This window comes from Sphingobium sp. (assembly GCF_035511395.1).
GTDB lineage: Bacteria > Pseudomonadota > Alphaproteobacteria > Sphingomonadales > Sphingomonadaceae > Sphingobium.
Genome location: NZ_DATKFP010000322.1, coordinates 1 through 41465, shown reverse-complemented (window position 1 = coordinate 41465; position 41465 = coordinate 1). Strand labels below are relative to the sequence as shown.

Below are 41465 nucleotides of genomic sequence, written 5' to 3'. Positions count from 1 at the left end.
CGCGCTGGGCCGCGAGGAGATTGAGGTGATCCGCCCCGCGATCGAATCGCTGCGCGAGGAGGGGCTGGATATCGTCGGTCCGCTCGCCGCCGACGGAATGTTTCACGCGCGTGCGCGCGAAAGCTATGACGCGGCGCTCTGCATGTATCATGATCAGGCGCTGATCCCGATCAAGACGCTGAATTTCGACGATGGCGTCAATATCACGCTCGGCCTGCCGATCGTGCGCACGTCGCCCGATCATGGCACCGCCTTCGGCATTGCGGGCACCGACAGCGCCAATCCCGGCGCGATGATGGCCGCGCTCAAGATGGCGGCCGAAGCCGCTCGCGCCCGTATCGCTCATGGCTGAGTCCCGTCCGACGCTGCCGCCGCTGCGTGATGTGATCGCGCGGCATGGTCTCAATGCCAGCAAGGCGCTGGGGCAGAATTTTCTGTTCGACGAACAGTTGCTCGACCGGATCGCCGGCATTCCCGGTTCCCTGAAGGAGGCGCGCGCCTTCGAGGTCGGTCCTGGTCCGGGCGGCCTTACACGCGCGATCCTGCGCGCAGGGGCGCAGCTGGTCGCCGTGGAGCGCGATCAGCGCTGCCTGCCCGCGCTGGCCGAGTTGCAGGAGGCCTTCCCCGATCAATTGCGCGTTATTTCAGGCGACGCGATGCAGGTCGATGCCCGGACAGAAGTGGGCGAAGGCGCGCATATCATCGCGAACCTGCCCTATAATGTCGGCACGCCGCTGCTGGTCGGCTGGCTGTCAGCCGACTGGTCGCCCCTCCCCTGGTGGCAGAGCCTGACGTTGATGTTCCAGATGGAGGTAGCGGAGCGGATCGTCGCGAAACCCGGCACCGATCATTATGGGCGGCTCGCCGTACTGTCGCAGTGGCGCAGCGAGGCAAGGATCGCGATGAAGGTGCATCGCAGCGCCTTCACCCCGCCGCCCAAGGTCATGTCGGCGGTGGTCCACCTGATGCCCAAACCCTCACCCGAAGGCGTTCAGCTCAAGCATCTGGAGCGACTGACAGCCGCCGCCTTCGGCCAGCGACGCAAGATGATGCGGCAGAGCCTCAAGGGGCTGCCCGGTGCGCTCGCGGCGCTGGATGCCGAAGGGATCGACCCGCAGCGCCGCGCGGAAACCGTCAGTGTCGAGGAATTTGTCGCCGTCGCCCGTCGATTGAGCAACCCGTAAGGCTCAGTTCTTCTCCCGATCGAGATCGGCGATTTCGTCGTCTATGTCGCGCAGCGCTTCCGACCGCGCCTTTTCTGCCATCCGGCTTTCGGCAATCTGCCTGCGCGCCGCGACAAGGCCCTGACGGGCGGCGACCTTGCCCATGCGTTCCGCCTGACGGGCTTGCGCCTCGATCGCGCGCTCGCAGATGCGGACGCGGATATGACGGCGACCGTCGGAACCGGTCCATTTGCGGTGGCTGGTCGCGCTCGACTGATTGCTATCGCAGCCTTCGCGCACGTCGACCACCGGCACCATGCGGGCGATCTCCGCTTCGGTGGGGATGCGATGGGTTTCGACACGGCCATCGGCGTGGGTGACGGTGACGCGCCCCTTCTCACTGCGCACCGTCACCGGCGGCACGGGAGGCACCGGCGGGATAGGTGCGACCATGTCGGCGGCAGGCGGCACCGGGGGAACCGGCGGCAGAGGCGCGGCATGGGGCTGCGGATCGCTACGGTGCCGCGCCTGTGCTTCGGCAGGTTCGGTCGGCTCGGCGGGAAGCGCTGGCACGGCCGGAACAGCGGGCGCGGCAGCGACAGCCGGAATGCTGGCCTGGGCCGGCTGGGCGACCAGATCGGTCAGGCGGGCGAGATCGGCGCTTTCGACCTTCTCGGTGATCGCCGCCATCTGCTGCGCGGCACGGCTGCCCGACGCGGTGAGCGCGAGGCCGGTGGCGGTGACGAGTGCGACGGCCGCCATGCCCCAGCTGATGCGCCGCAACGATGTTTCATGAGTCGACAACATTTTCAGCCTCCCTTTGAGCGTGGCGAGACGGGTGAGATGGCAGGCGCCGGCAAATTGTCGGCCGCCGGCGGCCTTCAGGATGGCGCGGCCATAGGCATGGGCCTGGTCGCTGCCGTAGAGCGAAAGGACACGCGCGTCGCAGGCGGTTTCCTGATCCGCGCGATAGGCACGATAGGCGATCCAGGCGACCGGATTGCACCAATGGATCGCCAGCAACAGCAGCGCGATCATATTGGCGGTGAGGTCGCCGCGTTCATGATGCGCCCGCTCATGGGCGATCGCCATATCCTGTTCCTGCGGATCGTAGCGTAGCGCGAAATCCACCGGCAGAACGATGAAGGGGTGGAATATGCCGAAGGCGAGCGGGCCGGACGCATGCGGACTGGTCACGATGCGGATGCGGCCTTCCCGATCGATCTCCGTCGATCCCGCCAATATGTGGCGGCGGAAGCGGACATAGCCGACCGCCTGAACCGCCAGAAAGGCGACCAACCCGACGATCCATACCGCGATGGCGATTTCCAGCCAGGGAAGGGCCGGCGCCGTGTTGGCCATGGCACCCGCGGGTGCGGCGGTGAGGATCGCCGGCAATCCCGTCTGATTTACCGCGACATGCAACGGCGAGGGATCGGCGACATCGTCAGGCAGCGCGGGCATCAGCATCCGTACGAGCGGCAAGGCCCAGAGCATATAGGCAGCCCCTGCCCCCAGCCAGCGCGCGACCGGCCGACGCAACATCATGACCAGCGCCATGAGCAGAGTGGTGGCGATCAGCGTTTCGACGATCCAGACGCTCATGATTTCAACCCTTTCAGGATTTCCTCAAGCTCGGCGATATCGTCCGCCGTCAACTGATCCTGGCTGGCCAACTGGGCAACCAGCGGCGACACGCGCCCGCCGAACAGCCGGTTCACCAACCGCCCGGATTCGCCAGCGACATAATCTTCGCGCGCCACCAGCGGACGGTAGAGGAAACGGCGGCCATCCTGGTCGGCGGCAATGACATCCTTGGCCATCAGCCGCGACAGAAGCGTCTTGACGGTTTGGAGGCTCCAGTCGCGATCGGCGGCAACACGATCGGCAACATCGTTGGCGGTCTGGGGGGCAAGTTCCCACAGCGCTTCCATCACCACCAGTTCCGCTTCGCTGATCTTCTCGCTCACTTGTATGGCACCCGACTCGATCTTTAAAACCACATCTGTAGTCGCATCGATTACGGATGTAGTCAATAGATTGTCGCGGGCGGGGAAGCACGCATTTGTGTGGCAAAGCGAGATTTGTCGGGAATTTTGACAAAGTGCTCGGGATCGATTTGCGCATTAACCTTCGGTACGGGCGAAAACCCTGCCCCTCTCCGTAATGGCACGGCGATTGCGTAATTCAGGATATTCCCACCGTTCAACTACCGGGGGATGCAGGCAGGTCTCCGCTAGCATCCCCCACCCGGTGGTTCTTCATCCCCGATGATCTGATGCGGCCAGCCCGCCGGATCGGCTGCCCAACGCGACCATTTCCCGATCATTCTATTTCATTGGATAGCAGCCGAGTTTGACACGATAGCCGTCAATACGCCCCGGCCATCGCTGTCGTGCCGGCTTGATTCGGTTCTTATTTCCTGATGCCTGAACATTCGTCAGAGGCAGAGGCCCATGGATATCGAATCAAGTTCGGGAGACGGATTGGAGTAATGTCCGCACACCACCAGCCGAGGACATGAAAAAAGGCGGCCCGAACCCGGACCGCCCTCCTCACATCGCCTAGTCAGCGCCGCTTAGTTGGCAGCTGCGACGCCCTGATCGGTCATCAGCTGCTGGAGTTCGCCGGCTTCGTACATCTCCATCATGATGTCGCTGCCGCCGACAAATTCACCCTTCACATAGAGCTGGGGAATGGTCGGCCAGTCGGAAAAGGCCTTGATGCCCTGACGCACGGCCTGATCCTGCAACACGTCGACCGTGTCATAGGCAACGCCCAGATGTTCCAGGATCGCGATGGCGCGACTGGAGAAACCGCACTGGGGGAAAAGCGGGGTGCCCTTCATGAAGAGCACGACATCATTGCCGTTGACGATCTCGGCGATCCGCTGCTGCACGGCGTCGGTCATTGCTGTTTGTCCAATTCTTTCTGGCGGCGCCGTCGGCGCGCACGAATGTCTAGATGGCCGTTAGTTGGGAACGGCGGTGGTGAGTTGCAAGGCGTGGAGCACGCCGCCCATGCGCCCGCCCAGCGCGGCATAGACCGCCCGCTGCTGGGCCACGCGGGTCATGCCCCGGAAACTTTCCGACACGACACGCGCGGCATAATGATCGCCATCCCCGGCGAGGTCGGTAATCTCGACCTGCGCATCGGGAATCGCCGCCTTGATCATGGCTGCAATATCGTCGGCTGCCATCGGCATCGTTGATGACCTTACTGGGCTTCGATGAACATGCGGCGAGCGATCACCGCCTGTTCGTCCAGCGCCGCGCGCACGCCGGCTTCGTCGATATCGATGCCGGCCGAGGTCATGTCGCCCACCAGCTTGCGGATGACATCCTCGTCGCCCGCTTCCTCGAAATCGGCCTGCACGACGGCCTTCGCATAGGCGTCGGTTTCTTCCGGGGTCAGGCCCATCTTCGCCGCGGCCCATTCACCCAACAGCCGGTTGCGGCGCGCCTGGATGCGGAACTGCATTTCCTGATCGTGGGCGAACATATTTTCGAACGCCTTTTCGCGATCGTCGAAGGTGGTCATGAGTCTAGGCCCCGTTAAAAGCTGTATAAGACCGAGAGATAGGCAGAAGCGTGAAGTTACGCAACGGCGCGAACGGGCGAGGGTATAATCCAAGGACGCTGCTGTGCCACCTTCGCTTCATAGCCGTCGATCGCGTCGCCCTGATCCAGCGTCAGGCCGATCTCGTCCAGACCGCCCAGCAGGCAATGCTTGCGGAAGGGATCGATTTCGAAGCTGAAGCGATCCTGAAACCGGGTGGTGACGGTCTGTGATTCCAGGTCGACATGGATCGGGTCGGGCGTCCCGTTGATTCCCTGGGCAACTTCCAGCAGCCGGTCGACCGCTTCCTGTGGCAGGACCACGGTCAGGATGCCGTTCTTGAAGGCGTTGCCGGAGAAAATATCGGAGAAGCTCGGCGCGATCACCACCTTGATGCCAAGATCTCCCAGCGCCCAGGCAGCATGTTCGCGGCTGGAACCACAGCCGAAATTGTCGCCCGCGATCAGGATCGGGCTGCCGGCATAGTCGGGATCGTCGAAGACGTTGCCCGGTTCCTTGCGCAGCACCTCGAACGCGCCCTTGCCAAGGCCGGAGCGCGAGATGGTCTTGAGCCAATGGGCGGGGATGACGATGTCCGTGTCGACATTCTTCATGCCGAACGGATAAGCCCGACCGTCGACGACGTTCAGCTTTTCCATCAATGAACCTTCTTCGTCTCGGCAGCCGGCGTATCTTCGGCGCGGCCCAGCGTCGCGGCCATCGCCGCACTTGCCAGCGCACCCAGCGTCAGCAGCCAGAAAATCTTCTTCATGCGACCATCCCCTCTTTATCGTTCAACATCGCGCGAACGTCGGTCAGGCGGCCGGTGATGGCCGCCGCCGCCGCCATTTCGGGCGACACCAGATGGGTGCGCGATCCCGGTCCCTGACGGCCCATGAAATTGCGGTTGCTGGTCGATGCGCAGCGCTCGCCGGCGGGCACCTTGTCCGGGTTCATGCCGAGGCAGGCCGAGCAGCCCGGCTCACGCCATTCGAAACCGGCGTCGAGGAAGATCCGGTCCAGCCCCTCTTCCTCCGCCTGACGCTTGACCAAGCCGGAGCCGGGAACGACCATCGCATGCTTGATGCCAGACGCGATATGGCGGCCCTTGAGCAACGACGCGGCAGCGCGCAGATCCTCGATCCGGCTGTTGGTGCAACTGCCGATGAAGACATGTTCGATCGCGACATCCTCCATCCGCTGGCCGGCGACGAGCCCCATATAGTCGAGCGACTTCTGGGCGGCGGCCTGCTTGGACGGGTCGGCGAAGCTCTGCGGATCGGGAACCATACCGGTCACGGGCACGACATCTTCCGGGCTGGTGCCCCAGGTGACATTGGGCACGATGTCGGCGGCGTCGATGACCACGGTCTTGTCGAAGACCGCGCCCTCGTCGGTGGCGAGCGTCTTCCACCAGGCGACGGCCGCGTCGAAATCCGCGCCCCTGGGCGCCATCGGACGGTCGCGCAGATAGACGAAGGTCTTTTCGTCAGGCGCGAACAGGCCCGATCGCGCGCCCGCCTCGATCGACATATTGGCGACGGTCAGGCGACCCTCGATCGACATGTCGCGGAAGACGGAGCCGCGATATTCCATGACATAGCCGGTGCCGCCCGCCGTGCCGATCGTGCCGCAGATCGCCAGCGCCACATCCTTGGGCGTGACGCCGGGCGCCAGTTCGCCGTCGACGACGACCGCCATGGTCTTCGACTGCTTGAGCAGCAACGTCTGGGTGGCCAGCACATGCTCGACCTCCGACGTGCCGATGCCGAAGGCCAGCGCGCCCAGCGCACCATGCGAACTGGTATGGCTGTCGCCGCAGACCAACGTCGCGCCCGGCAGGGTAAAGCCCTGTTCCGGACCGACGACATGAACGATGCCCTGTTCCGCATCAGCGTCGCCGATCAGGCGGACGCCGAATTCCGGCGCGTTGCGTTCCAGCGCGGCGAGCTGCTGCGCGCTTTCGGGATCGGCAATGGGAATACGGTTGCCCTGTGCGTCGCGGCGCGGGGTGGTCGGCAGGTTATGATCGGGCACCGCAAGGGTGAGGTCAGGCCGGCGCACCTTGCGCCCGGCGAGGCGAAGCCCATCGAACGCTTGCGGACTCGTCACTTCATGGACGAGATGACGATCGATATAGATGAGGCAGGTGCCATCGGGACGCCGTTCGACGACATGTGCGTCCCAGATCTTCTCATAGAGGGTGCGAGGCTTAACCATAGTCCCTTCCCCCTAGACCCGTCAGGGCCATGGGGAAAGGGGGTGAACGACCGAAATCGGCAGTTTTTCCTATCGGCCAGGCAAGAATGTTACACTATCCGACTATGACGCCCGATAGTCTTCGATGATGCGTCCGGCTGCACCGATCTCCGCCTCATGGCTTTCTTCGCGCCAGGTTTCTGCCAGCGCTTCCTTTTCCCATTGCAGCATGGCGGGGTGCGCCAGCATATGGTCGACCCAGGCCTGCGCGATCGGCCCGACGTCGAGGCCATAGGTGCGGACGCGAAAGGCGACGGGCGCATAGAAAGCGTCGATCGCGGTGAAGACCTTGCCAGCAAGGAAAGGGCCGCCGAAATAATCCAGACCCTGCTCCCACAATTCGCGTAGCCGCGCGATATCCTTGTTGAGCGAAGGCGAATGCATGTGCGGCTCGACCCGGACACCGACATTCATCGTACAGTCGTTGCGCAAGGTGGTGAAGCCGCTGTGCATTTCAGTGGCTGCACATTGGGCGAAGGCGCGCGCGGCTTCGTCCGCGGGCCAGACGCCGGGATGACGGTCGGCTAAATAGAGGGTAATGCCGAGCGAATCCCAGACGATACGCTCACCGTCGATCAGCGCCGGCACCTGCCCCGTTGGCGAAAAGCTGCGGAAGGCGGCATAGTTGGTGGCCGAGACGAAGGGTTCGATCCGGTCCTCGAACGGGATGTGCAGCGCCTTCATCAGCAGCCACGGGCGCAGCGACCAACTGCTGTAATTACGGTTGGCGGTGATGAGCGTGTAGGACATGCGTTCCCTTCCTGTGCAAGGTGCGCGCGAAATAGCCGATCGGGTAACGGCGCAACAGCGGCAACGATCCATGCAGCTGACAAGTTGGACTTATGGAAGACATATCTCTCCGTTCGGTTCGAGCCTGTCGAGAACTCTCGCGCAACGTTCTCGACAAGCTCGAACCGAACGGGTGTCGTGACGGCCCTAGCCAAGCTGTTGAACGCACGTCAAAAGAGCGCATCGCGGGCGGCGCCCTCTGCCGCCCTTCCCCATCCATGGAGTCCCCTTCCCGTGAACCGACGCCAGTTTCTTGCCACCAGCGGCGCAACCGCCATCGCCGCCGCCACGCCCAGCGCCTTTGCCCGGACGGGCGCCGCCGATGCGCGGCTGCGCGCCATGCTGGACGGCTTCTTCTACGAACGGCTGGAGGATTCGCCGGAAAGCGCGACACGGCTTGGCCTCGACACCGGTGCGCGCGCAGCGCTGCGCGGCAAGCTGTCCGACACCAGCGCGACCGGTGCGGCGCGCGATCTGGCGCGGACCAAGGCGCAGGTGAAGCAGCTGGCGAGCGTCGATCGCGCGACGCTGAGCGCGGCGAGCCAGCTCGACTATGATGTCGTCGCCTATCAGCTGGATCGCGCCGTTGGTGGCGAGCGGTTCGGCTATGGCGAGACAGCGGGCCGCTATGCGCCCTATATCCTCAGCCAGCTGACCGGCAGCTATCGCGAAGTGCCCGACTTTCTAGATTCGCAGCACCGGGTGAAGGACGCAACGGACGCCGACGCCTATCTGGCGCGCCTGGAAGCCTTCCCGGCCGCGATGGACGGCGAGCTCAACCGGCAGAAGGCGGACGCGGCCAAAGGCGTGTTCGCGCCGGACTATATTCTGGACACGACGATGAAGATGCAGGCGGCGCTGCGCGATCAACCGGCGGCACAGACCGTGCTGGTCGCGTCCTTCGCCAAGAAGCTGGCCGCGGCCGGCCTGCCGCCCGAACGCGCCGCGCAGGCGGAGAAGATCGTCGCGGAGAAGATTTTCCCTGCCGTCGACCGCCAGCGCGCGCTGGTGCAGCAGTTGCGGGCGAAGGCCGTGCATGATGCAGGCTGCTGGCGCCTGCCCGATGGCGAGGCCTTCTACGCCGCTGCGGCCGAAGCGGCAACCACCACGAAGCTGTCGGGGGAGGAAATCCATCAGCTGGGCCTCGATCAGGTGGGCAATATCTCCGGCCGGATCGACGCGATCCTGAAGGGCGAAGGGATGAGCCAGGGCACGGTCGGCGATCGCTTGGTGGCGCTCAACAAGCGGCCCGACCAGTTGTATCCGAACACCGATCCGGGCCGCGAGGCGCTGCTGGCGCAGCTCAATAGCCAGATCGTCTCGATGCAGAAGCGGTTGGGCGAAGCGTTCAACACCGTGCCCAAGGCACCGGTCGAGGTCCGCCGTGTGCCGGTGACGATCCAGGCGGGCGCGCCGGGCGGCTATTATCAGAATGCCTCGCTCGACGGGTCGCGGCCGGCCATCTATTTCATCAACCTGCGCGACACGTTCGACCGGCCCAAGTTCGGCCTTGCGACGCTGACCCATCATGAGGCGGTGCCGGGGCACCATCTTCAGGTGACGGTGGCGCTTGAATCCGACAGCATTCCGATGATCCGCCGGCGCGGCTTCTACAGCGGCTATTCGGAAGGCTGGGCGCTCTATTCGGAGCAGCTGGCCGACGAGATGGGCATGTATGAAGGCGATCCGCTGGGGCAGGTCGGCTATCTCCAGTCGCTGCTTTTCCGCGCCACCCGACTGGTGGTCGACAGCGGCATGCACGCCAAGCGCTGGAGCCGCGAGAAGGCCACGGATTACCTCATCGCCACCACAGGCATCGCGCGTGGCCGCAGCCAGGGCGAGATCGACCGCTACACCGTCTGGCCGGGTCAGGCGTGCAGCTACAAGATCGGCCATACGGTGTGGAACGACCTGCGCGAGGAAGTGAAGAAGAAGCAGGGCGCGGCGTTCGACCTCAAGCAGTTCCATGAGGTGCTGACGCTGGGCGCGATGCCGCTCGATATCCTGAAGCAGACGGTGCGGCAGCGGGCGGGGATCGCCTGATCCCATCGCGGACAAAAAGAACGGCCCGGCGTGCGCCGCCGGGCCGTCCAGTTCCTTCCACCCAAGTCGCAAGGGGAGTGTCGATGTCCCCGCGAGCTGGCTGTTTTCACGGCCCCGGCCGCGAATCAGGTGAAGCAACCATCTTCCCGGCCAGCATCGGGTTCCCGCCGGGGAGATGGAGCGTTTGCGGCCTGCACGCCGCAAAGCCTTGATGCCATTCCCCGGAAGAAGATGACGGACCCAGGGTTCAGGCCGCGAACTGGTTCATCGTATTGTGCGAGCCGCCCGCCTTCAGCGCAGCTTCGCCGGCGAAATATTCCTTATGGTCGTCGCCGATATCGGAGCCGGCCATGTTCTGGTGCTTCACGCAGGCGATGCCCTGACGGATTTCCTGCCGCTGTACGCCCTTGACGTAGCCCAGCATCCCGGCCTCGCCGAAATATTCGCGCGCGAGATTGTCGGTGCTGAGCGCGGCCGTATGATAGGTCGGCAACGTGATGAGGTGGTGGAAGATGCCCGCCTCGCGCGCCGCGTCCCGCTGGAAGGTGCGGATCCGCTCGTCCGCCTCGATGCCGAGAGCGGTGTCGTCATAGTCCGCACTCATCAGCTTCGCCCGGTCATAGGCGCCAAGGTCGCGGCCTTCCTTCTCCCAGGCGTCGAACACCTGCTGACGGAAGTTCAGCGTCCAGTTGAAGCTGGGCGAATTATTGTAGACCAGCTTGGCGTTGGGGATCACCTCCCGGATACGACTGACCATGCCACCGATCTGGCCGATATGCGGCTTTTCGGTTTCGATCCACAGCAGGTCGGCGCCATTCTGGAGCGCTGTAATGCAGTCGAGGACGCAGCGATCCTCGCCGGTGCCTGCGCGGAACTGATAGAGGTTCGACGGCAGGCGCTTGGGCTTCATCAGTTGCCCGTCGCGGCTGATGAGAACATCGCCATGACCGATCGTAGCCGGATCTACGGACTCGCAGTCGAGGAAACCATTATAGAGGTCGCCGATATCGCCCGCCTCGCGGGTGAAGGCGATCTGCTTGGTCAGGCCCGCTCCCAGCGAGTCGGTGCGCGCGACGATCACGCCGTCATCGACGCCAAGTTCCAGGAAGGCGTAGCGCACCGCGCGGATCTTCGCGAGGAAGTCTTCATGCGGGACCGTGACCTTGCCGTCCTGATGGCCGCACTGCTTTTCGTCCGAGACCTGATTTTCGATCTGGATGCAGCAGGCGCCGGCCTCGATGAACTTCCTGGCGAGCAGATAGGTCGCCTCGGCATTGCCGAAACCGGCGTCGATGTCGGCAACGATCGGAACGATGTGCGTTTCGTAATTGTCGACCTGCTGCTGGAGCTTCGCCGCCTTGACCTCGTCGCCTTCCTCGCGCGCCTTGTCGAGATCGCGGAAGATCATGCCCAGTTCGCGGGCGTCGGCCTGACGCAGGAAGGTGTAGAGTTCTTCGATCAGCGCGGGAACGCTGGTTTTTTCGTGCATCGACTGGTCGGGCAGCGGACCGAATTCGCTGCGGAGCGCCGCGACCATCCAGCCGGACAGATAGAGGTAACGGCCCTTGGTCGTACCGAAATGCTTTTTGATGCTGATCATCTTCTGCTGGCCGATGAAACCGTGCCAGCAGCCGAGCGACTGGGTGTAATTGGCCGGATCGACATCATAGGCGGCCATGTCGGCGCGCATGATCTTCGCGGTGTAGCGCGCGATGTCGAGACCGGTGTGGAAACGGTTCTGCACCCGCATCCGGGCGACGGATTCAGGCGCAATGCCGTCCCAATGGGACTGGCCGCCGATCAGGTCGCCGGCCTTCGCGATTTCACTTTGATAGGTCATATGTCCATCCTTGGGTGAGCGGGAATGGACATCGAACTAGACAGTCTCAACGCCTTTAAGCACCCCTGCCACAGTCCAGTTGTCGATCTTTACAAAAATCTGGTGTAAAGTTGTAAAGCTTACACAGGAGAGATTTTGTCATGGCCAAGGATCGCCCGGTTTACATGGGACCGCGCCTGCGGCGGCTGCGGCGCGACCTGGGACTGACGCAGGCGGATATGGCGGCGGACCTGGAGATTTCGCCCAGCTATGTGGCGTTGCTGGAGCGCAACCAGCGGCCGTTGACCGCCGACATGCTGCTGCGGCTCGCGCGCACCTACAAGCTGGACATGGCGGAGGTCGCGGGCGACGGCGGCGCGGAGCAGACGGCGCGATTGCAGGCCGTATTGAAAGATCCGATGTTCGCCGACATCGACCTGCCCCAGCTCGCGACCGGCGACGTGGCGGTCAATTATCCCGGCATTACCGAGGCGCTGCTGCGGCTTTACACAAGCTATCGCGAGGAACATCTGGCGCTTGCGGATCGCGGCGCGGGGCCGGAGCCGCAGGAGGACATGGCCGATCCCGTGGCGGAATCGCGCCGCTTCCTCGCCGCGCGGCGCAACAGCTTCCCCTTGCTGGACGATGCGGCAGAAACGCTGGCGGCAGAAGCTGAAGCCGAAGGCGGATTGGCTGGCTGGCTGAAGGCGCGGCATAATCTGCGCGTGCGGCGGTTGCCGTCGGACGTGATGGCGGGGTCGATGCGGCGGCTGGACCGGCATCGCGACGCAGTGCTGCTGGACGATGCGCTGGACGGGGCGAGTTCGTCCTTCCAGCTGGCGCTCCAGATCGCCTATCTGGAGATGCGCAAGACTTTCGACGCGCTGCTGAAAGACGGGCAGTTCAGCGGCGAAAGCGGACGACGACTGGCCCGTCGCGCGCTGGCCAGTTACGGCGCGGCGGCGATCCTGATGCCCTATACCGCCTTTGCCAAAGCTGTGGAGGCGAAACGCTATGATGTGGAGGCGCTGGCCCGACAGTTCGGCGCGAGTTTCGAGCAGACCGCGCATCGCCTGACGACGCTCCAGAAACCAGGTCAGGAGCGTGTGCCCTTCTTCTTCCTGCGGGTCGATCCGGCGGGAAATGTGTCGAAACGGCTCGACGGCGCGGGCTTTCCCTTCGCGCGTCATGGCGGCTCCTGCCCGCTCTGGTCGGTGCATCGCGTGTTCGAAACCCCGCGCGAGGTGGTGACGCAATGGCTGGAACTGCCCGACGGCCAGCGCTTCTTCTCGATCGCGCGGACGGTGACGGCCGGCGGCGGCGGATGGGCCGCGCCGAAGGTCGAACGCGCGATCGCACTCGCCTGCGCGGCCGAGCATGCGCATCGGCTGATCTACACGCAGGATGCGCCGCCCGTGGAGCCGACCCCGATCGGCGTCACCTGTCGCCTGTGCCATCGCGCCCAGTGCATGGCGCGATCCGCCCCGCCGATCGGGCGCGAAATGCTGACGGACGATTATCGCCGGACGCGCGCGCCCTTCGGCTTTGCGGATGGATAAACTTGCGAGAAAGAAAATGGGGGAGATCGCGAAGGCCGCGCTCATCCCCCAGCCATGTCGCGCCCTGCCGGTTTTGCCGGCAGCATCCTCTCCAAGAAACTATTATGAACGCGGCATCAGCGTCATTCTTGTAGCGCGGCGATAAGACAAAAAAAAGGCCGGTCCGAAGACCAGCCTGAAAGTTTTTAGGAGAGGATGCCTGAAAGGCACACCCCCTTTGCCAACCACCCGCAAGCTTCGCAAATGCGAAGGAAAAAAGAGCAGTTGCATGAAATGCAATCACATGCGGAACGATTGCGAATGACGTTACGGAAATAGCGATCGTTACGTCGCCGCCAATCGCCAGCGCGAATCGGTGCGAATCACATAAAGAGATTATCAGGGCTTTCGCGCTAACGCCGCCGGATGCACGGCCCGGTATCGACACAGGCAGGAACAGACGGAGCGATTCGCTATCGCCGCGACATTGACGGTTTGCGCGCGCTTGCCATTCTGCCGGTGCTGCTGTTCCACGCGCATGTGCCGGGCTTTTCGGGCGGCTATGTCGGTGTCGACATCTTCTTCGTCATTTCGGGCTTCCTGATCACCGGCATCATCGCGCGCGAGGTGGACGAGGGGCGTTTTTCGCTCATCCGTTTTTATGAACGTCGCTTTCGCCGTATCCTGCCCGCGCTGACACTGATGATCGTCGCGGCATTGGGCGCGGCGGCGTGGTTTTATCTGCCGGGCGATCTGGAAGGCGTGCCGAAATCGGCGCTGGCCGCGACCGTCTTCGCATCCAATCTCTGGTTCTTTGCCGATACCGGCTATTTCGCAGGTGGCGCAGATGTGAAGCCCCTGCTTCACACATGGTCGCTGGCGGTCGAGGAACAATATTATATCGGCTTCCCGGTTCTGCTGATGCTGCTGGCCCGCTTCGCGCCGCGCTGGCGGACGGCGGTGGTGGCGATGATCGCAGCGGGATCACTGGTGCTGTGCATCGCAATGCAGCGCGACCCGACCGGCTTCGCCTTCTACCTGCTCCCCGCCCGCGCCTGGGAATTGTTTGCGGGCGCGCTGCTGGCGCTGGGGGCCGTGCCGTCGGTGCGGCAAAGATGGTTGCGCGAGGCGATCGCCTGGGCCGGATGCGGCGCGATCGCGATAGCGGTCGCCGTCTATGATCGCACCACCCTCTTCCCCGGCATGGCGGCGCTGCTGCCGGTGACGGGCGCGGCCGCACTGCTCCATACCGCGCCGGGGACCAGCATGGGACGCTTGCTCGCCCTGCCGCCGCTGGTGGGCGTGGGCCTCCTCTCCTACTCGCTGTATCTCTGGCACTGGCCGCTGATCGTCTTCACCGAATATGCGACCGACATGCCGCTGGCGGGCTGGCCCCGCATCGCGGTGATCGCTGGCGCCTTTGTCGCCGCCTTCCTGTCCTGGCGCTTCGTGGAGCGCCCTTTCCGCGATAACAGCCGAATACCGGCGCGTCGGATTTTCGCTTTTACTGCTGGCGCAATGGCGCTGCTCTGCCTGCTGTCGCTGGCATTGCTGACCAATGGCCCTTGGCCATCGCGTTTCTCCCCGACAGTGCTGGCGCAGATTGCCGGACGCAACGATGTCAGTCCGGAACGCGGGCGCTGCCATGACAGCTTCGTGCGCGGGGTGCAGCCCTGTACGCTTGGTGCGGCGGTACCGCCGGATGCGCTGCTCTGGGGCGACAGCCATGGCGTGGAACTGGCCTATGCGCTTGGCGAGCAGACGCAGGCGGAGGGCCGGTCGCTGATCCAGCGCACCGCGTCAAGTTGCCCGCCGGTGCTGGACTACGACGCCAAGGACGCGCGCTGTGCCGCTGCCAACCGGGCGACCTTCGACGCCATCCGGGCTGACCCACGGATCCGACGCGTCTATCTGGCCGCCTTCTGGGGCAATGGCGAATTCGATGATCCGGCCTTCGTCGCAAAGCTGGAGCGCACCATAAGGGCGCTGCGCGCGGAAGGACGACAGGTGACGATTATCGGCCCGGTGCCGCCCCAGCCCTTCGACGTGCCGCGTCGCCTGGCCCACCTTGCCCGCGCGGGAGAGCTGGCGGGCGCAACGGGCGTAGACCGCGCGGCGATAGAGGCGCACACACGCCATCTCCGCGCTTCTTTTGCCGGGTGGCAGGCACGCGGCGTGACCTATATCGATCCGATCAAGGCGCTGTGCGGTGCGACCCATTGTACGATCGAGCGCGACGGCAAGCCGCTCTATTTCGACACCCATCATCTGAGCGTCGCGGGCGCCCGCCTGGTGATCGGCGACGGGCGCTAACCGTTACTCGGCCGCCATCGCATAATCCTCATGCGGCAGTTCGCGCGCGAGTGCTTCGGCCATGTCGGTGACGAGCGCCCGCATCCGCTCCATGCCCGGCCCCGGCCGGTCGAGCGTCACGTCGAGATAGAGGGCACGGTCGATCTCCACCTGGATCGCGTGCATCCCTCGCCCCGGCCGGCCATGCCGCTCCAGCAGATGGTCGCCGGCATAGGGATGGTTCTGCGCCGTCACCACCTGATGCGCCTCGGCGATGTCGGCGATGAGCGCGATCAGCCGGCTCGACGCGCTGCGGCCGAAACGATCGCCCAGCACCATGCCCGCCGCGCGCTGCCCCGCAGCGGGCGGCGGCAAGGGCGGCATGCTGTGCAAGTCGATGAGGATAGCGTGGCCATGCTCCTGCCGCGCCGCCTGCATCAGCCGGGCGATCGTCGCATGATAGGGACGATGGACCTGATCAATCCGTTGCTGCACCTCCGTCCAGGGAAGAGGCCCGCGCCACAGTTCATGCGCGCCGGGCAGGCGGCGCGGCAACAGGCCAAGACCGCCGCGCAGCTTGGCGCTGCTCTGGAGCACAACACCATGCGGCACGTCGCAGAGCATGACGGGATCGACTTCCCGTTCGTTGCGATTGAGGTCGATCGTCGCCCGCGGCGCCCGCGCCACCAGCACGGTGAAACCACGCGCGATCAGCGTTTCGGCAAGCAGGTCGGCCCAGCGATCCTCCAGCCGTCGCAACATGTCCGGCCTGACCCGCGCCTTCGCCAGCAGTTCTGCTGGATAGTCGCGCCCGGCATGGGGCACCGACACGATCACAGGGCGGTCGGGTATTTCTGGTCCGTGCAGGTCGAAGGGCGGATGTATCGGAACAAGGGGGTGCGGCGCGCTGTCGTCCAATGCGTTTCCTTTCGCCGGCGCGCCAAATTTGGTTACCCGGGTGGATAATATTTACACCTTGTCGCATATAAGATGGCTTCGCGCCAGCCATCGGGGTGGCACGCGCGTAAGCTTGCGACAGGACGAAACGGGGCGATGATTCGCATATTGTTGGCTGAAGATGACGAAAGCATGCGGACCTATCTGGCCCGCGCACTGGAAAAGTCGGGTTACGACGTGGTCTCGGCGGCTACCGGGCTGGAGGCGCTGCCCCATATCAACAGCGACCGGTTCGACCTGCTGCTGACCGACATCGTCATGCCGGAAATGGACGGCATCGAACTCGCCCAGCATGCGGCGCAGGTCGCGCCGGACATGCGCATCATGTTCATCACCGGCTTTGCCGCCGTGACGCTGAAGGCGGGCAAGGCCGTGCCACAGGCAAAAGTTCTGTCCAAGCCCTTCCACCTGCGCGACCTGGTGCTGGAGGTCGAGCGGATGTTCGGCAGCGAGACGGTGGCGCCGGAAATCAGGCCTTAATCCGGCACCACTTCCTGCATGTCGGGAGTGGGATCGAGCGGGATGCCGGCCATGGCGGCGTTGAACCGCTCGCGGTCCAGACCCTTTTCCCATGCCGACACCACTACCGTCGCCACGGCATTCCCGACGAAGTTGGTGAGGCTGCGGCATTCGCTCATGAAACGATCGACGCCTAGGATCAGGGTCATGCCCGCAACCGGCACTGTCGGCACGATCGACAGCGTCGCCGCCAGCGTGATGAAGCCCGCGCCGGTGACGCCCGCCGCCCCCTTGGACGAGATCATCGCTACCAGCAGCAGCAATATCTGCTGCTCCAGGCTGAGATGGACGTTGCACGCCTGCGCGATGAACAGCGCCGCCAGCGTCATGTAAATATTGGTGCCGTCGAGGTTGAAGCTGTAGCCGGTGGGCACGACCAGCCCGACCACCGACTTCCGGCAACCGGCACGCTCCATCTTTTCGATCAGGCTGGGCAACGCCGCCTCCGACGAGGAGGTGCCGAGCACCAGCAGCAGTTCCGCCTTCAGATAGCGGATGAGGTGCAGGATATTGAAGCCCACCAGCCACCCTACTCCGCCCAGCACTACCAGCACGAACAGCAGGGACGTCAGGTAGAAGGTCGCCACCAGCCCGGCGAGATTGGCGAGCGTGCCGACGCCATATTCAGCGATGGTGAATGCCATGGCGCCGAATGCACCGATCGGCGCGGCCTTCATCAGGATCGACACCAGCTTGAACACCGCATGGCTGGCCGATTCCAGCACGGTCATCAACGGCTGCGCCCTGTCCCCGATCAACGTCATGGCAATGCCGAACAGGATCGCCACGAACAGCACCTGGAGGATATTGCCGTCCGCCACCGCCGACACCATGGTCGAAGGTATAATGCTCATCAGGAAGCCGGTGAGCGTGCGCTCATGCGCCTGATGCGCATAGTCGGCGACCTTGCCAGCGTCGAGCGTCGCGGGATCGATGTTGAGGCCCGCACCGGGCTGCACGACATTGGCGACGATCAGGCCGACGATCAGCGCGAGGGTCGAGAAGGTCAGGAAATAGCCGAACGCCTTCGCCGCGACCCGGCCGATCGCGCCCAGTTCCTTCATCCCGGCAATGCCGGTGACGATGGTCAGGAAAATGACTGGCGCGATGATCATCTTCACCAGCTTGATGAAGGCTTCGCCGAGAGGCTTCAACTGCTTGCCAGCGTCAGGCCAGACATGGCCGATAATTACACCCAACGCGATCGCGGCCAGCACCTGGACATAAAGCTGGCGGTAGAAAGGCAGGCGCGGCGCCGTTTGCAGCGGCGAGGATGGCGATGGCAGCATAGGTGTTGGCGTCCCCCTGTTTGCCCCGCAGCATATGAGCGACCCCACCCCTGTCCAGAAGAATGTTGGAAAGATGCAATTTCCTGCTTGCGCGAGTCACCGACCCCCGTTATTGGCCCCCTCCACGGCGGGCGTGTAGCTCAGTGGTAGAGCACTGTGTTGACATCGCAGGGGTCGCAAGTTCAATCCTTGCCACGCCCACCATGGAAAAGCCCGGTAGGTCAACGACTTACCGGGCTTTTTCTATGCCCTTCGTCGGCGCCCATCCTTGCCGACTTGCGTGAGATTTGCGTTTAACGGATATTCGCATATCTGCTCCAGCAGAGCCCATAGGCCTTCGATCGCAGACCGGGGGAGCTGATATAATCGGACTCAAGATCGCGTAGATGCTGGTCGCCTTCGTCAGCACACGGTGACCAAGGGCCATTCCTGTTCGATCAGATCGACCCTATCGCGCGTAATGGTCGTCGCGACCGAATGTCGGATGAGCTTAGGCCCCCGATCCTTGGGGATACCCAGATCGCGTGCCATCGCGGTTCAGGCCTTTTTACAGGCGCAACAGGCATCTGCTCTAACCATTCCCTGTCTTGGTCCTGCCATGTCGCGATCACGCCATATCCGCCAGCGCTTGCCCGTCCATCACCCGAGTTTCGACATTGGGCGCGTTCGCTGCCGCGATGCGCGCCACCATGCCGGGGGAGAAGTCGCAGCATCCAGCCCAACGGCCGCTGCAAGACGCGGAAAAGGATTTCGCGCTCGTAGGGATGCCAGCCGGTCATTGCCTTCAACCGCCGAATTCGCGACGATGCCGCAATGGATTTCATGAAATGGCTCAACTCGCTCGACGAACTCCTCTTTGAGGTGATGAGTTGGCTGATTTTCTTCCCGCTGACGCTTTGGCGAGCGGTGGTCAATCCGCTCGACATGATGGCATATGCCGACGAGCAACTCGCTTTACCGGAAGAAGATCAGTACGCCGCGGCAGTCAGCCCCCCGCTCTTTCTCGCGCTTGCGCTACTGCTCGCGCATGGCGCCAGCACGGCTCTGGGGCAGGCCGACGCGATCATCGCGAACCGGCATGGCCTCGCCGGCCTGGTCGATGATCAGACCAGCGCGCTGCTACTACGTCTCGTTGTATTTTCCATCTTCCCGCTGATGATGTCGGTGCGACTGCTGCGCCGTCGGGGCGAGCCGATCAAGCGGGAAACGCTGCGAGCTCCTTTCTATGGCCAGTGCTATCCTGCCGCGGCGTTTGCACTTGCCCTGAGTTTCGGCACGACATTCGCCTCATTGCCCGCACGTTCGGCGCAGATCGCAGGCTTGGCCTTGGCGGCAATAGGGTTGATACACTTTATCGTGGCAGAGACGGGATGGTTCATGGCCCAGCTGTCAATCGGTCCAATCCGCGCGCTTGGCACCGCGATTCTAGCCCTGCTCCAATCCGTGGTCCTGCTTCTGCTGATCGGGTTCCTGTTCACGCGGTAGAAGGGCGATCGATCAGCGGAGAATCCGCCCATGCGCGGGCACCTGCTCAGACCTTGTGCCGTACATAGTCGGGATCGGCCCAGTACGGGATGTCGATCGATACGGGTCGCAGCATATGCTTTGCCGGATCGACCGGATCCCAACGCTCTTGCGGCGGCGGGCTCGCGGACAGCCAGTGCAGCGTGCGCGGGATGACTCCGCAGCAGGCTCGAAAACCCGCCTCGGCACCCGGCTTCATGATGTCGAATGTGCAATATCGCTCGCCAAGCCCGTCAGCACGCAACTGATCCCACTGACTCCACTCGCCGCGTGGTGCGAAAGGAATGCTGATGCTGACGACTCCCCGAAACCGGTCAGGGTGCATCACAGCGGCGCGCGATGCACGATCAGCGCCCCAGTCGTGGCCGACGAGAACGGCTTGTCGATGTCCAGCGCATCGAGAACCCGACCAGATCGCAGGCGGTGCGCGCTATAACGATCGGCGGCATCGGGCGCATAGCTACGACCATAACCGCGCATATCCAGTGGAGGTACGATAGCCGGCGTCCGCGACCGCGCGCGTCTGATGGCGCCATGCCGCGGCGGTGTCCGGAAAGCCGTGGCGAAACAGCACCGCTGGTCACTGGCCCTGTTCGACCCCATGAATTGCATGTCGGCCGACGATTCGCCGGTTTTGACGTCGAGAACGCGGATCGTGCGCCAATCACTACCACCGTCCTGCTCGGCATAAGCCACGGGAACCGTATCGGGACGCGCGCCGTTCCGAAAAGGTGACCGTGCCGTCCCTCGACCATGAAGCAGGGTCCAAAAGGATACGTTCGGCTCTCGAGCGCTCGCGCATGACAAGCACTGGATGGTCCCGGGCACCTGCCTTGCGCGTGAAGAAGTAGCGGCCACCAGCCTTATGCGGGATGCTGAGACGTTCATAGTCGTAGGTCGACGCCTGTAACTGGCGGAATGTCTGCCGGCCGGGCAGGCCGGCCAGCCAGATAGGCGTCCGTCGTACGTCGCTGCTCGCCGATCCAGGCTGCGACCACTGGATCGGTGCGTGAGTCCGCTTCGAGCCAGCGTTATGGACCGGCGACAGGCACACCGAATTGGATCTCGGCCACGGCGCCTTTTTCGGTTTTCGGGTACGCAATCGCGACCAGACCTGTATCCGGCGCGGGCTGATTGCCGGAAAGATCATGCATGTCGCAGCCAGCCTGGGCGCGGTCTGCTAACGCTAACGCGCCGATGTTCCGTCTGAACCACCCACTATTCACCGGCACGGCAGCGGTTGCTCCCCACGCTCACGCGCTCGTTTGGCTTCGCGATTGCGGCGCATCCGACGGACTGTCTCGACATTATTGCGGGCCGCCTCGGCATTGTTGCGCTGTTGCTCAGCGGCATAGAGCGGCGCATTGTCGCGGCGGCGCTGCTGTTCAAGCATGCATCTTGTATACTCGCGGCCGTGGTCGGCACCGAAACGTTCACAGGTCTTCCGGTCTTCGTGCTCAGCGGAGCGGCCCCAATCGATTTGGGCCGATGCGCCACCAGCGGTGCCGATCGCCAGCAGCGCGGCTACCGCCATCAAGGCAGGTCGATGCACGCCGCTGCAATATCGCGGTGCCTGCCAGTCTTGATTGTGGCTGATGTTACGCATGTCACTCTCCTGTGAGATGAAGATTGTTCGACCGTTCCACGGTCAGTCGCGCTTGGCGCGTACACTTCCACCACCCCAAAGATGGTAGATGCCGACCGCGATCGGGTCGCAGATTGGCAGTGTGGCGGCGGTTCGGATCGCATCGGACATCAGAGCCACGAGGTCGGCTGAGGTGTAGCTCCGTTCTTCGGTCACGGCCGCAACGCTGATGCCCTCGTCGAGAACCCTGATCGCCGCCACGATCGTTGCAGCGCACAGCCGAACATCGAAATCGAGGCTCGATCGGTTGGCGCGTCGGGCCACCACATCCTGCACCCTCACTTCAAGCGCATGATAGGCTTCAAGCCAGACGCAACGGATGGCCGGCTCCTTGCCGCACAGCGCAACCAACCGGACCGCAATGACACCGTCGGCGATCAACGCCGATGCTTCGCCATCCAGTGGCATCGCTACACGAAGATGATCCTCCAGCGCCTGATCGAGCGGCCACTCATCGAGTATCCGAGCGAAGCGCTGGATCGACACTGCGAGTACCGGCTCAATGCAATTCTCCTTGTTGGCGAAGTGACGCCATACGGTTCTTGTCGAAACACCAGCGGCAGCCGCGATAGCGTCACCGCTCGTGTCCGCGATGCCATTTGCGAGAAATAGCCGCGCGGATTCTCGTGAAATCTTCAATCGCACTTCGTCACGGGCAGCCACTGAAAATATCCTAGCATGTCATTTAGTGACATAAATAATGTCGCTTTATGCCATTTCGATCCAGCCCGCACGGGACAGAAAGCGCGGGATGCGCGACAGGACGAGCGATCGAAGCAAAACAGGACGATAATGGCTGCGTTTTGTGCCAATGGTCTGGGACCATGTTGGCGCGCTCTGTATAGTCGAAATCTGTCAGCACAGGTGGTATCACCGATGTGCAGGGTTTCAGCGTCCGGCCGACCATTCTGGCGAATGCGCGCGCCTTTTTCATTTTGGCATTATTTGTATGGAAAACCGGTTCCCACTTTTGTCCTCGATACTCTAAGGCGGCCCCAACCATCAGAGGATTTCGACGATGACGCCGGGCTGTGAAATGATTGCCGACAAGCGCGTGCTGTTCGTGATGGCGGTGGAGGCGGAATATGGGCCGCATCTGCGCGCGCGATTTGCGCCTCTGCTGACCGGCGTGGGGCCGGTGGAGGCCGCGCTGGTCACCGGCATGGCGTTGCAGGCGCTCGAGCGCGAACAGGCGTTGCCCGACCTCGTCGTCTGCCTTGGCTCTGCCGGATCGCGGCTCTGCCCGCTGGGGGAGATTTTCCAGATCGCCAGCGTGTCATGGCGCGACATGGACGCCTCGCGACTGGGCTTTACCAAGGGGGTGACGCCGCTGACCGATCATCCGGTCGACCTGCCGCTGGTGACGCCGCTCGCCCTGCCCACCGCGCGCTTGTCTACCGGCGCCAATGTCGTGGGCGGGGACGAATATGCCGGCATCGACGCCGACATGGTCGACATGGAGACTTTTGCCGTGGCGCGGGCCTGCGATCGATTCGGCGTGCCGCTGATGGGCCTGCGCGGTGTGTCGGATGGGCCGGGCGAACTGGACCATATCAATGGCTGGATGGAATTGCTGGGTCTGCTCGACGAGCGGCTGGCGAAGACCGTGGACCAGTTGCCCGACGCGCTGGCGCGCAAGGCCGCCTGACGGGTCAGCAGCCGCCTTGCGGAGCCGCCTGCCGTGGCCAGGACAGGCGGTAGGTTACCAGAAAGCCGTCATGGTCGGACAGTTCGGGGCCGCTGGGACCACCGTCGAACATCGCTTCCACCCGGATCGGACGAACCGACACGCGGTCGCCGGGCCAGAAAAATTGCAGATCCTGCGTGTCCATCCACGGCTCGTCACCATCCCATGACATGCGCACGTCGCAGCCGGACGCGGGATCCGCACAGACGCGATGCACCAGATTGAGCGATTGGTAACGCGAGAAATTTTCCCAACGCAGGTCGGAATGGCGCATGTTGAAATCGCCGCCGAAAATCAGCGGATAGGCATCGTCATGACTGCGGTCGATGAAGGCCGAGGCTTCGAGCGACTGGCGTTCATGCGCGGCGAGATTGCGCAACCCCGGCGCGCGGGATGCGCCCCGGCTGTTCATATGGGTATCGTAGATATCGATCGGCGTCGGCACGCCCGGAATGGCGATCCGGGCAAGCATGACGCCCTTGTTGGCAAGGCAGTCGATCCCGGCGCAGGACCGGCGGCCATAGGCGTGCATGTCGACCTGGACGACCGGATAGTGCGAAGCGATGGCCAAGCCGCTGCCGGTCAGGTGCAGGCCGACCTCACCGCGCTTGATATGGGAGCGGCCAGGGAGCGTCTCCTTCGTCACGCCCCGCGCGCGGGTGGTGCGACGGGGACCGGTGACGATGGCCGGATAGCCGGTGGCGGCGACCGCCTTCTTCGCTGCGCCGCTGAACATTTCCTGGAAGAGGACGATGTCGGGTGCCCTGCCTTCAGCCCGCAGCGCCGCCAGCCGCTCCCCGATGGCACGCAGGGATGGCGCGCGCCCGGAACGGGCAGGCCAGCCCAGCCCCTCAATATTATAGGTCAGCACCGACAGGGTGGTGAAGCTCTGCCCATCCGGCGTCGGGGTGATCAACGGCGGCGAAGCAGTTTCGCATGCCATAGTCCGCAGCGGCAGGGGAGTGGTACAGCCCGATGCCGTCAGGGCAAGTGCGAGAGCCGCAAAGGGGGCGCGCATGATCCTTCCTTTCGCTCGTCCACTCATGCCCTGCCCCTCGGAAGCGCTAGGGCATTTTCTAAGCAGGTGGAATCACCTGCTGACTCGGAAAACGCGGTAAAACAAAGAACTGGAGCAGCCGAGCCGATGAAATCGGATCGGAATCTGCTCTAGATTCCGCTTTACTCGCCCGCGAACTTGATCAGCGCCTCGGCAGCGATGCCATCGGCCTCCAGCGCGGCCTTGCCGCCCAGATCAGGCAGGTCGACCGCGAACAGCGCCATCAGCACGCTCGCGCCCTGTTCGCGCAGCAACTCGGCGGCAGCGAGCGCGGTGCCGCCCGTCGCGATCAGATCGTCCACCAGTACGACGCGCGCGCCCTGCGGCACCTGCCCTTCATGCAGTTCGAGGCGGTCAGTGCCATATTCCAGCACATAATCGATGCCGACGGTCTTTCCGGGCAACTTGCCCTTCTTGCGCACCGGCACGAAGCCTTTGCCCAGCGCCACCGCCAGCGCCGCGCCGAGGATGAAGCCACGCGCCTCGATCCCGACGATCAGGTCCGGGTCCAGCGGCCGGGCGACGGCGGCCAGCCGCTCTACCAGTTCGGTGAGGCCGGGACCGTCCGCCAACAGGGTCGTGACGTCGCGGAACATGATCCCCGGCTTTGGAAAATCGGGGATGGTGCGGATCAGGGCAGTCAGGCTGTCGATGCTCATGCCATGCTCCATAGAGAAAGGGCGCGGTCCCCTCAAGGAACCGCGCCCTGTCATTTTGTCTTAGCCTGCTTTCCGTGATTTCGAACCGTCAGATGGTTCATCTGACTTGAATCACCGGTGGCTGGGTCAGGCCGTCAGGCGACAGCCTTTTTCTTTTCCGCCCAGATATTCTGATAGGACATGTAGGCCAAAGCCGTGGCGATCAGCAGGAAGACGACCGTCGCAAGACCCGCGCGGTGGCGGTTTTCCAGCTTCGGCTCGGCGGTCCAGGCGAGAAATGCCGATACGTCCTGCGCCATCTGGTCCACCGTCGGCTTGGTGCCGTCGCCATATGTCACCTGCCCATCGGCCGTCAGTGGCGGCGCCATGGCGAGGTTCAGGTTGGCGAAATAGGGGTTATAGTGCAGCCCTTCCGGTGTCTTGGAGTCCGGGAACTTCTTTAGCAGTTCGGCCGGCTGCGACTGGAAGCCCGTCAGCAGCGAATAGACATAGGCGGGGCCATGATGGCGCGCCTTGGTCATCAACGACAGGTCTGGCGGGATCGCATTGTTGTTCGCCGCCGCCGCCGCGACATTGTTCGCGAAGGGTTTGGGGAAATGATCGGCCGGGACGGGATCACGGGTCGATGCCTCGCCCGTGGCGGGATCGACATCGGGAGTCTTGATCGCCCATTGCTTGGCGATCGCCTTCACTTCGGCTTCGTTATAGCCCAGCGCCTCAAGATCGCGGAAGGCGACGAACTTCAGGCTGTGGCAGGCCGAGCAGACCTCCTTGAACACCTGGAAGCCGCGCTGGAGCTGCTGCTGGTCATATTTGCCGAAAGGCCCGTCAAACGAGAAGGAGACGTGCTTGGGGGCCAGGTGGAATTCATGCTCCACCGTCTTGGCCGGCGGCTCCGTCACATAGGCATAGGCGCCCACGAGGAAGGAAACCAGCAGCCAGCCGGCGAAGAAGAGGCCGACGAGAAATGCGCCGATGCGTACCATAGTCTCGTCCCCCTTATTCAGCCGGGACCGCGGCGGGTTCGCCGTCAGCCTTGGCATATTTGGCCAGCACCGCATCCGTGATCGAGTTGGGCAGTGGCAGCGGCTTTTCGAACCGCGAGATCAGCGGCAGGATGATCAGGAAATGCGCGAAATAATAGCCCGCGAAGACCTGGGAGATCATCACATAGGGCTCTTCCGCCGGCGCGCCGCCGCAATAACCCAGAACCAGCACGTCCAGAACGAGGATCCAGAAGAATTTCCTGAAGGTCGGCCGATAGCTGCCCGACCGCACCGGTGACGTGTCGAGCCAGGGCAGGAAGAAGAGCAGCAGGATCGACGCGAACATTGCCAGCACGCCCAGCAGCTTGGCCGGCACGAAGAAGAAGTCGACGGTGAAGGCGCGCAGGATCGCGTAGAAGGGCCAGAAATACCATTCGGGCACGATATGCGCGGGCGTCGAAAGCGGGTTCGCCTCGATATAATTGTCCGGGTGGCCGAGGAAATTCGGCGCGAAGAACAGGGTGATCGCGAACAGGATCAGGAAGACGCCGACGCCGAAACCGTCCTTTGCCGTATAATAGGGATGGAACGGAACGGTGTCCTGCGGCCCCTTCACTTCCACGCCGGTCGGGTTCGACGAGCCCGGAATGTGCAGCGCCCAGATGTGCAGGATGATGACGCCTGCAATCACGAAGGGCAGCAGGAAGTGCAGCGAGAAGAAGCGGTTGAGCGAGGCGTTACCGGGGGCAAAGCCGCCCAGAAGCCAGGTCTGGATCGGCTCGCCCACCACGGGAATCGCGCCGAACAGGCCGGTGATGACCTTCGCACCCCAATAGCTCATCTGCCCCCAGGGTAGCACATAGCCCATGAAAGCGGTCGCCATCATGAGGAGGAAGATGACGAGGCCGAGCAGCCACACCATTTCGCGGGGCGCCTTGTAGGAGCCGAAATAGAGGCCGCGGAAGATGTGGAGATAGACGACGATGAAGAAGAAGCTGGCGCCGTTGGCATGCGCATAGCGCATCAGCCAGCCCGCATTCACGTCACGCATGGTCTGTTCGACCGTGCCGAAGGCGACCAGGTCATTGGCGCCATAATGCATCGCCATGATGACGCCGGTGACGATCTGGATCACCAGCGCGAGGCCGGCCAGGACGCCGAAATTCCAGAAATAGTTGAGGTTGCGCGGCACCGGATAGCCCGCGCCGATCGCGTTGTAGACGAGGCGCGGCAGCGGCAGCTTCTCGTCGACCCACTGCATCACCGGATGCTTGGGGGTATAATGTTCGGCCCATGGAAAGCTCATGTTATTACCCCCCTTAACCCACGAGAATGGCAGTGTCGGAAGTGAAGCTGAACTTCGGCACTTCCAGATTCTTGGGGGCAGGCCCCTTACGGATGCGCGCGGCCGTGTCGTAGGACGAGCCGTGGCAGGGGCAGAAATAACCGCCGAATTCACCGCGATTCTCCCCCTCGCCCGCGCCCAGCGGGACGCAGCCGAGATGGGTGCAGACGCCCATGGTGATGAGCCACTGCTTCTTGCCGTCGACGGTGCGCTCCTCCAGCGTCTGCGGGTCACGCAGCGTGGACGGGTCGACCTTGTCGGCTTCGGCGATTTCCTTGGGGGTCAGTTGCCGCACGAACAGCGGCTGCGAGCGGAAGGTGGTCTTGATCGCCTGGCCCGGCTGGATCGCCGACAGGTCCACTTCCGTCGATGCGAGCGCCAGTACATCCGCGCTGGGGTTCATCTGGTCGATCAGCGGCAGGACGACGGCGACAGCGCCGACTCCTGCGAAGCTCACCGCAGCGATGTTGATAAAATCGCGGCGGCGTACCCCTTCTCCGCCGGATAGTTCTTGGCCGTCAGAATGCTCTACGCTCGCCATGCACCTCTACCCTTGCAAGACTTCCCTGCTCACACCGGGTGCCTTTAACAGCCCTGATTTATCAAGGGATTTGGGTTTACAGCCTGAACTGATCCCGCCTTCCCCCGGCGTGTTCGAAGGGGGTGATAACCGGACTGCGTCGTCTTTGCCAGTCGCAATATTACCTAGCCTATTGCAAATGCTCTGGATGCATTATGGCGACGCCCCATGCGTATCGCCCTTTATCAACCCGAGATTGCGGGAAATGTCGGCGCCATCTTGCGCCTTGCCGCCTGTTTCTCGGTGCCCGTCGACATTATCATGCCGACCGGATTCGCCTTTTCGGACGCGCGCCTGAAACGCGCAGCGATGGATTATGGCGAGGCGGCCGAGGTGGTGCGCCATGTGAATTTCGCCGTCTTCGACGCCGTCCGCCGCGCCGAAGGCCGCCGACTACTGCTGATGAGCGCCCATGCCTCGCAGCGATTGCCGGAGGTGGCGTTTCAGGACAATGACGTCTTGCTGATGGGATCGGAGAGTGCCGGCGTGCCGGACGAGGTGCGCGACCTGGCAGACATCCGTGTCCGCATCCCCATGGCGCCGGGCTTTCGGTCCCTGAACATCGCCGTTTCCACGGGCATCGCCGTCGCCGAAGCCCTCCGCCAGACCGGAAAGTTCCCCGCATGACCAATCCGATTCCCAACGTCCCCTTCGCACTCGATGCCCGGCAGCAGGCTGCGCGCGACTGGTTCGAATCGCTGCGCAACCGCATCTGCGCCGAGTTCGAGGCGATCGAGCGAGAGGCCGGCAGCGATGCGCGATTCGCCTTCACCGCCTGGGACCGCGAGGCCGAAGGCCAGGCACCCAGCGAAGGCGGCGGCGGCGTGCGCGGCGTGATGAAGGGCAAGGTCTTCGAGAAGGTCGGGGTCAATGTGTCGACCGTAGGCGGCGAGTTCGCTCCCGGTTTCGCCCAGACCATTCATGGCGCGGACGAAAACCCGGCCTTCTTTGCCACCGGCATCAGCCTGGTCGCGCACATGGCGAACCCGCATGTACCCGCGGTGCATATGAACACACGCTATCTGGTGACGACGAAAAGCTGGTTCGGCGGCGGTGCGGACCTCAATCCCCCCCTGCCCCTCGCGGAGGACACGGCGCAGTTTCATGACGTGCTGAAAGCCGCCTGCGACGTGCATGATCCGGACCTTTATCCGCGCTTCAAGAAATGGGCGGATGAGTATTTCTTCATCCCCCATCGCAATGTGCATCGCGGGGTCGGCGGCATTTTCTACGATCATCTCGAATGCCCAGACGATGCCGCGTTCGACGCGCATTTCGCCTTCACCCGCGATGTCGGGGACGCCTTCCTCGCCGCTTTCCCGCCGATCGTACGGCGGCGCATGGGCGAGGCGTGGACGGAGGAGGACTATCGCACCATGCTGGAATGGCGTGGACGCTACGCCGAGTTCAATCTGGTGCATGATCGGGGAACGTTGTTCGGCCTCAAGACCGGCGGCAATATCGACGCGATCCTGATGAGCCTGCCGCCCATGGCAAGCTGGAACTGAAACCATGGCGCTGACGCCGGTCGAACCGGGCATGGTCGCGACGATCGTCACCCATCTGGAAATGCGCGAACGGCCCAAGCCCGCGCCGATCCCGCCCGCACCGCTGCGGCTGGTGCCGTGGAAACAGCCGGACCTTAGCGCCTATCGCACGCTGTTCCGTCGTGTGGGCACGCCATGGCTCTGGTTTTCCCGGTTGGTGATGGGTGATTCGGAACTGGCGGCGATTATCCATGACCTGGCGGTAGAGGTCTATGCCGTGACCGATCCGCGGGGCACCGAAGTCGGGCTGCTGGAACTGGACTTCCGCTCGCTGCCCGATTGCGAACTGGGCTTTTTCGGACTGGTGCCGGAACTCAACGGCAAGGGGCTGGGCAGCTGGCTGATGGCACAGGCCAAGTCGCTCGCCTGGCGCAAGGGCGTCGAGCGTTTCTGGGTCCATACCTGCACGCTCGACAGCCCGGCGGCGCTGGGCTTCTACATCAAATCGGGCTTCGTGGCCTATGGGCGTGAGATCGAGACCTTCGCCGATCCGCGGCTGGCGGGCGTGCTGCCGCGCGATGCCGCGCCGCATGTGCCGCTACTGGATCAGACGGCGACCGCCTGACGATAGAGGCGCGCAAGCATTACCAGCATATAGACCTGGATGATGCTCGATACCGCAGCCCCGGCGATGCTGCCGGCCACCCGTGCCCCTTCCGGCCCGGCGATCAGGCCGCCGATCAGGCCAACCACAACCTGGGCCACCGAGGCGACGATGGTGGACAGGATCATCACGATGATGAGGAAGGCGAACAGTCGCAGGAAATGGCCGCGAGTCAGCGCCCAGGCACGGCGCAGCGAGTCCATGACGCCTGCCTGACTGTCTATGACCACCGGATTTAGAAGCACGAGCCTGATGCTGGCATAGAAGACGACACCTACCGCGCCTGCACCGAGCAGCAGACCGACCGCGGCAGCAAGCTGTTTGGAGGCGAGCGAGAAAATCACACCCACCAACATGGCAATGGCAAAGGCGCCGACGATGATGCCAACGACGACCAGCGCGGTGCCGATCAGCACCGGCAGGCGCGCGAAACTGAGGCGCAGCGCTTCGCCCACGCTGATGCCGGGACGCAGCGCCAGCGCGAACAGCGCGAGCGATCCGAACCAGATGAGGATGATCGTGATCAGCATCGCCAGGCCGAAGCCGGGCGGCATGGCGGGAATCGCATCCACCTTGGGCTGAGCGAACCAGGCCTGCAATTCGGGTGGGGTCATTTCCTGAAGGATGAGGCCAGGCAGCGCCACGAACAGCAGCGCCACGGGAAAGAGCAGCGACGCTTCCCGCGCGACGAAGGCGACCGCTTCTTCCCACGCCTTGCCGATCGACATCGTCGTCATATCTATATGCCTGCCTGTGTTCCGGAAATTACGGCGCGAGACTTGATCGCTCGCCCGCTCCAAGTCAAGGAAGCGCCCCATGTCCGATCCCGTTTCCCATCCCGTACCGGAACCCCTCACCTTTCCCGCCAGCGTCGAATGGCGTGTCGAGGATGCGCCGGTCGACTATCCGCCGGCGCTGGCCGAAATGGAAGGACGCGCCGCCGCCATCTACGAGGGACAGGCGCAGGAACGGGTATGGCTGCTGGAGCATCCGCCGCTCTACACCGCCGGAGCCAGCGCGGACCCTGCCGAACTGCTCGATCCGCGCTTTCCGGTGCATGATGCCGGGCGCGGCGGGCGCTACACCTATCATGGGCCGGGGCAGCGGATCGGCTATCTCAACATCGACCTGCGCGAGCGCGGGAAGGATGTGCGCAATTTCGTCCATCATCTGGAAGGCTGGATGATCGCGGCGCTGGGCGACCTCGGCATCGCCGCCCGGCGTGCGGAGGGACGGATCGGCATCTGGACCGACGACCCGCAGGGACGCGAGGCGAAAATCGGCGCGCTGGGTATCCGGGTGCGCCGCTGGGTGACGCTCCATGGCTTTTCGATCAACGTCGATCCCGACCTGTCGCATTTTGGCGGCATCGTGCCGTGCGGCATCAGCGAATATCCCGTCACCAGTATCGCGGCTCTGGGCGGAAATTCTTCGATGGCAGCGCTGGATAGCGCGCTCAGGGCGCATTTTCCTGCCTTTCTCAGCCGTTTGGCGCGCTGCGGCGCGGGGGTTGAGCAATGTGGGGCTGGCGGCTAGGGTCCGCCCTTTCGCCGGGCGGGGGGCTGCCGGGCATTGGATTGGACTTTCAAGGAGACCCGGATGCGCCTGACTGCAAGGACCATCTATATTGCTGCACTGCTGCCTCTTGCCGCCTGCGGGGGCGCTGACAAGAGCAGCAACAGCGTGCAGATGAAGGACATGGAAGTGGTGGACGGCACCGCCACCGACGCCATGACCGACCTGGACGGGGTGCAGAGCGAAGGCACCGCAGTCGCCATGCCGAATGCCAGCGCGTCCTCCAACAGCAGCGAAGCCGCGAAACCGGCCAAGCCTGCCGAAAAGGCGCCGACCGCAGACGACGAAGTGCTTGCCGATCAATAAGAACCTCCGCTAGCAACGGCAAGCCGGTTCAGCGACGATACAGTTGCCGCTGGACATGATATCGGATGCGCCGGTGGGCGCATCCTGCCTGAGGGGTTTGTTGATGAAGGTCCGTTTGCCGTCGCGCCGAGCGCTGATTAGCCTGGCGATCGCCACCATTGCGCCGATCGCGGCCCAGCCTGCTGCCGCCCAATTCTACTGGTCGCCGCCCGACATGAGCGCGCCGCCGCTGACCGACGAGGCCGCTGCCACCGCGCTCGGCCTGCCCGGCGCGACCGCTGCGGAGGTCAAGGCGGGCCTTGCGTGGAACATGCGCGCTGCGCTGAACGTCGCGGCGCTCCAGTGCCAGTTCGAGCCCACGCTGCTGACGGTCGGCAACTATAATGCGATGATCGCCCATCATGACGCCGAACTGGACGCCGCGCAGGCAACCATCCTCGGCTATTTCCAGCGCACTGCCGGCAAGGGCAGACCCGGCCAGTCGGCGGCGGACATGTACAATACCCGCATCTATTCGGGCTATTCGACGGTGCAGGCGCAGAAGGGCTTCTGTCAGGAAGCCGCCGAAGTCGGCCGGCAGGCAATCTTCGCCGATCGCGGCACGCTGAACGAAGTCGGGCGCCGGGGTCTTCCTTCGATCAAGAAGGCGCTGGTGCTGGCGGGCGAGCAATTTTACGGGACGCCGGGCTATGACTATGTCGTCGCCCTGCCCTCCTTCGATCCCAAATGCTGGAAGAAGGACGTGCTCCAGCCGGTCTGCCATCAGGCCTGGAACGACAAGACCGGCGTGAAGCCCTGACGTTGGCGCGCGCTCGGTGGGAACCAACTTCCAGGCGCGCATCACCGGGCGAACGGCAGGTTGAAAGCCGATCCGCCCACTATCTACCCACATTGACCAATTTTCAGGCGAGGCATTCGCCCCGCGCCTAACGCAATCCCAGATATTTGTGCGCCTGCACGGTCAGGCGCCAATTCGGGCGATCCATGACCAGCGCGATTGCGGCGCGGGCATTGTCGACCGCATGGGCGTCGTCGAGCGGCTGGACCAGATGATGATCGAACGCCCAGTTCGACATGGCGTCGACATCGGACAGGCTGTGACCGCCGCCCGGCTGCGGCCAGACGAGCTTCAGTTCATGGCCTGACCGCTGCACGACATCGCTGCCGGCCTTGGGGCTGATGCAGATCCAGTCGATGCCGGGATGGGCTGGCAAAGTGCCGTTGCTCTCGATCGCGATGGTGAAGCCGCGCGCGTGGAGCGCATCGACCAGCGCATCGTCGATCTGGAGCATCGGCTCGCCCCCGGTGAGGACGATATAGCGCCCCTCAGCGCCCTCGCCCCAAAAGCCGAGCGCGGCATCGGCCAGCGTCTCCGCGTCGGCGAACTTGCCGCCGCCGAGCCCGTCGGTGCCCACGAAATCGGTGTCGCAGAACTGGCAGATGGCACTCACCCGGTCCTGTTCGCGCCCGCTCCACAGATTGCAGCCGGCAAAACGCAGGAACACCGCGCGCCGCCCGGCCTGCACCCCTTCCCCCTGGAGAGTCAGGAACATTTCCTTGACCGCATAGCTCATCTTTTATGCCTTGGGCGGTTGCACGGCATAGACGGTGGGATCGGGCAAGCCCGCTTCCTCAAAGCCCTTGGAGCGCAGGCGGCAGCTGTCGCATAGGCCGCAATGCTTGTTGTCCGGGGTCGGATCATAGCAGGACCAGCTGATTCCGGCGTCTAGGCCGAGACGATGGGCTTCGCGCGCGATATCCGCCTTGCTCATATATTGAAGCGGCGTCTGGATGCGGATCGGATGCCCCTCCACGCCCGCCTTGGTGGCGAGCGTCGCCATCTTCTGAAAGGCATCGATGAATTCCGGGCGGCAATCGGGATAGCCGGAATAGTCGAGCGCGTTCACGCCGATGAAGATATCGCTCGCCCCTGCAACCTCGGCCAGGCCCAGCGTCAGCGACAGGAAAATCGTATTGCGCGCGGGAACATAGGTGATCGGAATGTCCTTGCCGACGCCGCCCTTGGGCACGGCGATGTCCGCGGTCAGCGCCGATCCGCCAAAGGCGGTGAGGTCGAGCGGCAGCACGATATGGCGGATCGCACCCAATGATTCAGCGACGCGCCGCGCGGCGTTCAACTCCACGCGATGACGCTGATTATAGTCGATCGACAACGCAAGCACATGATATCCGGCTTCTCGCGCCAGACCGCCCGCGACCATCGAGTCCAGTCCGCCCGAAAGCAGGACGACGGCGAATTTTCCTTGATTGGCAACCATGGCTTCGCGCTACGCCTCGAAACGTGGCAGCGCAAGGATTGCCAGAGCAAGGGTTGGAGCAAAAGCCGGCATCACGGGCAGTCGCCAACGCGCCGACCTTCGGCCGCAAAGGCGAAAGGCGCGCCATCCGCTATGCCCTGCGAGCGGATCTGCACCAGCCGCGACGTTTCAATACGCAGGTCGGTGCGACCGTTGCCCGCCGCAGCGCAATCATAGGTTATGCTGGCGGCATGGGCACTGTCGTTGATCACGAAGCTGCGACAGACCGAACCGGGATGCTGCGGCTGAAGCAGCTGGCGCAGGTCGGAGACGCACATCTTGCGTGTCTCCGCACCCTCGCCCCGGCCGCGCAGTTCCCATTCGCCCGCTTCCAGACCACGCAGTGCCACAAGCTGCGGCATCGTCACTGCGCCGGCCCAACCCGTCATCATCAATGCCGCCGTAGCGCCAAGCGCACGCAGTCCCACCTTGTTCATGATCCCTGTACGATCCCATCAGAAGGGCGCCCGCCGGCCGCGCCGCGAGCGATCCCGCCATCCATCACGCATAAATGCGGCAATTTGATAGCGTGAACCGGCTACCCTGCCCCAATTACAAATGGCGTTAGCGTAACGATTGATCTCGCTCAGGCGAAACTGTCCACCGCCAGGGGGAAGATGCGCGAGCAGAAGGCGCAATCGACGCCGATGATACCCTGATCGTCCGCCATGTCCGCCCGCTCCTCCGGCGGAAAACGGCCGATGACGCTGCGGATATGGGCAAGGTCGCAGCGGCAGCCCTTCGCCAGCGGCGCAGCCTCGGTCACGCGCACTTCATCCTCTTCATGGAAGAGGCGCCAGACAATGTCGGTCAACGGCAGGCCGGCATCCGTCAGTTCTTCATCCTGAAGCGTGACAGCTAGCGCCTGGACATGCTCCCATTCCGGATGGTCATGGCGGACATGCAGACGTTCGCGGCCCACTTCGCCTTCCGGCAGATGCTGGAGCATCAGGCCGGCGGCATAGCAGCCCTCGCCAGCATCATGGCGAGTGGCGATGCGGATGATGCTGGGGATCTGTTCTGACTGGAAAAAGTAAAGCTCTGCCGCATGGGCGAGCGATTCGCCCTCCAGCGGGACGATGCCCTGATAGCGCTCGCCCGTCACCGCCTGGTCGAAGGTGATGGCGAGATAGCCCTTGCCGAACAGGCCGAAAAGCGACGGATTCGGCCCCAGCTCAGCCAGCCGGTCGGCGTCAAACTTGGCATAGCCGCGCAGTTCGCCATTCTTATAGTCCGCGACGAGCAGGCTGATGACGCCATTTTCCGTCTGCGCCTGAAGCGTCAGCTGGCCATCCTCCAGCTTGAGCGTGCTGCCCAGCAGCGCCGCCAGCACCAGCGCGGAGGCCAAGACCCGCTCGATAGGCGGCGGATAGGCATGGGCGGCGAGCACGTCGTCGAGCACCGGGCCAAGCCGCACCAGACGGCCGCGTGCATGGCGGCCGGGAATGGTGAAGCCCATGGCCTGGTCGATAGAGGCGGCAGAAGTCACGGTACAGCTCCGGTCGGCCGGCGCACATTGCGCGCCGGGGAAAATATGCATCCAGCGATGCGGGCGAGCTGCCTAAATAGGAAGCCCGCCGGAAAACTCAACCAAGCCGGCCAAGCGCCCAGAGCAGCACCGATTTCTGGGCATGGATGCGGTTTTCCGCCTCGTCCCAGATCAGCGACTGCGGGCCGTCGATCACTTCGGCCACCACTTCCTCGCCGCGATGGGCGGGCAGGCAGTGGAGGAACTTCGCGTCGGGCTTCGCTCCCGCCATCAGTTCGGGCGTCACCTGATAGGGCATCATCGCGGCCAGCTTTTCCTCGGCATGAGACTGGCCCATGGAGATCCAGGTGTCGGTGACGACCACGTCCACGCCACTCACCGCTTCGGCCGCATCACGGGTCAGGGTGATGGTCGAACCGGCGGCACGGGCCGCGTCGGCGAAGGATGGGTCGGGATCGTAACCGTCGGGAATGCCCATGCGCACGTCGAACTTCAGCAGGCCGGCCGCTTCGACGATCGAATGGAGGACATTATTGCCGTCGCCCAGCCAGGCCCACTGGCTGCCCGGCAGCGCAAGCCCATGTTCGACCACGGTGAGCAGGTCGGCGACGATCTGGCAGGGGTGCGACAGGTCGGTCAGGCCGTTGATCACCGGGACGGTAGCGTAATGCGCCATTTCCTCTATCTTGGCATGATCGTCGGTGCGGATCATGATCGCGTCGGCCATGCGGCTGAGGACGCGGGCAGTGTCGGCCACCGTCTCGCCCCGGCCGAGTTGGCTGGTCGCGCCGTCGAGGATAAGCGACGTGCCGCCAAGCTGGCGGATCGCCATGTCGAAGCTGACGCGGGTGCGGGTGCTGTTCTTTTCGAAGATCATCGCCAGCGTGTGGCCGGCCAGCGGCGCGTCGGCGTCAACCATGCCCTTGGGCTTGCCCTGGCGCCCCGCCTTCCGGTCGATGGCGTCGGCGATCATCGCGGCAATGGCATCTCCGCCCGCGTCGGAGAGATTCAGGAAATGCTTCATGGAACTTGATTCCCTCATCCGTTCGCTTCGAGCGTGTCGAGAAGCGTCTGGCGTCACCGAACTCGGCTCTGCCCCGTTTCTCGACTGCGCTCGAAACGAACGGGATATGGTCTTAAGCGGCCTTGGCGTCCGCGAAGCTCCGCGCGCCGGCGGAAATCTTCTCGATGCATTCGGCGATATGGCTTTCGTCGATGACGAGCGGCGGCAGGATGCGCAGCACATTCTGCCCGGCCGACACGGCCAGCAGGCCATGATGGTCGCGCAGATGGCCGACAAAGGCGCGCGCATCATGGGCGTCCTTCATCTTCACGCCCAGCATCAGGCCCATGCCGCGCACATCTTCAAACATGTCGTCATGATTGGGGATGAGCTGCTCCAGCGCCGAACGCAGACGCGCGCCCATCGCGTTCACATGGTCGAGGAAGCCGTCGGCCAGCACTTCTTCCAGCACGGTGAGGCCCACCGCCATGGCGAGCGGATTGCCGCCATAAGTGGAACCATGGGTGCCGAACACCATGCCCTTGGCCGCTTCCTCCGTAGCGAGGCAGGCGCCAAGCGGGAAGCCGGCGCCGATACCCTTGGCCACCGCCATGATGTCGGGTGTCACGCCATATTGTTCATGCGCGAAGAAGGTGCCGGTGCGTGCATAGCCGCACTGGACCTCATCCAGGATCAGCAGCAGGCCATGCTCGTCGCACGCCTTGCGCAGGCCGGCCAGAAACTCCTGCGTCGCCGGGGTCACGCCGCCTTCGCCCTGCACCGGTTCCAGCAGGAAGCCGGCGGTGTTGTCGTCGATCGCCGCCAGCGCAGCATCGAGATCATTGAAGGGAACGACCTGAAAACCGGGCAGCAACGGCTCGAACCCGTCGCGCATCTTGGGCTGGCTGGTCGCCGAAATGGTACCCAGCGTGCGTCCGTGGAAGGCGTTGTCGAAGCTGATGATCTTGTGCCGGTGCGCTTCGCCGTTGGCATAATGATAGCGGCGCGCGGTCTTGATCGCGCACTCGACCGCTTCTGCGCCCGAATTGGTGAAGAAGACGGTGTCGGCGAATGTATTGTCGACCAGCTTCTGCGCGAACTGTTCACCCATCGGCGACCCGTAGAGGTTCGAGATGTGCATCAGCGTCGCGGCCTGATCGGCGATGGTCTTCACCAGCTTCGGGTGGCCATGGCCCAGCAGGTTGACGGCGATGCCGCTGGCGAAGTCGAGATAACGCTCCCCACGCTCCCCGATCAGATAGCAGCCCTCGCCTCGCACCGGACGCACATCGCACCGGGGGTAAACGGGCATGAGCGGCGTAATCGACATGGGCCTTCCCTTTCTGGAACGTGTATTCGTCAGATGCGCGTCATTTGCGCGTAAACGCAAAAAGGCGCCCCCCGCCGGGCCGCCCTTTGCGAGCACCGCCTATACAGGCGGGCTTTTGGTCGCGCAACCCCGCCCTCGGGCAGGGGCGTCGCCCTGTTTACCGCCCGATCTGGTTCCAAGCTTCAGCGATTTCCGCCACGATGGCGCGGGCCTGATCGACCGGTTCGGCCGAACGTTCCTTGGCGCCCACCAGCAGCAGGCGACGTGCTTCGCGATAGATCTGCGCCAGGCCGACCGCGACATCACCGCCTTTGTCATAGTCCAGGCTCGATTCGAGCGCGAACAGGATCGACATGGCGCGCGCCTGCTTATCGGATACCTTCATCCGGTCGCCATTGCGTTCGGCCAGCGCGGCGGCGTCCATCGCCAGCAGCAACTCGTCGAACAGGATCTTGACCAATCCGTGCGGGGTGGCGCCCTCTGTCCGACTGCCCGAATGGACAGCCGCATAACGCCGCGCCGCCGTGGTGCCCGCATAACCCTGATTGTAGAACATCGTCCCGTCGTCCCCGAATGAGAATGTTTTCCCTTTGAGTAAAAACATTCTGGTCTTTTGATGCCGCATTTTTGCTGCGCTGAACTTCGTTTCCGAGTTGTTGACCGTAAATGGTAAACTTGAAAACGCTTTAACTGTCGCTGTTATTCCAGGCCTCGATCTGCTGTTCGAGGTAGCTTTGCGTCGCCTTGAGCGCGCTGAGGCGCGTTTCCATCGCCGCGTAGACCTTCGTCAGATGCTCCTCATAATTGGCCATCTGATCGTCGAGCTTTTCGAGTTGCTCGGTAAAATCCTCCGCCAGGGCATCAAAGCGCTTCTGGGCGGTCTTGAGCGGACCATCGTCCTTCTCGATGTTGTCGCGTACCGAGTCCATCAGCGCCGACAGGCCCGGATTGGCGGCAGTCGACGTCTTGGGATTGACCATGTTGGCCACGCCTTCCGGGTCATTTTCCATGGCCGTCGCAAGCCGCGCCGTATCGAGCGACAGCGTGCCGTCACGGTTGGTGGTGACGCCGATGTCGGCAAGCGTCCGGTAAGTACCGGTCGCGCTGAGCTGGGTCGAGGTGATCGCCGCCAGCTGCCGCTTCATGTCGCGCACGCCCGCCACGCCGTTCAGCACGCCCGAAGTCGAAGAGTCCGTGCCCGTGGCGGTCGCTGTGTTCAGCGCCTTCATCAGCGTGTTGTAGGCATCGACAAATTCCTTCAGCAGGTCCGAAAGCCCTGATGTCGGCTGCGACATGGCCAAGGTCACGGTCGTGCCGGGCGATGCCTTGGCAAGGTCGATCCGCATATAGGGGATCGCTTCGTCGATGGTGTTGCTGGCGAATTCATATTCGACGCCATCCAGCGTGATCTTCGCATTCTGCGGCGCCGACGTGCTGCTCATCGTACCGCTGTTAGTGCCGCTCCAGCCCAGGCCGGCAAGCACGCTACTGCTGTCGTCAGCCGCGACACTGATGCTGAAATCATTGTCCGCACCTGTTTCGCCCTTGAACACCAGGCGCGTGCCGCTGGCATCGGTAACGACGCGGGCGGTGACGCCCATGTCCGCCGCATTGATGGCGGAGGCAAGACCGGCGTAACTGTTGTTGCCGGAGCCGATCGTGATCGTCGTGCTTTCGCCAGAGGCGGTCGTGATGGTGAAGCTGCCGGTGCCGATTGCGGTGCTGCTGGTCGCGCCACTTGTGGCGCTGGACGAGATCACGCGGGCGGTGGCGAGCTGTTCTACGGTCAGCTGTGCGGGCAGACCCGACGGCGTGCCGCCACTCAGCAGGCTGACATTGGCGATGCTGGTGTCGTTGGAAGAAACGGTGCCGGTATATTCGGCGCCGGACAGAACTTCCGAAAGGGCATCGGCGAAGGTGTCGAGCGAACTCATGGCCGAAGCCAGCGCGGAAATACGCGACGAGTTGAGCGTCTGGCGACTGGCGATCGCCGTTTCCTTAGGTTCGCGGGTCGCGCTGACCAGGTTCGACACCAGTGCGGCGGTATCAATACCCGAACCAGCGTTGAGCGCTGTTACGATGCTGCTGCCTACCGAAGTCATTGGCCCGTCCTTTCAAATGCTAGAACGGCGGTAGCGCCAAGACCTTTAGGAAAGATTTTCCGCCCTGGAATGCCTCGCCAAAATCAGCCTTTAGCTGAAGTGATCTGTTCGACCGTGCCGCGCGTCACATGAGCCTGCGCGACATGCGCGTAGGAGGCACGCTCGACGATCCGCTTCGCCAGCACGGCGGCATGTTCCACCGCTTCCTTGCTGGCGGGCGGCAGGGGCACGAGCACCATGGGCTTGGGAATCATCGTCTGGATCGATCCGGCAGCGGCATCGACGCTGGTCGTCCCGGCGCTCAGGTCTGCCAGAATCTCGGCGATGCGGGCATGAACCTCGACATATTCAGCCACGCTGGCCAGTTCCTGGCTGGCGTTCGACGCTATGGGCTGGACGATGGATGCCTTGCGGTCCTGGGCCAGAGAGTCATTGGCGCTGCCGGCCGCCACAGGCTGGACGACAGACGCGGGTGATGGCGCGCGGACGACCGTCCGGTCGATCGCCGACAACTCGGTTCGAGATACATAGTCGTCCATGACGCACCACTTTCACGCGTCCCCATGAACAGATTACGGACAGGTGCGGTTAAACTTTAATGTACCGCACGATTTTTTTTCGTTTCATTACAGAAGATTTTGGAAAGAGGGATTTTTTTCTTCTTCGCCAACAGATATCGGGGCGGATGTTCAGAGCTTCTTTCCATCGGCATCGAAGCGCAGATCGTGGGGCACGGTGATGAAGGGCCGGTCCATTTCGCCCGCCATGCGGTTCTCGACGCGGAAGACGAAAGCCAGCACTGTCGCGACCGCCATGTAAAGGCCTTCGTTGACGATCTGCCCCGCGCGCGAAGTAAAATAGATGGCGCGCGCCAGTTCCGGATATTGAAGGACGGTGACGCCGTTGGTGTCGGCCAGGTCACGGATCGCCGCGGCAATCGCGTCGCACCCCTTGGCCACCACGACGGGAGCGGCGTCCTGCCCCGGTTTGTAGCGTAGCGCGACGGCGAAATGGGTCGGGTTGGTGATGATGACGCTGGCTTCGGCCACCGCCTTGCGCGTCGACCCGCTCAGCACCTCGAACTGACGGCGGCGGATATGACCCTTCAGTTCGGGCGAGCCTTCGCTTTCCTTATGCTCGTCCTTCACTTCCTGCTTGGTCATGCCAAGGCGCTTGGCGCGTTGCATGATCTGCGGGAGGATTTTAAACAAAGTCTGCGTACTACCGGAAACGTGAAGCTCTCATACGCCACTACGTTTGCCCGAGACCATAAAATAAATGCATTTGTGGCCTATGAGCAGATGAGCTACAACGACAACCTGTTCTGGGCGCAGCGCCTCGGCTACGATTCGCCGCTCATCGACCAGCTTTTTGCCGGAAGTACCAACTGGGCGAACTGGAACAATGACGGAACAGCTACCGAATCGGGGCGTCAGAACTTTTTCGGACGCGTGAGCTACGACTTCAAGGAAAAATACCTTT

Annotated in this window: 47 protein-coding genes, 1 tRNA gene and 1 pseudogene; 16 read left to right on the top strand and 33 right to left on the bottom strand. The window is 63.5% G+C overall.

Features of this window, described 5'->3' with window-relative positions; genetic code table 11:
• Both VMR39_RS22635 and rsmA read left to right on the top strand, forming a co-directional pair.
• Positions 1-352: 4-hydroxythreonine-4-phosphate dehydrogenase PdxA (locus VMR39_RS22635; protein WP_325419342.1), on the top strand; the 352-nt coding region annotated here is incomplete at its 5' end.
• Positions 345-1184: a 16S rRNA (adenine(1518)-N(6)/adenine(1519)-N(6))-dimethyltransferase RsmA gene (rsmA, locus tag VMR39_RS22630; protein ID WP_325419340.1), complete on the top strand. Its 840-nt coding sequence runs from the start codon at positions 345-347 to the stop codon at positions 1182-1184. The genes VMR39_RS22635 and rsmA, both read left to right, overlap by 8 nt.
• A gap of 3 nt (positions 1185-1187) precedes the next feature.
• Here rsmA and VMR39_RS22625 read toward each other — a convergent pair whose 3' ends face one another.
• The 8 genes from VMR39_RS22625 to VMR39_RS22590 form a co-directional block, all read right to left on the bottom strand.
• Entirely contained in the window at positions 1188-2768 is a 1581-nt protein-coding gene (locus VMR39_RS22625) for a M56 family metallopeptidase (RefSeq protein WP_325419338.1), read from the bottom strand.
• On the bottom strand, positions 2765-3133 hold the full coding sequence (locus VMR39_RS22620; RefSeq protein WP_325419336.1) for a BlaI/MecI/CopY family transcriptional regulator: 369 nt from the start codon (positions 3131-3133) through the stop codon (positions 2765-2767). Before VMR39_RS22620 ends, VMR39_RS22625 begins: the two co-directional genes overlap by 4 nt.
• A gap of 608 nt (positions 3134-3741) precedes the next feature.
• Positions 3742-4074 (bottom strand): Grx4 family monothiol glutaredoxin, encoded by a 333-nt coding sequence (grxD, locus tag VMR39_RS22615; protein WP_179043264.1) that lies wholly within the window; start codon positions 4072-4074, stop codon positions 3742-3744.
• Positions 4075-4134: 60 nt separating this feature from the next.
• Positions 4135-4368: a BolA family transcriptional regulator gene (locus VMR39_RS22610; RefSeq protein WP_325419333.1), complete on the bottom strand. Its 234-nt coding sequence runs from the start codon at positions 4366-4368 to the stop codon at positions 4135-4137.
• Positions 4369-4379: 11 nt separating this feature from the next.
• Entirely contained in the window at positions 4380-4703 is a 324-nt protein-coding gene (locus VMR39_RS22605) for a DUF1476 domain-containing protein (RefSeq protein WP_066857357.1), read from the bottom strand.
• Between the two features lie 56 nt (positions 4704-4759).
• Positions 4760-5380 carry a 3-isopropylmalate dehydratase small subunit gene (leuD, locus tag VMR39_RS22600; protein WP_325419331.1) on the bottom strand — a complete coding sequence of 207 codons (621 nt, stop codon included), beginning with the start codon at positions 5378-5380 and terminating at the stop codon, positions 4760-4762.
• 109 nt (positions 5381-5489) lie between these two features.
• Positions 5490-6941 carry a 3-isopropylmalate dehydratase large subunit gene (gene leuC / locus VMR39_RS22595; protein WP_325419329.1) on the bottom strand — a complete coding sequence of 484 codons (1452 nt, stop codon included), beginning with the start codon at positions 6939-6941 and terminating at the stop codon, positions 5490-5492.
• A gap of 102 nt (positions 6942-7043) precedes the next feature.
• Complete coding sequence (locus VMR39_RS22590) at positions 7044-7730, bottom strand: glutathione S-transferase family protein (protein WP_325419327.1); 687 nt, start codon at positions 7728-7730, stop codon at positions 7044-7046.
• Between the two features lie 273 nt (positions 7731-8003).
• Here VMR39_RS22590 and VMR39_RS22585 point away from each other — a divergent pair, with 273 nt between their 5' ends.
• On the top strand, positions 8004-9812 hold the full coding sequence (locus VMR39_RS22585) for a DUF885 domain-containing protein (RefSeq protein WP_325419325.1): 1809 nt from the start codon (positions 8004-8006) through the stop codon (positions 9810-9812).
• A 247-nt stretch (positions 9813-10059) separates the two neighbouring features.
• Here the strand turns inward: VMR39_RS22585 and VMR39_RS22580 are convergent, their stop codons facing one another.
• A complete protein-coding gene (locus tag VMR39_RS22580; protein WP_325419323.1) occupies positions 10060-11652 on the bottom strand; it encodes an isocitrate lyase in 1593 nt (530 codons plus the stop codon).
• Positions 11653-11792: 140 nt separating this feature from the next.
• On the opposite strand from VMR39_RS22580, the gene VMR39_RS22575 reads away from it, so the two are divergent.
• Complete coding sequence (locus tag VMR39_RS22575) at positions 11793-13190, top strand: helix-turn-helix domain-containing protein (protein ID WP_325419321.1); 1398 nt, start codon at positions 11793-11795, stop codon at positions 13188-13190.
• 405 nt (positions 13191-13595) lie between these two features.
• Positions 13596-15482, top strand: coding sequence for an acyltransferase family protein (locus VMR39_RS22570; protein ID WP_325419319.1), 1887 nt, complete (start codon positions 13596-13598; stop codon positions 15480-15482).
• Positions 15483-15485: 3 nt separating this feature from the next.
• Here the strand turns inward: VMR39_RS22570 and VMR39_RS22565 are convergent, their stop codons facing one another.
• Entirely contained in the window at positions 15486-16379 is an 894-nt protein-coding gene (locus tag VMR39_RS22565) for an N-formylglutamate amidohydrolase (RefSeq protein ID WP_325419317.1), read from the bottom strand.
• 135 nt (positions 16380-16514) lie between these two features.
• Here VMR39_RS22565 and cpdR point away from each other — a divergent pair, with 135 nt between their 5' ends.
• The gene (gene cpdR, locus VMR39_RS22560; RefSeq protein WP_325419315.1) at positions 16515-16898 is read left to right on the top strand and encodes a cell cycle two-component system response regulator CpdR; all 384 of its coding nucleotides are present in this window, start codon (positions 16515-16517) and stop codon (positions 16896-16898) included.
• On the opposite strand, the gene VMR39_RS22555 is transcribed toward cpdR, so the two are convergent.
• Positions 16895-18226: a dicarboxylate/amino acid:cation symporter gene (locus VMR39_RS22555; protein ID WP_325419313.1), complete on the bottom strand. Its 1332-nt coding sequence runs from the start codon at positions 18224-18226 to the stop codon at positions 16895-16897. The genes cpdR and VMR39_RS22555 overlap by 4 nt on opposite strands.
• A 129-nt stretch (positions 18227-18355) precedes the next feature.
• On the opposite strand from VMR39_RS22555, the gene VMR39_RS22550 reads away from it, so the two are divergent.
• A tRNA-Val gene (locus tag VMR39_RS22550) sits at positions 18356-18430 on the top strand.
• A gap of 609 nt (positions 18431-19039) precedes the next feature.
• Positions 19040-19711 carry a hypothetical protein gene (locus VMR39_RS22545; protein ID WP_325419311.1) on the top strand — a complete coding sequence of 224 codons (672 nt, stop codon included), beginning with the start codon at positions 19040-19042 and terminating at the stop codon, positions 19709-19711.
• A gap of 46 nt (positions 19712-19757) precedes the next feature.
• Here VMR39_RS22545 and VMR39_RS30550 read toward each other — a convergent pair whose 3' ends face one another.
• The 6 genes from VMR39_RS30550 to VMR39_RS22520 form a co-directional block, all read right to left on the bottom strand.
• Positions 19758-20165, bottom strand: coding sequence for an alpha/beta fold hydrolase (locus VMR39_RS30550; protein ID WP_414712579.1), 408 nt, complete (start codon positions 20163-20165; stop codon positions 19758-19760).
• The gene (locus VMR39_RS22535) at positions 20075-20446 is read right to left on the bottom strand and encodes a hypothetical protein (RefSeq protein WP_325419307.1); all 372 of its coding nucleotides are present in this window, start codon (positions 20444-20446) and stop codon (positions 20075-20077) included. Before VMR39_RS22535 ends, VMR39_RS30550 begins: the two co-directional genes overlap by 91 nt.
• Entirely contained in the window at positions 20418-20804 is a 387-nt protein-coding gene (locus VMR39_RS30545) for a hypothetical protein (protein WP_414712578.1), read from the bottom strand. The genes VMR39_RS22535 and VMR39_RS30545 overlap by 29 nt, the downstream gene beginning before the upstream one ends.
• Positions 20782-20904 (bottom strand): hypothetical protein, encoded by a 123-nt coding sequence (locus VMR39_RS22530; protein WP_325419305.1) that lies wholly within the window; start codon positions 20902-20904, stop codon positions 20782-20784. The genes VMR39_RS30545 and VMR39_RS22530 overlap by 23 nt, the downstream gene beginning before the upstream one ends.
• Before the next feature lie 68 nt (positions 20905-20972).
• Entirely contained in the window at positions 20973-21356 is a 384-nt protein-coding gene (locus VMR39_RS22525) for a hypothetical protein (protein WP_325419303.1), read from the bottom strand.
• A gap of 42 nt (positions 21357-21398) precedes the next feature.
• Positions 21399-22058 carry a TetR/AcrR family transcriptional regulator gene (locus VMR39_RS22520; protein ID WP_325419301.1) on the bottom strand — a complete coding sequence of 220 codons (660 nt, stop codon included), beginning with the start codon at positions 22056-22058 and terminating at the stop codon, positions 21399-21401.
• A 355-nt stretch (positions 22059-22413) separates the two neighbouring features.
• On the opposite strand from VMR39_RS22520, the gene VMR39_RS22515 reads away from it, so the two are divergent.
• The gene (locus VMR39_RS22515; RefSeq protein ID WP_325419299.1) at positions 22414-23043 is read left to right on the top strand and encodes a 5'-methylthioadenosine/S-adenosylhomocysteine nucleosidase; all 630 of its coding nucleotides are present in this window, start codon (positions 22414-22416) and stop codon (positions 23041-23043) included.
• Positions 23044-23047: 4 nt separating this feature from the next.
• Here the strand turns inward: VMR39_RS22515 and VMR39_RS22510 are convergent, their stop codons facing one another.
• The 5 genes from VMR39_RS22510 to petA form a co-directional block, all read right to left on the bottom strand.
• Positions 23048-24100: an endonuclease/exonuclease/phosphatase family protein gene (locus VMR39_RS22510; protein ID WP_325419297.1), complete on the bottom strand. Its 1053-nt coding sequence runs from the start codon at positions 24098-24100 to the stop codon at positions 23048-23050.
• 161 nt (positions 24101-24261) lie between these two features.
• On the bottom strand, positions 24262-24798 hold the full coding sequence (locus VMR39_RS22505; protein ID WP_325419295.1) for an adenine phosphoribosyltransferase: 537 nt from the start codon (positions 24796-24798) through the stop codon (positions 24262-24264).
• A gap of 134 nt (positions 24799-24932) precedes the next feature.
• Positions 24933-25784 carry a cytochrome c1 gene (locus VMR39_RS22500; protein ID WP_325419293.1) on the bottom strand — a complete coding sequence of 284 codons (852 nt, stop codon included), beginning with the start codon at positions 25782-25784 and terminating at the stop codon, positions 24933-24935.
• Positions 25785-25797: 13 nt separating this feature from the next.
• Positions 25798-27090: a cytochrome b/b6 gene (locus VMR39_RS22495; protein WP_325419291.1), complete on the bottom strand. Its 1293-nt coding sequence runs from the start codon at positions 27088-27090 to the stop codon at positions 25798-25800.
• A gap of 13 nt (positions 27091-27103) precedes the next feature.
• Positions 27104-27670, bottom strand: coding sequence for a ubiquinol-cytochrome c reductase iron-sulfur subunit (gene petA, locus VMR39_RS22490; protein ID WP_325419289.1), 567 nt, complete (start codon positions 27668-27670; stop codon positions 27104-27106).
• A gap of 207 nt (positions 27671-27877) precedes the next feature.
• Here petA and VMR39_RS22485 point away from each other — a divergent pair, with 207 nt between their 5' ends.
• The 3 genes from VMR39_RS22485 to VMR39_RS22475 are packed head-to-tail and all read left to right on the top strand — an operon-like array spanning position 27878 to position 29821.
• Positions 27878-28336: a tRNA (cytidine(34)-2'-O)-methyltransferase gene (locus VMR39_RS22485; protein WP_325419287.1), complete on the top strand. Its 459-nt coding sequence runs from the start codon at positions 27878-27880 to the stop codon at positions 28334-28336.
• Positions 28333-29217, top strand: coding sequence for an oxygen-dependent coproporphyrinogen oxidase (gene hemF, locus VMR39_RS22480; RefSeq protein WP_325419285.1), 885 nt, complete (start codon positions 28333-28335; stop codon positions 29215-29217). Before VMR39_RS22485 ends, hemF begins: the two co-directional genes overlap by 4 nt.
• 4 nt (positions 29218-29221) lie before the next feature.
• The gene (locus tag VMR39_RS22475) at positions 29222-29821 is read left to right on the top strand and encodes a GNAT family N-acetyltransferase (protein WP_325419283.1); all 600 of its coding nucleotides are present in this window, start codon (positions 29222-29224) and stop codon (positions 29819-29821) included.
• Here VMR39_RS22475 and VMR39_RS22470 read toward each other — a convergent pair.
• Complete coding sequence (locus tag VMR39_RS22470; RefSeq protein WP_325419281.1) at positions 29803-30597, bottom strand: hypothetical protein; 795 nt, start codon at positions 30595-30597, stop codon at positions 29803-29805. The genes VMR39_RS22475 and VMR39_RS22470 overlap by 19 nt on opposite strands.
• A 79-nt stretch (positions 30598-30676) precedes the next feature.
• Here VMR39_RS22470 and lipB point away from each other — a divergent pair, with 79 nt between their 5' ends.
• The 3 genes from lipB (at position 30677) to VMR39_RS22455 (ending at position 32540) form a co-directional block, all read left to right on the top strand.
• Complete coding sequence (gene lipB / locus VMR39_RS22465; protein WP_325419279.1) at positions 30677-31396, top strand: lipoyl(octanoyl) transferase LipB; 720 nt, start codon at positions 30677-30679, stop codon at positions 31394-31396.
• A 63-nt stretch (positions 31397-31459) separates the two neighbouring features.
• The gene (locus tag VMR39_RS22460) at positions 31460-31741 is read left to right on the top strand and encodes a hypothetical protein (protein ID WP_325419277.1); all 282 of its coding nucleotides are present in this window, start codon (positions 31460-31462) and stop codon (positions 31739-31741) included.
• 103 nt (positions 31742-31844) lie between these two features.
• Positions 31845-32540: a hypothetical protein gene (locus VMR39_RS22455; protein WP_325419275.1), complete on the top strand. Its 696-nt coding sequence runs from the start codon at positions 31845-31847 to the stop codon at positions 32538-32540.
• Positions 32541-32667: 127 nt separating this feature from the next.
• Here the strand turns inward: VMR39_RS22455 and queE are convergent, their stop codons facing one another.
• From queE to VMR39_RS22405, 10 genes and pseudogenes are all read right to left on the bottom strand, one after another.
• Complete coding sequence (queE, locus tag VMR39_RS22450) at positions 32668-33315, bottom strand: 7-carboxy-7-deazaguanine synthase (protein ID WP_325419273.1); 648 nt, start codon at positions 33313-33315, stop codon at positions 32668-32670.
• 3 nt (positions 33316-33318) lie between these two features.
• The gene (gene queC, locus VMR39_RS22445; protein ID WP_325419271.1) at positions 33319-34020 is read right to left on the bottom strand and encodes a 7-cyano-7-deazaguanine synthase QueC; all 702 of its coding nucleotides are present in this window, start codon (positions 34018-34020) and stop codon (positions 33319-33321) included.
• Between the two features lie 71 nt (positions 34021-34091).
• Positions 34092-34496 (bottom strand): hypothetical protein, encoded by a 405-nt coding sequence (locus VMR39_RS22440; protein ID WP_325419269.1) that lies wholly within the window; start codon positions 34494-34496, stop codon positions 34092-34094.
• 149 nt (positions 34497-34645) lie between these two features.
• Positions 34646-35518: an Hsp33 family molecular chaperone HslO gene (locus VMR39_RS22435; protein WP_325419344.1), complete on the bottom strand. Its 873-nt coding sequence runs from the start codon at positions 35516-35518 to the stop codon at positions 34646-34648.
• 127 nt (positions 35519-35645) lie between these two features.
• Positions 35646-36572, bottom strand: coding sequence for an ornithine carbamoyltransferase (argF, locus tag VMR39_RS22430; protein WP_325419267.1), 927 nt, complete (start codon positions 36570-36572; stop codon positions 35646-35648).
• 112 nt (positions 36573-36684) lie between these two features.
• Positions 36685-37881 carry an aspartate aminotransferase family protein gene (locus tag VMR39_RS22425; protein ID WP_325419265.1) on the bottom strand — a complete coding sequence of 399 codons (1197 nt, stop codon included), beginning with the start codon at positions 37879-37881 and terminating at the stop codon, positions 36685-36687.
• Between the two features lie 157 nt (positions 37882-38038).
• On the bottom strand, positions 38039-38437 hold the full coding sequence (gene fliS, locus VMR39_RS22420; RefSeq protein WP_325419263.1) for a flagellar protein FliS: 399 nt from the start codon (positions 38435-38437) through the stop codon (positions 38039-38041).
• Between the two features lie 130 nt (positions 38438-38567).
• A complete protein-coding gene (fliD, locus tag VMR39_RS22415; protein ID WP_325419261.1) occupies positions 38568-39983 on the bottom strand; it encodes a flagellar filament capping protein FliD in 1416 nt (471 codons plus the stop codon).
• Between the two features lie 83 nt (positions 39984-40066).
• Positions 40067-40522 carry a hypothetical protein gene (locus VMR39_RS22410; RefSeq protein WP_325419259.1) on the bottom strand — a complete coding sequence of 152 codons (456 nt, stop codon included), beginning with the start codon at positions 40520-40522 and terminating at the stop codon, positions 40067-40069.
• A gap of 150 nt (positions 40523-40672) precedes the next feature.
• Positions 40673-41176: pseudogene (locus VMR39_RS22405) on the bottom strand (EscU/YscU/HrcU family type III secretion system export apparatus switch protein); the annotation flags it as partial.
• Positions 41177-41284: 108 nt separating this feature from the next.
• Between VMR39_RS22405 and VMR39_RS22400 the strand changes: the two are divergent.
• A partial coding sequence (locus VMR39_RS22400) for a hypothetical protein (RefSeq protein ID WP_325419257.1) occupies positions 41285-41465 on the top strand: 181 nt, incomplete at its 3' end.

Bases quoted from the DNA above. Each gene is read 5' to 3' on its own strand.
- fliS (WP_325419263.1), bottom strand. From the start codon at position 38,437: ATGTTCTACAATCAGGGTTATGCGGGCACCACGGCGGCGCGGCGTTAT.
- queC (WP_325419271.1), bottom strand. From the start codon at position 34,020: ATGGTTGCCAATCAAGGAAAATTCGCCGTCGTCCTGCTTTCGGGCGGA.
- VMR39_RS22545 (WP_325419311.1), top strand. From the start codon at position 19,040: ATGGATTTCATGAAATGGCTCAACTCGCTCGACGAACTCCTCTTTGAG.
- VMR39_RS22575 (WP_325419321.1), top strand. From the start codon at position 11,793: ATGGCCAAGGATCGCCCGGTTTACATGGGACCGCGCCTGCGGCGGCTG.
- VMR39_RS22410 (WP_325419259.1), bottom strand. From the start codon at position 40,522: ATGGACGACTATGTATCTCGAACCGAGTTGTCGGCGATCGACCGGACG.
- VMR39_RS22440 (WP_325419269.1), bottom strand. From the start codon at position 34,496: ATGAACAAGGTGGGACTGCGTGCGCTTGGCGCTACGGCGGCATTGATG.
- VMR39_RS22570 (WP_325419319.1), top strand. From the start codon at position 13,596: ATGCACGGCCCGGTATCGACACAGGCAGGAACAGACGGAGCGATTCGC.
- petA (WP_325419289.1), bottom strand. From the start codon at position 27,670: ATGGCGAGCGTAGAGCATTCTGACGGCCAAGAACTATCCGGCGGAGAA.
- argF (WP_325419267.1), bottom strand. From the start codon at position 36,572: ATGAAGCATTTCCTGAATCTCTCCGACGCGGGCGGAGATGCCATTGCC.
- VMR39_RS22515 (WP_325419299.1), top strand. From the start codon at position 22,414: ATGACGCCGGGCTGTGAAATGATTGCCGACAAGCGCGTGCTGTTCGTG.
- VMR39_RS22470 (WP_325419281.1), bottom strand. From the start codon at position 30,597: ATGACGACGATGTCGATCGGCAAGGCGTGGGAAGAAGCGGTCGCCTTC.
- VMR39_RS22530 (WP_325419305.1), bottom strand. From the start codon at position 20,904: ATGCATGATCTTTCCGGCAATCAGCCCGCGCCGGATACAGGTCTGGTC.
- VMR39_RS22605 (WP_066857357.1), bottom strand. From the start codon at position 4,703: ATGACCACCTTCGACGATCGCGAAAAGGCGTTCGAAAATATGTTCGCC.
- VMR39_RS22580 (WP_325419323.1), bottom strand. From the start codon at position 11,652: ATGACCTATCAAAGTGAAATCGCGAAGGCCGGCGACCTGATCGGCGGC.
- VMR39_RS22435 (WP_325419344.1), bottom strand. From the start codon at position 35,518: ATGGGCTTCACCATTCCCGGCCGCCATGCACGCGGCCGTCTGGTGCGG.
- leuC (WP_325419329.1), bottom strand. From the start codon at position 6,941: ATGGTTAAGCCTCGCACCCTCTATGAGAAGATCTGGGACGCACATGTC.
- VMR39_RS22610 (WP_325419333.1), bottom strand. From the start codon at position 4,368: ATGCCGATGGCAGCCGACGATATTGCAGCCATGATCAAGGCGGCGATT.
- VMR39_RS22460 (WP_325419277.1), top strand. From the start codon at position 31,460: ATGCGCCTGACTGCAAGGACCATCTATATTGCTGCACTGCTGCCTCTT.
- fliD (WP_325419261.1), bottom strand. From the start codon at position 39,983: ATGACTTCGGTAGGCAGCAGCATCGTAACAGCGCTCAACGCTGGTTCG.
- hemF (WP_325419285.1), top strand. From the start codon at position 28,333: ATGACCAATCCGATTCCCAACGTCCCCTTCGCACTCGATGCCCGGCAG.
- VMR39_RS22510 (WP_325419297.1), bottom strand. From the start codon at position 24,100: ATGCGCGCCCCCTTTGCGGCTCTCGCACTTGCCCTGACGGCATCGGGC.
- VMR39_RS22625 (WP_325419338.1), bottom strand. From the start codon at position 2,768: ATGAGCGTCTGGATCGTCGAAACGCTGATCGCCACCACTCTGCTCATG.
- lipB (WP_325419279.1), top strand. From the start codon at position 30,677: ATGTCCGATCCCGTTTCCCATCCCGTACCGGAACCCCTCACCTTTCCC.
- VMR39_RS22525 (WP_325419303.1), bottom strand. From the start codon at position 21,356: ATGCGTAACATCAGCCACAATCAAGACTGGCAGGCACCGCGATATTGC.
- VMR39_RS22455 (WP_325419275.1), top strand. From the start codon at position 31,845: ATGAAGGTCCGTTTGCCGTCGCGCCGAGCGCTGATTAGCCTGGCGATC.
- VMR39_RS22590 (WP_325419327.1), bottom strand. From the start codon at position 7,730: ATGTCCTACACGCTCATCACCGCCAACCGTAATTACAGCAGTTGGTCG.
- cpdR (WP_325419315.1), top strand. From the start codon at position 16,515: ATGATTCGCATATTGTTGGCTGAAGATGACGAAAGCATGCGGACCTAT.
- VMR39_RS22555 (WP_325419313.1), bottom strand. From the start codon at position 18,226: ATGCTGCCATCGCCATCCTCGCCGCTGCAAACGGCGCCGCGCCTGCCT.
- queE (WP_325419273.1), bottom strand. From the start codon at position 33,315: ATGAGCTATGCGGTCAAGGAAATGTTCCTGACTCTCCAGGGGGAAGGG.
- VMR39_RS22505 (WP_325419295.1), bottom strand. From the start codon at position 24,798: ATGAGCATCGACAGCCTGACTGCCCTGATCCGCACCATCCCCGATTTT.
- rsmA (WP_325419340.1), top strand. From the start codon at position 345: ATGGCTGAGTCCCGTCCGACGCTGCCGCCGCTGCGTGATGTGATCGCG.
- VMR39_RS22425 (WP_325419265.1), bottom strand. From the start codon at position 37,881: ATGTCGATTACGCCGCTCATGCCCGTTTACCCCCGGTGCGATGTGCGT.
- VMR39_RS22475 (WP_325419283.1), top strand. From the start codon at position 29,222: ATGGCGCTGACGCCGGTCGAACCGGGCATGGTCGCGACGATCGTCACC.
- VMR39_RS22495 (WP_325419291.1), bottom strand. From the start codon at position 27,090: ATGAGCTTTCCATGGGCCGAACATTATACCCCCAAGCATCCGGTGATG.
- grxD (WP_179043264.1), bottom strand. From the start codon at position 4,074: ATGACCGACGCCGTGCAGCAGCGGATCGCCGAGATCGTCAACGGCAAT.
- leuD (WP_325419331.1), bottom strand. From the start codon at position 5,380: ATGGAAAAGCTGAACGTCGTCGACGGTCGGGCTTATCCGTTCGGCATG.
- VMR39_RS22500 (WP_325419293.1), bottom strand. From the start codon at position 25,784: ATGGTACGCATCGGCGCATTTCTCGTCGGCCTCTTCTTCGCCGGCTGG.
- VMR39_RS22485 (WP_325419287.1), top strand. From the start codon at position 27,878: ATGCGTATCGCCCTTTATCAACCCGAGATTGCGGGAAATGTCGGCGCC.